Annotated in this window: 42 protein-coding genes; 7 read left to right on the forward strand and 35 right to left on the reverse strand. The window is 40.6% G+C overall.

Translation table 11 applies throughout. From position 1 onward, the window contains the following. The first annotated feature begins 200 nt into the window (after positions 1-200). A complete protein-coding gene (locus Q8P28_05130) occupies positions 201-578 on the forward strand; it encodes a DUF948 domain-containing protein (GenBank protein MDP2682176.1) in 378 nt (125 codons plus the stop codon). Then, positions 565-879 carry a YtxH domain-containing protein gene (locus tag Q8P28_05135; protein MDP2682177.1) on the forward strand — a complete coding sequence of 105 codons (315 nt, stop codon included), beginning with the start codon at positions 565-567 and terminating at the stop codon, positions 877-879. Before Q8P28_05130 ends, Q8P28_05135 begins: the two co-directional genes overlap by 14 nt. A 110-nt stretch (positions 880-989) precedes the next feature. Here the strand turns inward: Q8P28_05135 and Q8P28_05140 are convergent, their stop codons facing one another. Further along, positions 990-1,361 (reverse strand): helix-turn-helix transcriptional regulator, encoded by a 372-nt coding sequence (locus tag Q8P28_05140; GenBank protein MDP2682178.1) that lies wholly within the window; start codon positions 1,359-1,361, stop codon positions 990-992. Between the two features lie 104 nt (positions 1,362-1,465). Between Q8P28_05140 and Q8P28_05145 the strand changes: the two genes are divergently transcribed. After that, positions 1,466-1,861, forward strand: a complete 396-nt coding sequence (locus Q8P28_05145) for a response regulator (protein MDP2682179.1) — start codon at positions 1,466-1,468, stop codon at positions 1,859-1,861. Here Q8P28_05145 and Q8P28_05150 read toward each other — a convergent pair. The 3 genes from Q8P28_05150 to Q8P28_05160 all read right to left on the reverse strand — a co-directional run bounded on the left by Q8P28_05150 (position 1,844) and on the right by Q8P28_05160 (position 5,208). Then, positions 1,844-2,851 (reverse strand): FAD:protein FMN transferase, encoded by a 1,008-nt coding sequence (locus Q8P28_05150; GenBank protein ID MDP2682180.1) that lies wholly within the window; start codon positions 2,849-2,851, stop codon positions 1,844-1,846. The genes Q8P28_05145 and Q8P28_05150 overlap by 18 nt on opposite strands. Then, a complete protein-coding gene (locus Q8P28_05155) occupies positions 2,848-3,468 on the reverse strand; it encodes a TraR/DksA family transcriptional regulator (GenBank protein MDP2682181.1) in 621 nt (206 codons plus the stop codon). Before Q8P28_05155 ends, Q8P28_05150 begins: the two co-directional genes overlap by 4 nt. Positions 3,469-3,573: 105 nt before the next feature. After that, the gene (locus tag Q8P28_05160; protein MDP2682182.1) at positions 3,574-5,208 is read right to left on the reverse strand and encodes a poly-beta-1,6-N-acetyl-D-glucosamine N-deacetylase PgaB; all 1,635 of its coding nucleotides are present in this window, start codon (positions 5,206-5,208) and stop codon (positions 3,574-3,576) included. Positions 5,209-5,479: 271 nt separating this feature from the next. Between Q8P28_05160 and Q8P28_05165 the strand changes: the two genes are divergently transcribed. Beyond that, complete coding sequence (locus Q8P28_05165) at positions 5,480-6,133, forward strand: HNH endonuclease (GenBank protein ID MDP2682183.1); 654 nt, start codon at positions 5,480-5,482, stop codon at positions 6,131-6,133. Positions 6,134-6,348: 215 nt separating this feature from the next. Then, the gene (locus tag Q8P28_05170; protein MDP2682184.1) at positions 6,349-7,104 is read left to right on the forward strand and encodes a TerC family protein; all 756 of its coding nucleotides are present in this window, start codon (positions 6,349-6,351) and stop codon (positions 7,102-7,104) included. A gap of 404 nt (positions 7,105-7,508) precedes the next feature. Here Q8P28_05170 and radA read toward each other — a convergent pair whose 3' ends face one another. Further along, positions 7,509-8,864 carry a DNA repair protein RadA gene (gene radA / locus Q8P28_05175; GenBank protein ID MDP2682185.1) on the reverse strand — a complete coding sequence of 452 codons (1,356 nt, stop codon included), beginning with the start codon at positions 8,862-8,864 and terminating at the stop codon, positions 7,509-7,511. Positions 8,865-8,953: 89 nt separating this feature from the next. On the opposite strand from radA, the gene Q8P28_05180 reads away from it, so the two are divergent. After that, positions 8,954-10,540 carry a HEAT repeat domain-containing protein gene (locus Q8P28_05180; GenBank protein MDP2682186.1) on the forward strand — a complete coding sequence of 529 codons (1,587 nt, stop codon included), beginning with the start codon at positions 8,954-8,956 and terminating at the stop codon, positions 10,538-10,540. Between the two features lie 99 nt (positions 10,541-10,639). Beyond that, entirely contained in the window at positions 10,640-11,998 is a 1,359-nt protein-coding gene (locus tag Q8P28_05185) for an HD-GYP domain-containing protein (protein MDP2682187.1), read from the forward strand. A gap of 19 nt (positions 11,999-12,017) precedes the next feature. Here the strand turns inward: Q8P28_05185 and Q8P28_05190 are convergent, their stop codons facing one another. From Q8P28_05190 to Q8P28_05335, 30 genes are all read right to left on the reverse strand, one after another. After that, positions 12,018-12,938: an NAD-dependent epimerase/dehydratase family protein gene (locus Q8P28_05190; GenBank protein ID MDP2682188.1), complete on the reverse strand. Its 921-nt coding sequence runs from the start codon at positions 12,936-12,938 to the stop codon at positions 12,018-12,020. A gap of 19 nt (positions 12,939-12,957) precedes the next feature. After that, entirely contained in the window at positions 12,958-13,896 is a 939-nt protein-coding gene (locus tag Q8P28_05195) for an SDR family oxidoreductase (GenBank protein MDP2682189.1), read from the reverse strand. Then, positions 13,896-15,239 (reverse strand): UDP-glucose/GDP-mannose dehydrogenase family protein, encoded by a 1,344-nt coding sequence (locus Q8P28_05200; GenBank protein ID MDP2682190.1) that lies wholly within the window; start codon positions 15,237-15,239, stop codon positions 13,896-13,898. The genes Q8P28_05195 and Q8P28_05200 overlap by 1 nt, the downstream gene beginning before the upstream one ends. A gap of 70 nt (positions 15,240-15,309) precedes the next feature. Then, positions 15,310-16,713 carry an undecaprenyl-phosphate glucose phosphotransferase gene (locus Q8P28_05205; protein ID MDP2682191.1) on the reverse strand — a complete coding sequence of 468 codons (1,404 nt, stop codon included), beginning with the start codon at positions 16,711-16,713 and terminating at the stop codon, positions 15,310-15,312. Continuing rightward, positions 16,707-17,858, reverse strand: coding sequence for a glycosyltransferase family 9 protein (locus tag Q8P28_05210; protein MDP2682192.1), 1,152 nt, complete (start codon positions 17,856-17,858; stop codon positions 16,707-16,709). The genes Q8P28_05205 and Q8P28_05210 overlap by 7 nt, the downstream gene beginning before the upstream one ends. A 3-nt stretch (positions 17,859-17,861) precedes the next feature. Next, complete coding sequence (waaF, locus tag Q8P28_05215; GenBank protein ID MDP2682193.1) at positions 17,862-18,929, reverse strand: lipopolysaccharide heptosyltransferase II; 1,068 nt, start codon at positions 18,927-18,929, stop codon at positions 17,862-17,864. Further along, the gene (locus Q8P28_05220; protein MDP2682194.1) at positions 18,916-20,091 is read right to left on the reverse strand and encodes a glycosyltransferase family 9 protein; all 1,176 of its coding nucleotides are present in this window, start codon (positions 20,089-20,091) and stop codon (positions 18,916-18,918) included. Before Q8P28_05220 ends, waaF begins: the two co-directional genes overlap by 14 nt. Before the next feature lie 22 nt (positions 20,092-20,113). Beyond that, positions 20,114-20,632, reverse strand: a complete 519-nt coding sequence (locus tag Q8P28_05225; protein ID MDP2682195.1) for a methyltransferase domain-containing protein — start codon at positions 20,630-20,632, stop codon at positions 20,114-20,116. After that, positions 20,632-22,161, reverse strand: coding sequence for a flippase (locus Q8P28_05230; GenBank protein MDP2682196.1), 1,530 nt, complete (start codon positions 22,159-22,161; stop codon positions 20,632-20,634). The genes Q8P28_05225 and Q8P28_05230 overlap by 1 nt, the downstream gene beginning before the upstream one ends. Further along, on the reverse strand, positions 22,128-23,744 hold the full coding sequence (locus tag Q8P28_05235; protein MDP2682197.1) for a hypothetical protein: 1,617 nt from the start codon (positions 23,742-23,744) through the stop codon (positions 22,128-22,130). Before Q8P28_05235 ends, Q8P28_05230 begins: the two co-directional genes overlap by 34 nt. A 25-nt stretch (positions 23,745-23,769) precedes the next feature. Further along, positions 23,770-24,915 (reverse strand): hypothetical protein, encoded by a 1,146-nt coding sequence (locus tag Q8P28_05240; GenBank protein ID MDP2682198.1) that lies wholly within the window; start codon positions 24,913-24,915, stop codon positions 23,770-23,772. Positions 24,916-25,016: 101 nt separating this feature from the next. Continuing rightward, positions 25,017-26,120: a radical SAM protein gene (locus tag Q8P28_05245; GenBank protein MDP2682199.1), complete on the reverse strand. Its 1,104-nt coding sequence runs from the start codon at positions 26,118-26,120 to the stop codon at positions 25,017-25,019. Between the two features lie 96 nt (positions 26,121-26,216). Continuing rightward, on the reverse strand, positions 26,217-26,987 hold the full coding sequence (locus Q8P28_05250; GenBank protein ID MDP2682200.1) for a glycosyltransferase family 2 protein: 771 nt from the start codon (positions 26,985-26,987) through the stop codon (positions 26,217-26,219). A 6-nt stretch (positions 26,988-26,993) separates the two neighbouring features. Continuing rightward, a complete protein-coding gene (locus Q8P28_05255) occupies positions 26,994-27,488 on the reverse strand; it encodes a transketolase (protein MDP2682201.1) in 495 nt (164 codons plus the stop codon). Continuing rightward, positions 27,481-28,368 carry a transketolase gene (locus tag Q8P28_05260; protein MDP2682202.1) on the reverse strand — a complete coding sequence of 296 codons (888 nt, stop codon included), beginning with the start codon at positions 28,366-28,368 and terminating at the stop codon, positions 27,481-27,483. Before Q8P28_05260 ends, Q8P28_05255 begins: the two co-directional genes overlap by 8 nt. 14 nt (positions 28,369-28,382) lie before the next feature. Then, positions 28,383-29,450, reverse strand: a complete 1,068-nt coding sequence (locus Q8P28_05265) for a radical SAM protein (GenBank protein MDP2682203.1) — start codon at positions 29,448-29,450, stop codon at positions 28,383-28,385. 38 nt (positions 29,451-29,488) lie between these two features. After that, the gene (locus tag Q8P28_05270; protein MDP2682204.1) at positions 29,489-31,018 is read right to left on the reverse strand and encodes a PfkB family carbohydrate kinase; all 1,530 of its coding nucleotides are present in this window, start codon (positions 31,016-31,018) and stop codon (positions 29,489-29,491) included. A gap of 160 nt (positions 31,019-31,178) precedes the next feature. After that, the gene (locus Q8P28_05275) at positions 31,179-31,655 is read right to left on the reverse strand and encodes an adenylyltransferase/cytidyltransferase family protein (GenBank protein MDP2682205.1); all 477 of its coding nucleotides are present in this window, start codon (positions 31,653-31,655) and stop codon (positions 31,179-31,181) included. 73 nt (positions 31,656-31,728) lie between these two features. Beyond that, positions 31,729-32,097: a GxxExxY protein gene (locus Q8P28_05280; protein MDP2682206.1), complete on the reverse strand. Its 369-nt coding sequence runs from the start codon at positions 32,095-32,097 to the stop codon at positions 31,729-31,731. A 50-nt stretch (positions 32,098-32,147) separates the two neighbouring features. Continuing rightward, positions 32,148-33,098, reverse strand: coding sequence for a hypothetical protein (locus Q8P28_05285; protein MDP2682207.1), 951 nt, complete (start codon positions 33,096-33,098; stop codon positions 32,148-32,150). A gap of 17 nt (positions 33,099-33,115) precedes the next feature. Further along, a complete protein-coding gene (locus tag Q8P28_05290; GenBank protein ID MDP2682208.1) occupies positions 33,116-33,673 on the reverse strand; it encodes a hypothetical protein in 558 nt (185 codons plus the stop codon). A 22-nt stretch (positions 33,674-33,695) separates the two neighbouring features. Further along, a complete protein-coding gene (locus tag Q8P28_05295) occupies positions 33,696-34,223 on the reverse strand; it encodes a hypothetical protein (GenBank protein MDP2682209.1) in 528 nt (175 codons plus the stop codon). A 72-nt stretch (positions 34,224-34,295) separates the two neighbouring features. Next, positions 34,296-35,720, reverse strand: a complete 1,425-nt coding sequence (locus tag Q8P28_05300) for a radical SAM protein (GenBank protein MDP2682210.1) — start codon at positions 35,718-35,720, stop codon at positions 34,296-34,298. A gap of 10 nt (positions 35,721-35,730) precedes the next feature. Continuing rightward, entirely contained in the window at positions 35,731-36,474 is a 744-nt protein-coding gene (locus tag Q8P28_05305; GenBank protein ID MDP2682211.1) for an SDR family oxidoreductase, read from the reverse strand. Positions 36,475-36,533: 59 nt separating this feature from the next. Continuing rightward, positions 36,534-37,670 carry a radical SAM protein gene (locus Q8P28_05310; GenBank protein MDP2682212.1) on the reverse strand — a complete coding sequence of 379 codons (1,137 nt, stop codon included), beginning with the start codon at positions 37,668-37,670 and terminating at the stop codon, positions 36,534-36,536. 93 nt (positions 37,671-37,763) lie between these two features. Next, entirely contained in the window at positions 37,764-39,266 is a 1,503-nt protein-coding gene (locus tag Q8P28_05315; GenBank protein ID MDP2682213.1) for a radical SAM protein, read from the reverse strand. Positions 39,267-39,277: 11 nt separating this feature from the next. After that, positions 39,278-40,786, reverse strand: a complete 1,509-nt coding sequence (locus tag Q8P28_05320) for a radical SAM protein (GenBank protein ID MDP2682214.1) — start codon at positions 40,784-40,786, stop codon at positions 39,278-39,280. After that, positions 40,774-41,523, reverse strand: a complete 750-nt coding sequence (locus Q8P28_05325; protein MDP2682215.1) for a methyltransferase domain-containing protein — start codon at positions 41,521-41,523, stop codon at positions 40,774-40,776. The genes Q8P28_05320 and Q8P28_05325 overlap by 13 nt, the downstream gene beginning before the upstream one ends. A 16-nt stretch (positions 41,524-41,539) precedes the next feature. Then, positions 41,540-42,259 (reverse strand): hypothetical protein, encoded by a 720-nt coding sequence (locus Q8P28_05330; GenBank protein MDP2682216.1) that lies wholly within the window; start codon positions 42,257-42,259, stop codon positions 41,540-41,542. 150 nt (positions 42,260-42,409) lie between these two features. Further along, the coding region (locus Q8P28_05335) for a DegT/DnrJ/EryC1/StrS family aminotransferase (protein ID MDP2682217.1) at positions 42,410-42,932 on the reverse strand (523 nt) is incomplete at its 5' end.

Below are 42,932 nucleotides of genomic sequence, written 5' to 3' on the forward strand. Positions count from 1 at the left end.
CTTGACTATCCTTACTGCCTGTGCATAATTCTCTATTGTGGCTCTTTGAGTCATGGGGTATCCTCCTTTTGTTTTGGTATTGGCTTACCATGGAGATACCCCTTTCTTGCTTCTGACACAAGAAATAATACATTACCGAAATGGCAGGTAATGTTTGACACAGCCAACTTTGTAGGCTATACTTTATTTCAGGAGGTCATATGACATTTACAGTTACAATTGCTGAACTCTCTATCTTTCTTGCAGCCATAGCCTTTTTTATACTGGCAATATATCTTATTCCTCTGATTATTCAGCTTCGCAATACTGCAAAAGCGGTTGAAGATTTTTCACAAAAGGGAAAAGAGGCAATGGAAGATATAAACCTGCTGGTCAAGAAGTTGAATGGTCCGGCTGAGGATATAGGCGGTGTAGTAAAAAAGGCTGCGGAGGTAGGGCTTAAGGCAGTGCATCTGACTGATATAGTGGTAAACCAGCTAAAAGGGCCTATAATCACAATCTCAAGCATTATAGCCGGCATTGAGTTTGGTTTAAAACATTTCAAAAAAAAGGAGGGTGATAAAGATGTCAGAGAATAACGGCAACACAATGGGTATGATGTTTGCTTTTCTGGTCGGAGGGCTTATCGGCGCAGGTCTTGCCCTGCTCTATGCCCCGACGTCAGGGGAAGAGACAAGAAGGCGGTTAAGGGAGCAGGCGGCTCAGAAGGGCGATGAATTAAAACAGGGTTATGCGACAGTAATAGATACCGTAGAAGAAGGGGTGGGCAAGGTTAAAGAAATTATTGAAGATAGAAAGAATGAGGTTGCAGCCGCTTACCAGACAGGTAAAGAGGCATATCAGAGAGAAAAGGCAAAATATACAAAGGAGACCGCCTGAATCACAACAACCCCCTTTGATTCCCCCTTAACAAAGGGGGATTAAGGGGGTTGTTCCCGCATCACTTATCCCGAATTATTTATTCTCCCCTTTTAGTAGTTCAATGACGGCTATCGCCCTTTTTCTTTAGCCCTTATCCCTATCTCGGCCATGAGAAGCACCTTATAATGTTCCACCGCATTATTCGGAAGCTTGTCGAGCAGGGCAATTATCTCATCATAAATATGGCTTCTTTTCCCGTATGTTGCAGGAGGTTCAGCAACATAGTTTCGGACACCTTTCTCTTCAAACAACTGTGAGATATGGATGTCCAAGGCCTTCGTAATCTTTGCCAGAGACTTTTTAGTATAACCCCTTTTCCCATTTTCCAGAAAGTTTATATAACCCTGAGTTAAATCACACCTTAAGGCTAACTCTTCCTGTGTAAGTTTTAAACTCTCCCTTATTCGTCTTATGTTATCTCCAACGACATTATTTTTCATTTTAAAATACTATAATAAGCCGTTATAATAAACAAATACTATGAGTCATTTTGAGTTATTTTTAGCTTGACATAAATAACCAGTAGTTATATGTTACTGCCGCTATGACCAAAAAGAGACTTCTTATTGTTGATGATGAGCGAGCTGTAAGATTGCTATTGGCCGAGATATTGTCATGGGCAGACTATGCTGTTGACCTGGCTGAGCATGGGAAACATGCGCTGCAAATGCTTCGCAGGAACAGCTATGACCTGATAATCACGGATGTGAATATGCCGGAAATGGACGGCATAAGTTTTTACCGCGCAATCAAAGAGGATCTGCCTGAGCTAAAGGATAGGGTATTATTCCTGACCGGCAATCCAACGGATGAGACAATATCATTTTTTAAAGAAAATAACTGCAAATACATGACAAAACCATTTAATGGGTTGGATTTGCTGGACCAGATAGAAGGTATAATAAAGAGGGCGGGCAGGAAGTCAAAGATTCACCTTTAATCCGGAGGATACTGTTATCTTTCCATCCGCGCTGATTATTAATCCTTCCACATCAGGCAGTTCCTCAATCAGCTTCATGCCATCTATAGGCCCCATAACAAATACTGCTGTTGATAAGGCGTCTGCAAAGGTCGGGTTTTTCGCCGCTATTGTTACAGCCATAGATTTATCAGCCGGAAAACCTGTGGAGGGGTCCATGATGTGATGATATCTTTTCCCATCCTTTATAAAAAACCTCTCATAATCTCCTGACGAGGCAATTGCGGCATTAGAAATTTTTAGAGTTCCAATCATTTTATCTTTGTTGCGCGGGTCCTGAATACCGATAAGCCGCGGAGAGACATCTGTCTCATTAAATACCACCATATCTCCGCCTGCATGGATAATGCCTTTTTTAACACCGTTTTTATTTAATACAGCTGCTGCCCTGCCGACAATGTACCCTTTCGCAACACCGCCAAGGTTTATCTTCATGCCTTCTTTTGCCAGTTTGACAGCGCTGTGTTCTTTATCAAGAATTATCTGCCTGTAATCTACAAGCTGGAGAATTGTTTTAACCTCTTCTTTGGAAGGCGGACTCATGGCCCCTTTATCGTCTTTGGTAAAATGCCAGGCCTTCCCAAGAGCGCCCATTGTTACATCAAATGCGCCGCTGCTCAAACGAGAAACCTCTAAAGCCGCCTCTATTACCTCAAAAGTTTCAATAGAAACATGCGCTGCCTCTTTTCCCGCAGCCGCATTTATCCTTCCTACATCGCTGTCCTCTTTGTAGTGACTCATTAGACCTTCGAGTCTTTTAATCTCAGCAAATGCAGTCTCTGCCGCCGCATTCAGCCTTGTCTCATCGTCTCCAATAATGCTAATCTCTACAACAGTCCCCATGAGGATCCGGCTATATTTTATCTCAAGGGGCTTTTTGTTATAAACGGATAATGCGATGATTGAAAGGACAAGGATGATTGCCGCAATTGCAACTGTGGTTGGTTTCAAAACTCTTCTTCCTCAGCCTCTGTCTTTTCCAGTATAGCCAGCCCGGGTTCTTCCTCATAACGTCTTTTGGCGCCTTTTTCTTTTTCGTCCTTTAATTTACAGTCTATGCAAACCTTTGTAAACGGCATGGCCATAAGCCTTGCCTCCCCTATCGGCTCGCCGCACTCGTCACAAACCCCGTAAGTTTTATTTTTAACCCTCTCAATGGCCTCTTCCGTCTCAGCCAGTTTTTCTCTGTCCCTGTCGCCAAGCATGAGGGTTAACTCCCTCTCCCCCTCGCTACTTGCAATGTCATAAATATCCCCGATCTCAAATTTGAGAGAATTGCTTTCATTCTTTACCTTTTCAGCCACATCTGCCAGAAGATCCGACTTGACCTTGAGTAGTTTTTTAATCATCACTTTTTTAAAAGAGTCTTTCGACCTGGGTTTCCCAGTTTTTGGGGCAGCCCATGCGCCAAGATTCTTACTCGATTTTTTTACGCCCGCTTTTTGTTTGACTGGTTTAACCTTAGCCTTTTTTATTTTTGCGGGCTGTGCCATGGAAGCCGCTGTCTTTTGTTTTCTTACAGCCTTCTTTGCCTTTGTCTTTAGTTTGTTTTTCTTAGAGTTCGCCATAATGGGTTATGTAATATACACGAAAATTTTTAATTGTCAATTGAAAATTGAAAATTTCCGGGCGAACACATGAGTTAGCCCCTACACAGAAAATAATGCGGGGGTTTACCTCAATAATTGTGTGATTTTCTTTCGGTCAGCTAATTCCCCAAATGGGAAATCTCTCCTGTAAGGCGCCACAGCAATGCTTATATTATCAACCTCTTTCAGCTTTCTTAAAAGGCCTATCACCTCCTGTTCCGGCAACGGCTGCGAGGTGTTCCAGTTAATCGTCTGAAGTTTCATAAGAACCTTTTGCGGCTCGGAAACCTTCCTGACAGCCTCATTTGCCATCTTTTCTATCAGGCCGTGTATTTCATAAGGCTCTTTTTTTAACTCTCCCTGCATCTGCCGGTGATATGCCATTATTGCATAATAATCAAAATCCAGCTTTACAGCCTCGTCAAGACTCTGGGAAAGCCACGCCATCGCATAAGGGGGATTTGAAACGCTTTCATACATCAGATTTATTGCAAATTTTACATCCGGCCTTTTGTTTTTTACAGCAGCCCTAATCCTTTTTGCAACATGGAGCAGCCTTTTATTTTTCCATGCCGCCCATCTCCAGAATTCATCGGTATAGCCGGCAGTATATCCTCCACCGCCGTTTTCCGACACATTGCTGTATAATTCATCTGCTGCAAACCTCCTGCCATTATCCTTTTCAAACATCCTCTCCGCATAAGGCCCAAAGCCCTCGTTATGTTTTAAAACAAGGTCATCCTGAAAGAGCACACCATCAACAGGATATTCTGCAAGGTCGCTAAAGAGCCTTTCCAGATGGTAAACAGCCCTTTCGTTAAAAAGGTCAAGCCCTCTGCATGGGATAATACCTTTTGTATGAAAGTCATACTCCTTGCAATGAAGGTCTTTTCTATCTTCCAATCCATAGTCAGCATATTTTGTCGTCATCCACGCAAACACCTTCAACCCCTTTTTATGCGCCATATCAAGAACAGCGCCTAATATATCCTCAATTACAGGAGACTCTTTGGTTTTAAAATAGACCCCCGACCTATCCTGCGGATGGGTGCCCCGGTTTTTTGGCTTTATAATAAATGGATAAAACCGGTCTCCGTTGTTATGGAAAACCCTCAGGATGATAGTATCTATGCCGGCAGCCTTCAAACTATCTATCTCGCTGTCAACCTCTTTATAATCCTTTCCTTCAAAAAGGGCAACCTGAACAGCCCTGATTGCCCTTTCCTCTTGATGTAAAGACGCAGAAGGAATTTTTATTATCGGAAGTTTCGGGATAGAAAAAAGGGCAGCCTCTTTTAACCTGGTTTTGGCAATCCCCAACTTTAACAATGCTTCTTCTTTAAGTTCATTAGCAGGGAAATTTTTAATGAACTGCTCAAATTGGTTTTTAGCCTCTTTGTACAGGGATGCTTTCAGATACGCATCGCCAATCATATATTGAGCCTGCGGGGTAACGGGGCTTCCGGGAAAATATTCTATCACCCTGCCGAACTCCCTTGCACTAACAGCATAATGTCCCTGCTTATAGAGAAACATGGCGTAATTGAACTGGTCTTTGTCGGTTAGAAAAGGGCGGGATTCTTGGGCGGTAACTACAGGGAACAGGGACCAGGGGTCAGGGATCAGCAGGAAAAAAAACAAAAAAATCCCTTTTATGGCATTAGACCATCCTGACCCCAGACCCCAGACCCCTGGTCCCTGTATTTTAAAATAACACATCCATCATCTCCTTAACCTGGCTGGAATCAGGAATCAACCGTTTTTTGAGGACGGCCTCATAGTGCGTCAATATATCATTCGGGATAAGAAGCATGCGATGTTGAGCAGAAAACTGTCCAATATGTAAAATGGAATGTTATCCAACTGCATAACTATAATCAAAATAGATAGTTGGGTCAACTTGAATTTATATTTTTATTGAACTGCTCGTAAAATTCTGATAAAGTCCAGAAAACTGCTCAATATATTGTTATGCCCATCATGATGAAATATGAAATTTGAATTCTCACCAAAGGGTGTCCGCGCCTCCGATGAAGAAATGTTGGCGGATATAGTCAGCGTTGCGAAGGCGCTCGGCCGGGATACATTGGCCTATAACGAGTATTCTGATGCTGGTAAATATGGAGCAGACACCGTACGCCGTCGCTTTGGCTCTTGGAATAACGCCATAAAACGCGCGGGCTTGAAAATACTCAAGATTCATGGCATCCCCGATGAGCAGCTTTTTGAGAACCTTCAAGAAATCTGGATTCGGCTTGGGCGCCAACCGTCGCGTGATGCGCTGAAACGAAGCAACTCAAAATTTGGAAGCGCTACATACGAGGCTCGGTTTGGCACCTGGAACAAGGCACTGATGGCATTTGTTGCCTGGGCCAATAAGGATGGAGCCAAAATGCCTGCACACCAATCAAGGGATAGAACACCACAAGCCGCTCCTCGTTCTATAAATCTAAGACTCAGGTTCCTCGTCATGAAGCGAGATGACTTTAAATGCCAATCCTGTGGACACAGTCCTGCTACCCATCCAAACACGGTTCTTCATATTGATCATATTCAGCCTTGGTCAAAGGGCGGGAGCACCGATCTGAAAAATCTACAGACGCTTTGCTCTAACTGCAATCTAGGAAAAGGGGACGTTATTTGATGACGCTCCTAGGACATAACCATCGGATAGAGCCGCCGGGCGCTCTGGCGGAAATCTTTATAGCGCCCGCGGCTCATCCCCTGCGTTGGGCGCCAGCGGTAACCACAGGATTCGAAGTTTTGCCAGTGGGAACAAAAAATCCCTTGTCGGAGGTCTGTGCATCCTAGCTAAAGTATTATTTCAGTAAAGCTTGAATCGAAGAATAGGAGAAGCTAATGTTTGGATGGCTGGCAAGCCCCGAGGCGTGGATAGCGTTGGGCACATTAACCGCGCTAGAGATTGTATTGGGTATCGATAACATTATTTTTATCTCGATTCTGGTAGGTCGTCTTCCCCAGAATCAGCGCGCTTTCGCGAGAAAAGCGGGTCTTGGTCTCGCCATGATTACGCGCCTGGCTTTGTTGTTCTCTATTTCCTGGGTGATGGGATTAACCGAACCGTGGTTAACGGTATTGAACCAAGAAATTTCGGGGCGCGATGTCGTGCTGATTGGGGGCGGCCTGTTTCTTCTGGCCAAAGCGACTCATGAAATCCATAACAGCCTGGAAGGGATGGAAGATAGTGGTAACGCGGTTGTTGCCACCAACATGGGAATGGTGCTGACACAGATTGCGATTCTGGATATTGTTTTTTCACTGGATTCGGTGATAACGGCTGTTGGGCTGGTCGAGCATGTTTCCATCATGGCGATAGCCATTATCCTCGCGGTCGTGGTTATGTTGATGGCCGCAAAATCCATAGGGGATTTTGTCGATGAGCATCCTACTATCAAGATACTTGCGCTTTCGTTTCTGATCCTAGTGGGTGTCACACTTATGGTTGAAGGTTTCGATGTACATGTTCCGAAGGGTTATATCTATTTTGCGATGGCATTTTCCGTCGCCGTGGAGATGCTCAATATTCGAATGCGCAGAATACGGGCGGAGCCGGTCAAACTGCACAAGCAGATACGCGACACAGACGGAGGCTAATTAGGGAAGCTACCCAGACGTTGAACGTCAAAAACTATGGGGCCCAGAAGGAAACTGGCGCCCAACAACGCCTTGCAGCTGACGCGCAAAAAAAGCGGCGCGCACCGCTGAAGGCTAGCATTAGACAGAAACAAGTAAATAAGAGACTCAAGTAAAGAACAGAGGAGGCGCGCATGAGTTGGATGATATTTGGGCAGATCGCGTTGTTGATCGTCATATTTGCATTCGTCACGACCTTAGTGAAGTGCATGCATGACACCTACTGCAATAAGTGCAAGAAGGAGTAATCCCCCTCATCTCACGCGGACTCATTGCAAGGATGAGGGATGCTCACCGGCGAATGACCTCTTTTCTTGCCGGATCATCAAGGCTTGGCAGGGAAAACAGATATAAACTTCTGACCTCTAAAATAATACATCCATCATCTCCTTAACCGATGTTACGCCAATAAGGTTAAGCGAAGACTTGTCTTTTATCCTTGTCAGATTCTCTTTTGGAAGGATGCACCTGTCAAAACCTAATTTTTCCGCCTCATTTATGCGGGGCTCTGCCTGGCTGATCCCCCTGATCTCGCCTGCCAGGCCCACTTCTCCAAACACCACCGTCTTCTGCGCTATCGCTTTGTCAAGAAAGTTTGAAGCAAGAGAGGCTATTATGCCGAGGTCTATGGCAGGCTCTTCAAGCCTTATCCCGCCCGTCACCTTGAGAAATATATCGTGGTTTGTAATGTTAAGCCCGCCTTTTTTTTCAAGCACAGCCACCAGCAGAGAAACCCTGTTGTAATCAACCCCAACCACTGTTCTTTTTGGAATCCCGAATATGGTCGGACATACAAGAGACTGAATCTCCACAAGGATGGGCCTGGTGCCTTCAAGGCTGGATACAACAGCAGACCCTGACGCATTTTGAGGCCTCTCTGCAAGAAAAAGGGCGGACGGGTTTGCAACCTCAAAAAGCCCTTTGTCCTGCATCTCAAAAACCCCTATCTCCATTACAGAGCCAAAGCGGTTTTTTACAGCCCTTAATATCCTGAACTGGTGCCCCCTGTCGCCCTCAAAATAGAGCACAGTATCAACCATATGCTCAAGGACCCTCGGTCCTGCAATAGAGCCGTCCTTTGTCACATGGCCCACAAGAAATATCGGCATGTCCATACCCTTGGCATTGAATATCAATTGAGATGATGTCTCTCTGACCTGACTGACGCTGCCCGGCGATGACTCAAGTGTCTGTGTATATATGGTTTGAATGGAATCTATTATTACAATACCCGGCTTAAGTTTTTTTACGCTGTCAAGTATCCTTTCTAATGTATTCTCTGCATATATAAAAAGATTTTCTGATAGGACACCGAGCCTCTCGGCTCTTATCTTTGTCTGTTTAGGAGATTCCTCGCCAGAGACATATAAAACCTTATGTCCGCTATCTGCAATCTTTCCCATTGCCTGAAGCATCAATGTTGACTTGCCTATGCCTGGGTCCCCGCCTATAAGTATTGCAGAGCCAAGGACAATGCCGCCGCCAAGAACCCTGTCTAACTCCCCTATGCCTGTCTTAAGCCTGTCCTCTTCCTTCACCTCAAGGGTTGTAATGGGCTGCGGGGAAGAGCCGCCTTCAAAGACCTTTAACCCCTTCTTCTCCTCAAACAACCTTTCTTCCACAAAGGAGTTCCACTGATTGCAGTCCGGACACTTCCCCATCCATTTCGGGGATTTAAAACCGCAGGACTGGCATGTATATACGGTTCTGAGTTTAGCCATAGTATTTCTACAATTGACAATTAAGCCTTTTCTGTTATTATAACTAAGAAATATCAGGAGGAAAAACAGAACTTTCTCTTCTCTTCCCTATGTCTGGTCCTTTAACAACTGAAACCATCCTAATAGAATTTGCCAAGACTGTCAAGGCTATCGGCTTCTATCCGGAAGGCCATCCCAACCTTGAGGCATTTATTGAAAAGACCTTTAATCTTTTAAAAGATGCTATAAATGAAAAGGGGTATATAAAATGGCTAATAGAACGGACAGGCTTTATGGAGGAAAGACTTGCGATAGGTAAAGGCCGTAAACCCCTTGAGGCATTGGCAAAAGACCTGTTTTTTAAGAGGATACGGGAGATTAATTTTACACAGGACGCAACACTTAAGGAATGGAAGGACTTCCTCTCTATTCTAAAGATGGATACGGATAGTTTAAAAAAGGCAGGCGGCCTTGAAAAGCTGCTTTTAATCAAGGAGATTAAAGGCATAGAGCTTAATGAAATGAACTATGCAGATATCCGCAAAAAAGTAATAGAGATTGAAGAGGCTAAAAAGAAGGAGGAGCTGGAGACAGGCCAGGAAGAAGAAGCTGCAGCAGAGGCGGAGTCAGAAGAAAAAGAAGAAGTTGTCCGTAGCATGGAGGAGCAGCTTAAGGCCATTGAAGAAAGCGAGGAAACGATTGAGGTTTTGCTTGACAAATTGGAGAAAGAAGAAAATACAATGCTCTATAAGACTATTGCGCATAAGATAATGGAAAAAACAAAGCCTTTGCAGGAAGAAAAAAACATGGAAGGGCTTTTCCCTGTTCTCATTACATTAACCGCCCATTCCGGCCCGGAAAGCCGCCGTCTCCCTGAACAAAAGGATATTGCCTCTATGAACTTAAAGAGTCTGCTCTATTCTGATATGACAGCTTACCTGATAATAAGGCTTTGCAGCCGCCACGAGGAAAGGCGAAAAGAGATTCAGCAAATACTCATCCTCTCAGGCGAAGAGGCAATGAAACAACTTCTTACCGCGCTTGTTAACAGAGATGAGGCATATTCGAGGCGTCAGATATTTAATGCTCTCATCATGTTTGGAGAAATGGTAAGGCTTGAGGCAGAAAAATGTCTTGATGATGAAAGATGGTTTGTGGTAAGGCAGATGGTATCGCTTTTGGGGGAGATAGGATCCCCACGGTCTTTACAGGCTATAAAAACGGCCTTTGGCCATAAAGATGTCAGGATAAAAAAAGAGGTTTTGAAGGCTGTTGCAAAAATACCGTCAAACGAAAGCACAGCATTCCTTTTGGAAAGGCTTCTTGAGGATAATGCCGCTCTTAAGTATCAGGTCATCATATCGCTGGGGGTGTTGAAAGACCCGGCAGCTGTGGAGCCTCTTGGTGATTTTGCGCTGAAGAGAGATTTCTTTAATGAAGAAATAGAGTTTAGAAAAGAGGCGGCAAGGTCGCTTGGCATGATCGGCGGCAAGAGTGCAACAGCTATCCTTAAAAATCTGTTACAGAAAAAGGTTTTCTGGGGCAAAAAACAAAATGATGAAGTCAGGTCTGTTGCAGCCATTTCACTTGGAAGGATCGGCGGAAAAGATGCAATAGATTTACTGGAAGAGATGGCCAGGACTTCAAAGGGGATCGTTCATATTGCCTGCAAAAAGGCCATGGAAGGGATTAAATAAAATTGAAGATTGCAAATTGCAAAATGCAAAGCTAAAAGAACTGCGCAATTTACAATTTGCATTTTTCAATCTTCATTTTGCAATGGAGCGAAGCAACCTATGCCGGATATAGAACTTGAAAAAATAGATGCCATACTCAAAAGCATCAACAGCGCTATAAAGGGCAAGAAACTCTATCCTGCGGGCCATCCTGCCATAGCTGCTCCAATGGCAAAGGCATATCAGGTCATTTCAGAACTCCTCAAAACAAATAATAAGATATTTATAGGCATGGTAAAGGGAGTTATTGTATTTGAGGAAACGCCCCTTATGGACGCTGAAAAAAATCTTGGAGAATTTATTCATCAGATAAAAGAGCGCGAGATTGAGGGTATAATCTTTGAAAAAGGCCTGATGCAAAAGGAGTTTTTTGGTTTTATAGACATCCTGTCAGGAGATGACACATTAAAAGGCAAAGAGCTTCAGAATACGCTGTCAGCCAAAAATATTTTACATATCAGCGTTAAGTCCATATCAAAACGAAACATATTGGAGGCTTACAATGATGCGGTAAATGTAGTAAAAGATACCATGAACCAGATACGGATGGGCAAAATACCGCAGAGTAAAGAGATAATAAGGGTAACCGATGAGATAACAGAACTTGTCCTTACAAATAGAAGCGCCATGATGGGACTAACAATGATAAAGAACTATGACAATTACCTTTTTAACCATTGTGTAAATGTAAGCATACTTGCCATTTCCCTTGCACAGCATATGAACTACAATAAGTCAGACCTGCATATCGCCGGCATCGCCGCTTTGCTGCATGATGTGGGGAAAACTGGCGTCGCAGAAGATATTATCAAAAAACCGGCCGGGCTCTCCGGCGAAGAATGGGAAACAGTAAAACAGCACCCTGTGCTTGGCGCAAGGATAATAGAAAAGATGGATGATATTGCAAAGCTTGTAGGCCGCATCATACTTGAACATCACATACGTTATGACCATTCAGGCTATCCGCGCACGGAATCGCCGCTGCATCCGCTGAGCCTGATAGTAACCATTGCAGATGCGTATGATGCCCTGACAACGTTAAGGGTTTATCAAAAGCCACACCATCCTGTGGAGACAATAAAGGTTATGAACAGTCTGTCAGGCAAACACTTTGACCCCGATACGTTAAAGGCATTTATAGGCATGGTCGGCTTTTACCCGATAGGAACGGTTGTACGGCTCTCTACAAATGATATCGCCATAGTAATAAAGGCAAACCCTGGTAACAGCCTGCGCCCTATGGTTAAGGTCATATTTGGAGGAGACGGGAAACAGATGGATAAACCTTATGAAATGGATTTATCTGCCGGAGACAGCGCCCCTGCAATTGTAGCCCCTGTTGATCCGTTGACAAAGGGGCTGGATATGGGCATGCTTTTTGAGGAGGAGTCCAAAAATATCACTGCGCAAGAGGCATAATAAATACAGGTTAAAGGCCTTAACCTGCTTCCTTAAAATAATCTACAGTATGCCTTAATCCCTCCTCAAGAAATACCTGAGGCGACCAGCCAAACTCCTTTTTTGCCTTCTCAAAGTCAATTACACTTCTTTTTTGCTCCCCGCTCTTTGGGGGGCCGTATCCTTCTCCAACGTTGACGCCAACAATATTAACAAGCTCTTTAAACAACTTCTTTATATGGACTTCCCTTCCTGTGCCTATATTAAAAACCCCTCCATCGTTATGAGACAATGCAAGACAATTAGCCCTTACAACATCTCCAACATACACAAAATCCCTTGTCTGCATCCCATCGCCGTTTATCAAAGGCTGTTCACCTTTAAGGAGTTTTCTGGTAAAGATAGCCACAACACCAGCCTCCCCATGAGGGTCTTGCCTTGGCCCGTACACATTGGCGTATCTTAGAATAGTTGAATTCAGGCCGTGTGTATTTTTATAAAAAGAGAGATAGTGTTCACAGGCAAGCTTTGCTATGCCGTAAGGACTTAAAGGATTTGTAGGATGTGATTCTTTCGCTGGAAATTCTTTCTGCTCTCCGTATATTGCACCGCCTGTGGAGGCAAATATAAAACCCTTTACCCTGCCCCTTACACAATTCTCAAGGAGGTTCAATGTGCCTATTATATTTATTCTGGCGTCCAACATAGGATCCGCCACTGATTTTCTAACATCCATCTGGGCCGCATGATGGTTTACAGCATCAAACTTTTCATCCTTAAATAAATCCCTTAATTCTCCTGCGCCAATATCCAGCTTTAAAAACCGCGCCTTTGGGTTAATATTCTCAGGCTTGCCTGTGGAAAGGTCATCAGCAACAGTTACTTCATGCCCTGCATTGATATACGCATCAACCACATGGGAGCCGATAAAACCAGCTCCGCCTGTTACAAGTATATGCATTCTTCGTCTCCTATCGCCACTACCCCATTGCCTGCAATCTGCCTTTAAAATACTCCACGGTCTTGCTCAATCCCTCACTTAAACTTATCTTCGGCTCCCAATCCAGCTTTTCTCTCGCAAGGGTTATATCAGGCCTTCTCTGCATCGGGTCATCCTGCGGAAGGGGTTTGAATACAATCTTTGCCTTTGTGCCGGTAAATTCTTTTATCTTCTTTGCAAAATCAAGTATTGTATATTCGTCAGGGTTGCCGAGGTTTACAGGGCCTATAAAACTGTCCTTATTCATCATTTTTATAATCCCATCAACCAAATCATAAACATAGCAGAACGAGCGGGTCTGACTACCGTCGCCGTAAACTGTAATATCTTCTCCCTTCAATGCCTGCACTATGAAATTACTTACCACCCTTCCGTCATTAAGCGCCATCCTTGGACCATAGGTATTGAATATCCTGACTATCCGTATATCAACCTTATTCTGCCTGTGATAATCCATCATAAGGGTCTCTGCAACCCTTTTCCCTTCGTCATAACAACTCCTTATCCCTATGCAATTCACATTTCCCCAGTACTCCTCCTTTTGCGGGCTGACCTTTGGATCGCCGTAAACCTCCGATGTGGATGCCTGCAAAATCCTTGCCCTGACCCTTTTTGCAAGGCCGAGCATATTTATCGTCCCCATTACGCTTGTCTTTGTTGTCTTTACAGGATTATACTGATAATGCACCGGCGAGGCAGGACAGGCAAGGTTATATATCTGGTCAACCTCCAATAGGATTGAATTTGTAATGTCATGTCTTATAAGCTCAAATCTGTGATTATCCATAAGGTGAGTTATATTATCCTTTGAGCCTGTGAAAAAATTATCCAGACAAAGCGCCTCGTGACCTTCGCTCAAAAGCCTTTCACAAAGGTGCGAGCCTATAAAACCAGCGCCGCCTGTCACCAGTATACGCATTACACCCTACCTATTCCATAATATGTAAAACCCATATTCCTCATCTCTTTAGGGTCATATATATTTCTGCCGTCAAATATTACAGGCGTCTTCATAAGCCCCTTCATCTTCTCAAAGTTGGGTCTTCTGAACTCATTCCATTCTGTAATAACTGCAAGGGCTTCAACATCCCTCACAACCTCATAGTTGTCTTGAATATATTCAATCCTGTTGCCAAAGACCTTTCTCGCCTCATACATTGCCTCGGGGTCATGTGCCTTTATCTTTGCGCCTGCCTCAAGTAGCTTATTTATTATTGTTATGGAGGGCGCCTCCCTCATATCATCGGTTCTCGGCTTGAATGACAACCCCCATACCCCAATGACCTTTCCTGAGAGAGGCTTTGCCTGTGATTTATTATTAGCGCCTATCTTGAAATGTTCCAGTATCTTCTCAACAATTATGCCTTTCTGTCTATTGTTAACCTCTTCAACAGATTTTAGTATCTTCATATCATAGCCGTATTCACCCGCGGTTCTTATAATTGCCTGAACATCCTTGGGAAAACATGAACCGCCGTATCCTACACCAGGGAATAAAAACTCAAAACCTATCCTTGAGTCTGTCCCTATCCCTTTTCTTACATTATCTATATCAGCGCCTGCCAGTCTGCACAGATTTGCCATCTCATTTATAAACGATATCTTTGTGGCAAGCATGGCATTAGCAGCGTATTTTGTTACCTCAGCGCTCCTTATATCCATAAAAAGTATGGGCTTGCCTGTCCTTACAAACGGCCCATACAACTCTCTCATTGCCTCTTTAGCCTTTTCGCTTTCTGTCCCAATTACAACCCTGTCAGGTTTCATAAAGTCATCAATAGCAGCCCCTTCTTTCAAAAACTCAGGGTTTGAAACAACATCAAATTTATAGTCTTTGCCCCGCTTGCCTATCTCATCTTGTATTACTGCCCTGACTTCGTCAGCAGTTCCTACAGGCACTGTGCTCTTATCAACTATGACTCTGTAGCCATCCATCGCCTTGCCTATTCCCCTTGCCGCATTCAGGACATGTTTCAAATCCGCAGAGCCGTCTTCGCCGGATGGCGTTCCAACTGCAATAAAACAAATAATAGAATTCTTTACGGCATAAGACAAGTCTGTTGTAAACTTAAGTCTTCCTTCTTTTACATTTCTTTTCACAAGCTCTTCCAGACCTGGCTCGTAAATAGGTATCTTTCCTCTATTAAGTTTTTCTATCTTCCCCGCATCTATATCTACACAGACGACGTCATTTCCACTGTCGGCAAAACATGTGCCGGCAACAAGACCGACATAGCCTGTCCCAATAACACAGATATTCAAGATACCCTCCTAATAAAAGAGAATACAAAATACCAAAGAAAGTTATTTTTAGCAAAAAAATCTTAAATCTTCAATAGGCATTTTTATTTATAAGCCCCTTCCATATCGTCAACCACATAATCTTCAAGTCAAACCAGAATGACCAATTTTCAATATAATAGAGGTCGTATTCTATCCTCTTTTTCAGGTCTGTATCCCCCCGCCATCCGTTTACCTGCGCCCAGCCTGTTATCCCTGCCTTCATCTTATGCCGCAACATATATTTAGGAATATTCTTTCTAAACTCTTCTATAAATACAGGTCGTTCCGGTCTTGGCCCAACGATACTCATATCGCCTTTTAATACATTAAAAAACTGTGGGAGTTCATCAATGCTTGTCTTTCTTAAAAAAGCACCCAGCCAAGTTCTTCTGGGGTCATCTTCCTTTGCCCATACAGCGCCGCTCTCTTTTTCTGCATCTACCCACATAGAACGAAATTTCAGCATCTGGAATATCTTGCCATCAAGCCCCATCCTTTCCTGTCTATAGAATACAGGACCATGGGAAGTAAGCTTAATTGTAATAGCTATCAAAACCACGAGCGGCGCTGTCAGGGTTATTGCAATGATAGAAAAAGCTATATCGGCAGCCCTTTTTATAACCATATTCCATCCATACAATGGGGAATCCTGGAGGCTTATTATGGGAAGGCCGTCAAACTCTTCAATGCCTCCTCTTATTGTTGCAAATTCATAGATATCCGGTATAACCTGTATATCAACCATTTCTTCGCCGATATTCTTCAGAACATCAATTACCTTGCCGTGCTCTTCCCATGCCAATGCAATAATTACATGATCAATGCCTTTTTCCTTTACAAACCTGCCAACTTCGTCATAAACGCCTAAAACCTCTATCCCGTGCACATTGGCCCCCACCTGATCTTTGTTTGTTGACAAAAGACCAACAACCTTCAATCCAATCTCCGGATGGGTATCAATACGTTTTAATATTTCTTTGCTCATATCCCCGGTTCCAACAATGAGCGCATACCGGAGATTATGTCCTTTCTTCCTCAAATACCGGAGAGCCTCTCTGAAAATCCATCTCTCAATGCTTAATGCAACAACATTAATGGCGCCGAAAAATAGAAACACCAATCTGGAAAATTCATACTGACGGTAAACAAAGGTTACTGCAATAAGGACAAGGATAGAAACTGCGCATGCCTTTGTTATATCAAATAGCTCTGACAGATGAGAGGCTATCCTCCTGGGTCTATAAAGACCAAACGATTTGAATACAAACCCCCATATAAGGATTATGGGGATTATAAGAAGGATATAGATTCTTAACGGAGGTATGCCTTTATCAATAGGTATAAAAGCGGTATGAAACCGCAGATAATAGGAGAGCAGCCATGAAGCCACTATTATGGCTATGTCTGCAATAAATAACAGGCTCTCAAAAAACTGGCTGTGTTTTTTTAACAAGACAGCCCCTCTTTATATTTTAAGATTTCGTGAGCTTTTCTCAATACAGCCTCAACCTTTATAGCATCCATACACCCGCCATTCCTGCATTTATACTCAGAGCCTAAATTCAAACATGGGGCGCATGCAAAATTACTTTCTATATTATGGGCATTGGATGAACCAACAGGTCCCCACCTAGTCACCCCAGCAGGACCATGTAAAGCTATCATAGGATGATTTAGGGCTGCCCCAAGATGCATAATGCCGGTATTGATGGTAATCAGCAATCGGCTTTTAGTTATCAGATAAGCAGTTTGTCCAAGCGTAAATCTGCCGCAAAACGAAACAACCTTTCCGGAGCAGGCATTGACAATATATTCCGCGGCGGCTTGATTATCATTTGTGCCTGTAATGCCAACAGTATAACCGTCCTTTGCAAGAAGTCCGGCCAGTCTTATAAAGTTTTCCGCGCCCCACTCTTTGAGATGCCCCTTATACCCTGAACTCCATGGATGAAACAGTATAAGATTACTAATCCCCTCTTTCTCTAATAAATCTTCAACAAAGGCCTTCTCTGAATCAGGTATCGGAAATTCTATTTTATAGTCAGATACCGAAACACCAATCGCATTGGCCAGAGACATATAATTATCTATTTCATGGCGGCATGGATCATGCGGCACAGCGGCGTCAAATACTATATGTTTGAACTGCCCTTTTGTCTTAAAACCTATTTTATGACCTGTTTTAACAAAAAACGCCACTATAGCGCTAAGACGTGGCCACGATTCAAAATCTATTACAACATCATACTCCTTGCTGTTTACATCTTTCATAAATCTAAAAAAATAAGACGGCTCTTTAACAACTTTAGAGACCTCCAATATTTTCAGGCTGTCTATAAAAGAACAGCGGCATAAAACCTCATAATTATTTTTGCTGCCAATTACAGTTAGCAAAGTTTTTGGATGCATATTTTTTATAGCCTTTAAAACCGGAGCCAACAACAAAGTATCGCCAATGGTGCCGACCTTGATAACAAGAATACTGTTTATCTCCTGCCCTGTTTTGCGAGCCTTCTTCACCAAAGACAAAAAACAGAGGATGGGTATGCCTGCATAACGGTCAAAAAACCTCATCCAGAAATTACCGCGCTCTTTCACTAATCAGCGCCCCCTAGCATCAATAATATCTTTCAACTTCTCATAAACCTGCTCAACAGTCACAGCCTTAATACAGATTGGGTCATTGCAGTCAGGAAATCTCCCATCTTCATAACATGGCGCACATTCAATATTCTCCGCATTCCAGAAATAATGGCCGCCGCTGTTCAATGGGTAATATCCTCTTGGATCAGTGGGGCCAAAGATAGAAATTACAGGCACCTGCATAGCGCTTGCAAGATGCATGGGACCGCTGTCATGTGTAACAATTACTTTACACCTTTTCATAACAGCGGCTGTTTCTTCTAAAGTAGTCCTACCGGTCAGGTCAATGACACCGTTTATAATATTTCTTAAAATTATCTCACTATTAAATTTATCACTCTCAGCGCCCAAGAGTATAACCTTATAACCGTCGGCAACAATCTTCCTTGACAGTTCGGCATAATCCTCAACAGGCCATCTCTTTATAGGCATTTCGGTTTTTATATTGCTGGCGCCGCCCGCTAAAACACCTATCTTAATATCACCATTTTTTAACCCTTTCTTTGTTAAAATCTTGTCTACAGCCTTTTCCGCTTCATTACTTATTATAAAATCCATGCCCTTGCCATCATCTCGTATGCCAATGGCCTTAATAATCTCTAAGTACTGGTCTATATTATGCTTAATGCCGCTAATCCTTACCTTCTTTGTTAGAAATCTCCCTTCGCCATTCCTGTCAAACCCAACCCTTTCAGGTATTCCACATAAAAAGGCAAAAAGATTGAAACGCCAATCTCTGTGAAAAACAAACACAACATCATATTTTTTCCGCTTAATTTTCAAGATCAAAGAGAGAATGTATTTTAACTTTTGCAACAATGTCCCTTTATAAATTATATAATCGTCGCATTCTATAAACTCATCTATATACGGATTGCCATTCACCGCCATTTTTGAAGATTTACCTACCAAGAGAGAAACATGCGAGGTCGGATAGGCTTTTTTTAGAGCCCTGACAGCCGGGGTTGTCATAAGCAAATCTCCTATGGCGCCGAGTTTTATGATTAAGACTTTATTGAATCCCATCCAATCTCTCTTCCGCTTCAACGATTTTAATCTTCTTCAAAACCAAATCAAAGACCTCATCAACGGTAATCAGGTTCATGCACTCCATATTATCACAGGCAGCCTTCTCGCAGCCCTTGCACTTAACATCTTTACATATCACGTCAACATCATTGCCGTAAGGCCTCCATCTCTGCCAGTCATTGGCTGCGCTGAACAAGACAATACCAGGGACTCCAACCGCAGCAGCAATATGAACAGGGGCAGAATCGTTGCCGATAAACAGTGAACACCTTTTTATCACTGCGGCGGTTTGTTTAAATGTCAGATTACCAACCATGTTGACCGGTTTGAAATGTAAAAGCCCTTCCGCTTGTTCGGTTACTGCCCTGTCATCCGCTCCGCCGACAAGCACTATTTGCGCCTTAAAATGCTCAACAATCCTTTCCATCAGGCCGGCATATCTTTCTACAGCCCACATCTTGGAAGGACAGCCACTGCCGATGTGCAATCCAATAGTCAACAAAGATTCATGCCAGTTATTTTTCTTGAGCAGGGCATAGGCATATTTCTTATCGTCTTCCGATATTGTTATGGCAATTTCCGCAGCAACAGGTCTTATCCCTATAGCCCTTGCCGCATCCAAGAGAATTTCCGCCTGATGCTTATTGATCGTTGTATTGACCTCATCGGTCAGAAGAAATCCTCCCCCTTCCCACCCAAAGCCGACCCTTCTCGGAATACCGCTCAAGGCGGCAATGATGATTACAAACAGGTCTCCCCGCAGATCAAAAAACAGATCATACCTGCCCCTTCGTAATGCCCTTATGAACTGAAGGCTCTCCCGGATATTGAAATGTCTGTCGTGATTTCTGTCGCGCCAATACGCCCTATAACATATTATCTCATCAATATATTTTTCTCCTTCAACAATGCCCTTTGACCACGGGCCGACAACAAGCGTAATATGCGCCTGCGGGAAACCATTTCGGATAGACTTTATGGCAGGAGTAGCCAGCAAAACATCTCCGGCATGATCCAGTTTAAGGATTAAAATCCGTTCTATCTGTCTTGCATTTCTCTTTTTAAAAATGGATAACGTCCATTTAAGAAAATAACCAACAGCGTCAAAAACGGCAATTATGCCCTTTAACAGCCTGCTCTTATATACATATATTTTCACCTGTAAAACCTCTATTCCTCACTCACTTTATAACTTTTAGACTAACCTCAATATTCATTGCCGGAAATATAAAGGCTAAATATTTTTCATAAAAAAGCGGGAATCTATTGGCAAGACAAGAAACTCCGTTTATCCTATGAAATTTCCAGAAATTGAGCCTGACTTTTATCTTATCAAATCTGGCTGCGCTGTAAAAATCATACTGCGGAAAATCTGCCGTAAAATAATTAAATGATTCGGTATTGAAAAAGTGTCTGTGTGTGAAGTCACCGTAGGCATGGGTGCTGCTGAAATGAGGGACTCTTATAAATACCAATGCATCAGGTTTTGCAATGCGGTGGACCTCCTCCATTACCCCCTTTATATCCTGAAGATGCTCCAGCACATCCATAAGATAAATTTTATCAAAGATATTGGTTTGGAATGGATAAGGGAACCTATCCAAATCACAGATGGCATCTGTTGCAGGCGTCTTGTGAATGTCAAGCCCTATAGCGCCATTTATCTTATTTTTGCCGCAGCCTATATCTAAAACTCTCATCACTCACCCGTTTTAACTCTAACCTCAGAACCTTGCCTCTCACGGCCTCGCAAAACATCAAATTCATTCACCGTTACACCCTTAAGCAGGTACAATAAAAATATATATACCAAAAAACTAAATATCGCTGCAACCTGCCATGTCCAATATTTATCTGCGATTACAAGGGCTGCTGCACAGCCTAAGAATGGCAAAATAATTTTATAAATTGTGTCTAAAATTTGTGGAAAGCCAAGCTTTTTGCTTATAAACAACAGATGCGCTAAAAGTATAAAAGAGGTGGAGATTAACGTTGCTATTGCAGCGCCCTTTGCGCCAAAAGAAGGTATAAGGATTGTATTCAAGATGATATTGCCAACTACGCTAACAACCATTGTTTTGGCTACGAACCTCTGTTCGCCAATTGCCTCAAGTGTCCTCCCTGTTATATGATACAAATATAAAGGAATTAAAGTCCAGATAAGAATCTGTAGAATATGGCCGCTTTCGTAAAACTTAGATCCAAATACAAAAACAGTAACGTTGTTTGCAAAAAAAGCAACAACGAAGGAAACGGGAAGGCTTATTATCAGCAACAGCTTGAATATCAAATTGAAAGTTTTATAAACATTATATTTGTCTTCTTTCCACGCCTTTGCAAAATAGGGATAAGCTGCCAGTGATAATCCGTTAGCCAACAATAGACCGGCAAATACCAGCCTATAGGCGGCATTATAATTCCCTACAGTTTTTATATCGCTAAGCTTGGAAAGCATTACGCTGTCAACATTAAAATATACTTCGCTCATAACAGCGCCTATGGCAAACGGCATTGCCTGTTTAAAGAGTTCAACTTTTTTTATATTCAAATATTCCGAGGACCTAATCGCAGGAAACATCCTGGCCTGAAAATAATAACTTAAAATTAAAACTATCAAGGCAGATATTATATAAGGAAGCATCAAATATGGAAATGACATACCTGCCAGCAACAGAAAAAAAACTCCTGCCAATGCCAAGAACCTGTAAAGCACAGCCATTCCACCATCAAATTCCATTCTCTCGCGGCCTACAAAGACAGCCCTGAATGCATTTGAAAAGGAAACTAATAATGTTGCCGTTGCAAATAAGATAATACTATATACGACCCTTGCATCATACTGCATACTGATAGCTGCTATACTTAGGCCGGCAAAAACTATAGCTCCTATAATTATTTTGAGCGATAATGCCTGCCTGAAAAATACAGCCTCATTTTTCCCTGAACTTGCAATCTCTCTTGTAATCAAGAAATTCAATCCGCCATCAAACAAATTGCCAAACATGCCAACAAATGACACTGCGAGGGCATATACGCCATACTCTTCTACACCAAGGAATCTCGCCAAAATCACTATCAACAAAAAGTTAATAACCTTTTCGCCAGCTTGAGATAATGTCAAAAATGAAAAATTCCTGATAATTTTCACTGCTGTTGCACCCTTTTTCTTAGACAGTATCCCTGACATGTTATATTTTATGGTTTGCCTGGCAGATAGATTAATACCCACGCATTGGTAGGTTTTACAAAATATTTCCTGTATATATAATAATATTTATTAGCCTGATTTATTATAATATCTATATCATCTGTTTTTGCCAGACGCTCATCCAACACCAACTTGTTGAGTTCTTTAGGATCACCAAGAACCAGCAAAGGTATTTCTCTTTTTTCAATCATCCTTAACAATTCCGTCTCAGGTATATAAAGATATTTTTTCGCATTTTCCCTGTTGGGCATAAGCTTCCAAAACATCGCCTGATCCGTGGGATATTCATACCCCCTCACCGGCCTTCTCCCTGACGCAAATACAAATACTCCCCACGTATCCAGAATTACATCACCTTCCTTTGTCATCTTTTTAATTACATCTTCAGATACAGTATTTACAAAACCAGGCGTTATTATTTGCTCCCTTGAATTTAATATATAAAAGATGCTCGTCTTTAATCTTTTTTGATAATGCGCGTAGTAGAGGCCTACTATTAAGACAAGAAAGATTGAGGCACAGGCTGCCAACTTTTTGGGAGTAATACCTTTGGCTATTTGCTCTATTAGCGGAAGAGATAGTATAATGGCGAACAAGATAACCTGATTAACATAGCCGAGATAATTTGCATAAAGATTAGAATAAAGCCATACTATTCCGCCAAATATCATCCATATCAATGCATATATATTTAACTTTATACTATCCATACCTTGCCGCCATTTTATTACAAACAAAACAAAAGAAACCAAAACCAATAAAAACAGGAACGCAGTGTCAGGAGTCTTTATCACATCAATCAAACCATTAATCATCATATCGTGCTTCATATCCTTAAGAACATTTGTTGCAAAATCAGGGTTATGACCTTTACCAAAATAAACCTGTGCATATGCCCCGGCCCATATAGCGTATGCCCTTAGAGGCTCTTTTATGAATATTAAAACTGACGGTAAAATGGGTATTATGACTCCAAGACAAAATAGTGAGACTCTTTTCATGATCTCAATTGCTGCTATACGCTCTTTATACATTACAGCAACAAGCCAGGTTACAAATAATATCGGCAAAATAAATATAAGCCGAATACCCATAGCGGTACCAAGTAACATTCCTGAAAAAAACATAGTTGAGTTCCGAAGCAACTTGCCTGAAAGGTATCTGCTTGTCAGAAAAACGAATGAGGCAAATATAAAAAGATTAGAGAGCGGAAACGGTTTTACCGATATATTGACCTTATAGAAGGTAAGATTTGTAATAAATATCAGATAGGCAATAACGGCCATACGATAGTTTTTTGAAAATTTATACACCCAATAAATGAGAAGGAGGCCGGCAGCAAAAACAGCCGCCGCCGACAAAGACCTTGCCGCAACAATGTTGAAACCAAAAAGCTTCATCCACGCGCCGTAGAAATAATACAAGAGCGGCTGATTATGGGCATTTATATCCAATATGGGAATACGGCCATTGATCACCTCTTTGCTGACTACAAGATAACCGCCTTCATCGCCGTCAACAAATCTATAAAAAACACCGAGGACAAGAATAACAAAATGTCCAGCAATAAGGCCGGCCAACAATATTTTCTGTTTTACGTTCATAGCATCCCTCAATTGCGCAATGCTGTCACCAGATACTAAAAGGATATACCGGACTTATAAAAAGTATTCGTATAACTGTCAGAAACGATAGAACACCTGTAAAATATACAACGCCCTTCAGCAGACTGTCCCTTTCGAGACAAAAAGAAAGAATTAAAAATGGGAAAAGGCCATAGAACATTCTTAACAGGCCGTTATAATTATCCCATTGCGATGGAACAGTAAATACTGCAAGTAAACAATAGGCTGCAACTATATAATAAAAAAGATGTCTCAGGCTTAACGATTTCCTTGCTATAATTATTGAGAGTATAGCAAAATAAGAGAAGACAATCAGTGTGCTGAGCTGCCTGCCAATTTGTTTGATGTCGTGAAACTCTATTGTTTTTATGTAACCAATAATCCCTGAAAACGGGATGAAGCTTATCGCCTCTGCAGAGGTTGTCATAGGCGCATTTCCAAGTTTAGCAGTAACAAAGAGCTGCCATAGAAAGAATGGCACTAAACAACTCATCAATAAAACGATACGTTTTAATTGCCTCTTGCATTGATAGTCCCAAATAAGCAGAGGTATGAAAACTATTATAGAGTCTTCCCTTGTAAGAAATGAAAGGGCCATAAAAACCACGGTAAGAAGAAGATTTTTGTTTATGTAAAAATAAATAGCAGCAATTATCAAGGCTATGCTAAGAGGCGATGGCAAATCATATTGTATGGTCATAATAGAACTTGGAGATAAACCGTAAAACAAACTCCACATAGGATTTACTGAGTATTGTTTTAATATGAGAATCAAAAAATACATACCAATAGCCAATGCCAATAAGTTGACTATGTAGAGTGTATAGGGAAGCAGGCTTTCTTTTCCAAAGGCAAACAAACGGGCAGTTAAAGGATATAAAATGCGCTGCTGGCGATATGCATTTTGAAAATACCCCTTATTCATGAATGGATCCATAGCAACATAATAATAGAATTGGCCGTCATATCCGCCTTTATCATCAAAGATTACCATGCCTTTTTGAAAATATTCAGGGGCCACGCCTTCTTTTTCATTCTGACTTATGCGCATCATACTGGATAGATTATATTCATAAGGCTTTATTGAATACATGACAAGCGCATGCACCGCTACAAGAGTGATTACAATTGGCAATAAGAAATTTCTCATAAACTTCCGCCCTTCCATCCCTGAAAAAATTCATAAAGCGCTTTAAATTCGTCTTTTATTTGCGGCAATGGTTATCTCGGCGGGGTTGCTCACAATACTAATTATATAAAATTGATATGCATAGGAGGAGCAGCGTTCGGCGCCGTAATGTCCACACTGTGTTGTTTTATATCCCAGAGGAATTCATTTACCTTATGCTGGAGGCAAAGCGAACCGCACATTGTTCTTGCATCAAACTTTTCAGACGCAATGAGATTTATTACCTCCCAATACCTCTCCCCTTTCCACAGTTCCTTGAATGAGGTATCCGCAATGTTGCCTATATGATATTTTTTATATTTATCATTGAACAACATACCGCACGGCGCAATAAGGCCGGAACCTGAAAACTGCATAATAAACGGCGGACCGTAGCATCTTGAATAGGCACGTTTGCCGCCACTCAAAATCTTTGACCATTTTGCCTTAACAAGATAGCTGTCCGTTGAATAAGTCTCGGCCTCTTTCAACACATCAACCATATCATTATACTTTGAATAATCAACCCCAATGCTTCCGAGCTCGTCATCGCTGCAATGTTTAATCACAAGATAGTCAACACCTAATTCTTTGCCCAATTTTGACAAAGGGATAATCTGGTCTGCAAATGCAGGCAGCAATACCATTTGCAGGCCGATGGTAACATCCAATTTATTTTTCCTCTTTATCCTCACACTCTCTTTTATTGTCTTTATAACCTTGAAATATGCCTCTTCTTCGCACACATGGATTTCTTTATATCTCTTGGCGTCTGCTGCGGAGATATTAAACCTAATGTAAGTAAGCGCAGGGAGTATATCCTCCAACCTCTCATCTTTGAGCAGATAACCATTGGTGCCCAATGCCATATCAAGGCCGTTAGATTTTCCTCTTAGAATGGCGTCATACAGATGCGGACTGCATGTTGATTCGCCGTCGCTTACAAAGCTTATTGCCTTAACACCAATCTCAGCGGCGTCATCAAGGAATCTGAATATGACATCTTTTGTCATCCGCTTTATATCATTCGCCTGAAGCATGCCGTAACAATATGTGCACTTATACGTGCATGCCCTCGTTAAAGAGCAGTCAATGGTTATCGGGGCGATCCTTTCACCCCGGAGCCAGGCGTCAACACGGTCTTTATGCCATGCAAGTTTATGTCCGTCAAGAATTATGTTTTTCATAGGTCTTGATTACACAGATTGTAGAATACGATTACACCGATTAAGACATCTGTGTAATCTGCCTTTTTAATCTATGTAATCGGAGATTGTGGTTTTTCAACAATCTCTCACTTCTTTCATTTTTAAAGCAGTCACAGAATCGGGGGCAATGCGCTTATCCACCTTTTTGCCAAGATATACGGAAGCCATTACCGTAAGATAGCCCCGCATCACACCCAGAAGCGATTTCAGGGTTGTGGCCTTTGATCCGCCTGTACTCCGCCTTTTTAATATATATGGAACTTCAGCATACATATAATCGTTTTTTAGGCATTTAATCAGGAGCTCTGTCTGATAAAAGAAACCTTTGGCCTTTAAGTCAATGTTATCCAGCACGCATTTGCGATACATAACGGTCCCGTTCATGTAATTGAGCAGCATACCGAATGACAGATTGATGATCCCCTTATAAAGTTTGGAAAGCATTCTCCGTTTAAATGACCTTACACTCGTATTATATACAAACGGTATTACAACATCAACATGGCTCATAAGAGGCATATAGCGCAGGATTTCAAAGGCGTCATTTTCCCCGTCGCCGGGAACCATGGTTACAATCTCTCCCTGAGATTTCTTTATGCCTTCCCAGAAAGACGCCCCTATGCCTTCCGGCTTATCGTGGCTTATCAATTTGATAAAAGAATATTTTTTGATAAGCACTTCTACTGCATTCCCGGTGCTATCCGTGCTTCCGTCATTCATAACAATAATCTCGCCGGAAACTCCAACCCTGTCAAACGACTCTATTACATTCTCCACCGCCTTTACGATATTTTTTTCTTCGTTCAGAGCCGGCATAATAACGGTTATTTTGTAATCACATTTCATTCCTGTTTACACCCTGAAATATCCGGCTTTTGTGTCTGTAACCCACTCTTTTACCAATTTGTCAAAGTCAACTTTTTCTGTTTCATAAGGGTCGTATATTTTCATATCTATTAACTGCATTATTTTTTTATCATCTTCATCGCAACAGTGCGACGGACCAAGAAATTTGAAGTAATTACTAACCCCTGTTGCAATAAATTTAACATTCAAGTTCTGATGCGCCACATCATTCCGTATCTGCTCTAATGAACGAAAAGCAAGAAAATTTACAATGGAATATACTATGGGTATTAAACCGGTCATTGCCATTCCGGCCGCTATGCCAACGATCCCTTGCTCCATAATGCCGACATTGAAAATCCTGTCAGGGAATTCCATCTTAAATTTATCAATGGCTCCAAATCCCATATCGCAAACAAGCAGCATAATCCTCTCGTCCTTTTTTGCATAGGGGATAATCTTGTTGACAATATCTTTTCTGTAATTTGCTGCGCTATTCAAAACGACACCCCATGTTTAATTCGTCTTCTGTCGGCAAACGGAAGTGAAATTTAGGAATATTTTCCATGCACAACAAACCGTACCCTTTAACGGTGTTTGCTATCAATACCTGCGGTTTGTCAAGCGCACTGCTCTTTATCCACCCTTCTATGATAGAAACCATTTTTTCAGGATTATGTCCATTGCACGTCTTTACTTCAAACCCAAAGGCCTTCATTTTTTGCTGCAAATCAAACCTTTTCCCTTCCACGGTCAATACATCCTCTATAAAATCCATAGCCTGCAATCTGTTATGATCTATGATAACCGTCAAATTTGACAGTTTATACTTTGCTGCAAATTGAACCGCTTCCCACATAGACCCTTCCTGCATTTCGCCGTCTCCGACAACACAGTAAACCCTGTACTTCTTACCCTGTACTTTTGCTCCAAATGCAATGCCTACGGCGATGGGCAGTCCGTGACCAAGAGCGCCGCAGCTTGCCTCTATACCGTGTTCTGTGCTTCGTTCCGCGCATCCTGATAAAAAACTTCCTCTATAAAAATTCTCCCAGTCTTCCCGCTGAATATACCCTCTGTCTGCAAGAATGGCATAAAGTCCATAACAGCCGTGGGCCTTAGAAAACACAAGCCGGTCTCTTTCTTCCCACTGCGGATCACGAGAAAGATTCATGGTGTGATAATAAAGCGCTGTTAAAATATCAACGCAGGAAAGGGATGGAGCGATATGGCCTGCCTTATTTTGGACGGCGATTTTTACCAGATCCTTGCGCATCGCATTTGCTTTTTTATATAACTGGTTCGCCGGTAATTCAGCCAGCGCCTTTACTCTGGGAGAGCCTCCCGCGCTAATGTTTTTCTTTATTGATTTCCTATTCATGCATTATTTCCATTTTAGATAAAATTCACATGTCCTGATGGGTGCTGCAATTCCCATAGATACCGGTTAATCTCATCCATCCTGCAGTTCACCCTGCATTGTGATGTATTCAAATCTGACCCCACCCACTGCATGGATTTTCTTCTCAGATCACCTTCCCATATTTCCTGAAAGGTATTTTGATAAATATTCCCGTATAAAAATCTCTCATCGCCAAGATAGGCGCTGCATCCCCACACATTGCCTCCAGCATCTATATACGACCAGAAAGGCAATGCCAAACACCGCTCATAATTCCTTTTAGCATCATCCCATTTTTTCATGGTATGCTCGCGAAAAATAACCTGAAAATCTTTTGTGTTCATACTGCGCAGGGTTTCGCCAAGATTCATATATTCGCTATAGCGAAAATCCTTATATACTTGGGTGCGGCTGAAAGAATGTTGAGAATAGGGCTTGATAACAAGATAGTCCACTCCGAGTTCCCTTGCCTTTTCCGCCAAAAGCGCGGCCTCATGCCAGTTTTCCGGCAATAAAATCATCTGCATGCCTATGGCGCACTCCAGATTATTTTCCCTCTTGAATTTTAGAGCCTCGCCAATATTTTTTATGACTTTGTCAAAATCCTCGGCGCGGGTTCCGTGTATCTTTGCATAGGTTTCTTTTGTTGCGCCATTGATGCTGACTTTGATCCATGTAACCGCCGCAAGGGTCTGCTGCATAAGTTTTGGGATAAATACCACCCCGTTTGTCGTAAGAGCCACATCAATGCCTGCATTTTTTGTATGGAGGATAATCTCTCCAATATCCTTGTGCAGCAGAGGCTCTCCTTCTCCAGCATACATAATGCTTTTTATTCCAAGCCGCGCCATTTCAGAGAGCCTTTCCTTCAATACCTTTTTATCCAGAAACCGCTGCTGATATTCCATATAGTCAAGGGCGCAATAGGTGCAGCGGTGATTGCATGTGCCCGATGTTGCTATCTCGGCGTAAATGGGATAAACCATTTCCCCTGACAACCAATTATTCACCCTCGGAATATGATATATCAATTTATGACTGTCTATTCTATATTTATCCATAACAAACCGCCTTGTTGGATTTAAAAATACTCTGGAAATTATTTAAGAATGGTATTGATAAATTCCAGCAATTCAAATTTCTCAACCGATTTTTTATTGCAGACAATCTGAACAGCAATGGCCCCTGCGACATTCCCGATAAAAGAGAGCATATCAAGCGGCATACCTTTGGCATAACAGGGAGCGGTATAGGCAAAAAAGGCGTCCCCCGCGCCCACCGTATCAACAACTCTATGAGAAAATATCGGGGTTCTGTTTGCGCTGTTGTGATTTACGCCGAAGGATCCTTTCTTTCCAAGTGTTACAATCAGGCAATCCGCCTTGACGGTGCTCGCAATCTTTTTCGCAACCTGTTCAATGTCAGTGTGTTTCTCCTGCGCCGATAATCTAAGTTCGCTTTCATCAAGGCAAACATAGTCGGGATCATCGTATCTGGTTATCAGATTATAACCCACATTGGCTGCGTTTGTCTGCGCATTTACGGCAAATATCTTTGCATGTGTTTTGATAGTTTCTATGATGTTATTGGTAATAAACCCATGTCCAAAATTAGAAACCATAACCAAATCATATTTGGGAACTTCTGCCGCAAGATAGTCAACAACTTCCGCCTCTAATTTTCCTGTGATAAAATCATCGTTCATGTAACATACTTCAAATAATTTTTGATTCAGATACTCATGGATGTATCTCTTTTTTATAACAGATGGCCCGTCATCTCTATAAAAAAACTTCGACTTAACATTTGATTTAAGATTTTTTGTGATGAAATCTTCTCTTGAATCTTCACCGCCCAAAAGCGACACCATCTGAACATTATCGCATAATCCGGCAATATGATTGGCAACAGCAAATGTCCCGCCCGCAAAAACCTCGTGAGACAAATATTTACTGACAACAAGATTCGCCTTTGAAGATTTCCCAAGCGACTCGCAATAGTGGTACTCATCAATAATGCCGTCGCCAATAACCATCACTTTTAAATTCTTTAAAGCGTTTATTCTGTCCGCAATATCTGAAAAGTTATACTTGCCCTTAAAATCGTTTAAAAACTTTTTGGTCTCTTCAGGATATGGATCCAAAAAATTATTTATAATATGCGACGAACTAAAAGAAAAACCCTCGGTTTCAATAATGCGGCACTTATCGGAATAGAACTCCTTTTCTTCCTGAAAGAGTCTTTCATGTATCTTTCTGTCTTTTTCGTGAGCGGCCTGGCCTTTTGCAAAAATATCCGGATGTATCATCTTAATACATTCAAATGGAACCTCATTATCCACAAGACACACATAATCAACCTGCTCAAGAGATGCCACATTTTCCACCCTGAACGCCTCCGGAAATATCGGCCTTCCTGGACCTCTATGCACATCCTTATCTTTAATGACCGACACAATCAAGACATCGCCGAGCCTCTTCGCATGGTTCAGATGTTGTATTATGCCAGGATGAATAAGGTCGAAGACGCCATGGCTTTGCACAACAACTTGTCCAGCCTGCTTCAAGGCCTTCACTTTATTAACCACCTCGTCCAGTGTTAATATTTTATTCATTTTCTTATCTTTCACCTGAAAATCCCCCTCACCCTAACCCTCTCCCGCAAGGGGAGAGGGAACTTAAGAAGGTTCCCCTCCCTTGACGGGAGGGGAATGAAACACCCTTAATGGGTGTTTCATGGGAGGGTGATAGATTTTCATCCCCCTTTGTGCCAAAAAGTTCATCGCAGTCTCATTTTTGGAAATATTGATTTATAAGCTTTGTTGATGAAAAAACAATTTCGTGAGTGTAACGCATCTCCGCGCCTATTTCAACTAAAACCGCTTGCTCTTGCTGGAGTTTACCTGTCTTATCATCTTTATTTTCAAATTCCTGTCCTTTAACATAGATATGCGGCCTCAGCAGCCGTAAGGTTTCAACCGCCGTAGGCCATTTGTTAATTGCCACATAATCAACACATTCCAGAGCCGCAATAGATTCCGCCCTGAGGGTCTGGTTGTAAACAGGGCGGCCATCTCCCTTATCAACATAGATATCGGGAGATATTGTTACCACCAAAACATCACCCATTTTCTTTGAAGCCTGAAAATATTTTATATGACCAGGGTGCATAAGATCAAAACATCCGTGGCATAAAATAATCTTCTTGCCTTTAGATTTAAGCCCCTGAAGTTTCATGGCTAATTCTTCCATCTCTAATATTTTCATAATATCCTCTGATATTGATTGCACAGATTTTTTATCACAGATTACACAGATTAAAAATCGGTGTAATCAAAGACTAATTTATTAGTCGTTTTACCTGACAACTCTTGTTGCCAAAATTGACTAATAACCCAACCTTTAGATTAGATGCTTTTAAATAAGAAAGCACCTGATATTTGAAGACATCAGGAATATTACCTGCTAATGCCTTAATTTCAACTATGGCCTCGTTTTCAACAACCAAATCCATAACCAGATAACCAACTTTGTTATTCTGGTAATACACCTCAAATCTTTTCTCTGTTTCAAATTTTAACCCTTCTTGATTGAAAGCAAACTTTAAAGCCGTATGATATATCTTTTCATTAAATCCTGGTCCCAATTCCGAGTGAACTCTATAACAACAAGCTATTATTCGTTCAGTAAGTGGGTCTCTATTCTTCATCTGTGTAATCTGCTTTTATTATCTGTGTAATCAGGCTGTTGATGACTTTTTCAACAGCCTTTTAAGGCAGTCCACAGTGCAGGTATAGTATCTGCATGTTTTCCTTTTATATAAAAACTTATTCCCCCGTCAGCTACAGTTCTTACAAGCATTGTCTTCCATGGCCTGAAATAATATGCCGGATTATTTCTTGGAGGCTCTTCTCTAAAATCCTCCGGTAAGTCATAGAGGTCGCAAACTAAAGTAGTAAAATGTTTGATAACCTTACCCTCTTGATGAGCCACATTCCTTGCCATACTCAATGCCTTGAGAAAAACCTCGGGCGCCATGACAGAACTGCCAAAATTCATAACAACGCCACCCTCAAGTTTTGAGACCACATTGGTAAACTTAAGAAAATCAACATATGATAAGGCGCCTGTTGCAGCGCCGTCAAAGTTTGGATGTTCATGGATAATATCATATCCAATGCCAATATGAATAGTAGCAGGTATATTTAATCTATAACAAGCTGCAAGAAGACTAATATTTTTGTACGGAAAACCCCCTTCATGGATAGCTTTGCCTATACTCTTTCCCATACCGCCAGAATTACCATTTTGATAGGCCTCATTGACAATATCATTTATCCGGCCTGTTTCTTTCCACAAGCCAAATTGCCCTTCTTTTATATAACGGGCAACGCTTTCTGTGGTAGCGCCAATAAGCGCAAACTCAAAATCATGGATTGCCCCGGAGCCGTTCATTGCCAGGCAGGAAATATAACCTTTCTCCAGCATATCAATAATATATCTCTGCACGCCTGAGCGAATGACATGCCCGCCAAGCATCATGATTACAGAACTGCCCGTTTCATTAGCTTTTTTGACGGCAAGTGATATATCGCATAAACAAGGATACGAAAAAGAATGTTCAGCCAGTTTTTTTACAACTGAAACATCTAAATCATGGATACGCGCATTGAGGGGCAAAAGTTGCAGATTAGTTCTATCAAAAGTCATATACAATATTAACCCTATTATAAAATATTTCTTGCTGCTTTACTATACACTGCCTGTGGTGGTGGAAAACCTAATATACATCCCCAACCTGCTATAATTTTAGCCGTATAATAAAGCGATCTGGAATTCAATGAATATCTATTCCCGGAAAGTTTAATCTGCCTCATAGATAAAAGCCTTTCAAGGCGGTTTAATAGCATATCATCCACGCCATATAAAGATTCAATATCTGATATCTTCAACTGCTTTGCGTTATATATTTCGTAAAGTATTCTGATACGTCTGGCTGTTTCGCTCATGTTGAATATATGAAAATAGCTGTACGCCAGGGCATTATAAACGGCCAATCCATAAATCACAGCCCACGTCAACTCATAAGATGCTGCCGTTAGTTGACTAAGATATACAAACCATCCGGCTATCCCCATTGGTATATGGCCGATTACTAAACATATAAGCACCACAAGTTGATTTGATACAGCCGCCCGTCTCAACCTGGCTATTCGTACGGCTATCATCTGCAGAATAAGCATCAAAAGAGGCGTGCATGCTAACAATATTAAATATTTTATCATGGGGGTATATGTTTAGAATGTTCTAACCTCTGCCAGTAGGCAGGCCAAGCATCTTACGTAATAATATAAAGCAATTAACCAGAGCAATACCTCGCCGTGTTATGCTAATGTGGCCATTTGATTCAGCTATTAATTCCGCCTCTAACAATTCCTGGATACGGGGCTGTAAAAGAGCCTTTGTGCTGAAATAACCTGACAAATCATCGTATGATAAACCCTTTTTTTCAGAATCACCTATAATTAACGATAACGCAAGCGAAGGAGATACTGCTTCCACTGCCGGATAACTCAGAATATAACCTGCTGAAATAGCAAAGTGGAGCAAATAAACCGCTAACCAGCCAGCCCGAGAGACATTCATTACATCCGCTATAAAACCAAACCAATTGAAACCGGTAATAATAACACCAGCTATACCTGGAACAATAATAAAAATAATAAGTAAAGCAACAGCGCGATTACGCGGACACCACCAACGCCAAATAAATATATGCAAACCTAAACAAATAACGAAAATCACGATACTTGCCAATAAGATTTTAAAACTCATCTTTGCTTTCCTTATCTATATGCAATGCGCAAAAATAACTCATTATTATTTGTAATTGCTTTTGAATAATCTCTAAATAGTCTTTCTGAACAACCACGCATAAAAAAAGGTAGATATGTAAGAACGGCCTCTCTCTTCCTTATGACGTAAAAAACTGCTAAGCAGATATAAAATGAAAAATAGGGGCTTTAATATTCTAAATCTAACCACCCATCTGAAATTTTTATATAACCATGGATAACGTATAAAAAAATATGCCAAATGCTGGAGGTTTACAATCTTTTCTTTATCCTTAAGTGATAAAACGCTTTCCTTCAAAAATGATTTAGGCATATCTTTGAAAGTGTAATCCGCTTTTAAATACCCTTTCTCAATACAGTAATTGGTAAGCTCTGTATTTGGAAAAGGCAAGAATAATGAACAAAATGGCTGTTGTGTCCCTGCCTTTTGATTTAATTCTATCGTTTTATACGCATCTTCAAGTGTTTCCTCCGGCAAACAAAACATATTGGATGTCTGAACCTGCATTCCATATTTGCGTGCAATCTGCCCACATTCAATAAGTTGCCTATCTGATATTTTTTTATTCAATATTTTTTCTCTTATTACTTCATTTCCTGTCTCGACCCCGAAGCTTATTGTGCGGCATCCTGCTCCAGCCAGCATCTTTGCCAGCTCCTCAGTCATTAAATTGGCCCTTGTAGTGCACATAAATGGATAACCTATTTCCTTTTTATAAATATCCAGAAAGTGTGCAAGCCACTTTTTATTTGCAGAAAAAAGATCATCAACAAAAAATATTGATTCCACAGGGTGTTTCCGGCGTATATTTGAAATTTCACGGATTAGGTTATCGGGGTCTTTATATCTCAAGTATTTATTATGGCTATCCTTAAATATATTTTGGATTTGCCCATTGTAACAGAAACTGCAATTATATGGACACCCCCTGCTCGCAATAAAACGTGGGACAGTATCCTTTGCCATAACGGGATAACGGGTAAAATAAGGGGTTCTATCTTCAATAATATCAGAAGAGTAATTATAAAAATCTGCCCGTCCTGTAGAACGGGCAACTCCGTTTTCATCCTTATACGCTAAACCCTTAATTAAAGACAAATCGCTTTTACCCTCATCCAATGCACGGCATGTTTCCACTAAAACATTTTCCCCATCACTGTTGCACACCAAATCAACACCCTGTACCGCCAAAATCTCTTCGGGATAAATTACAGCGTGAATACCTCCAACTATTATCTTAGTTGTTGGCAGTTTTTGCCGCAGCTTTTTAACCGCTTCTACCATCCATAAATGCTCGGTAGACATCAAGGAAATGCCGACCAAGTCTGGCTTAAGTTCATAAACAGCCTCACTCGGTTCCTTCTCCAATGACCATACTATCACCTCACAGTCAATTCCATGATGTCTGAGGTATGTCATAATGGCCAATATCCCAAAACTTGGAGATGCAAATTGCTGAACTAATACTATTTTCATACAGCGCCTTTTATTTAGATAAACCCCTTATGAGTTCAACCATATTGGAAACAAATCTATCAGGCATCCTTCTGAGTATTCCATATGCTATACAATACAAGACAGATATACAAATACTTTCCGGCGGCATGCGCAAAAGAGTGGCCTTTATAATTTTATCAGCCACCCTGTCATATCTTGGAACAAACCATGAGCCGTCTCCGCTCATATGTCCAAGATGAACCGTCATCAAATGTACACGTTTATGCCAGAGAAGTCTTAAAGAACGAAGCGCCATATCTAAATAAGCTTTTGAAGCAGGATAGGCAACCTTATTCCCCTTCGATGGAGGAAGCCATGCGCTTATTGATGAGATTCCTACCAGCATACCGCCACATGATATCAAATAATCTTCAAATACCTCCAGTGTATGGACAAATCCATCAATACCTGTACGATTTACCTTTGTAAATATATCAAACATTAATTTGCCGTCATTGCCTACATCTGAATCAATGACTGCCGCGTTAAAAATAACACAGACAGGTTTGTCTTCGCACATACCAATTATTGACCGCATAATATTTACAGACGACGATTCCCCTATGTCTGCCTGTATATATTTAAATCGTCCGGTTTGCCGCCATGTTAAAATATCATTTATAGCATTTTCCGATGTTCTTCCAATCCCAACTACTCTCAAGCCATTCTTTAAACAACTGTTTACCAACGAGGCTCCAAGTCCACGTGAGGCACCCACAATTATATAAAACATGTCTTGCATACAGTTTTAATATATCAATATTGAAAAGGAATTGCTGCCGGAGGTTTTTACTATCTTTTAATTTTTAAGGCGTCAATTATATGTATGGTTGCCATACTCAGGATATTGTTAAGATTTAAATCCATTACCGCATTATGCTCAATATTTGCAAGAAAGCAGCACGCCTCACAATCCTTATTTTCCTTACATTTATTCAGCGCCCCTTTCAAACCCAGGTTTTTAATGTTGGGGGCATCCTGGTCGTTATGTGCCCAACAGGTAACTACCCTGCCATCAGCATCAATCTGGTATTTCAGTTTACCATGATAACAGGAAAAGAGCCCCAGCCCTTTTGTATAATCTCTGTCCTCGCTCGTAAAATATCTTATGTCGTATGAAGCAGGCCAATGTATTGCGCTTTTTAAAACAGTATCGGCATAATAAATCGGGTATCCCTGTTTTTTAAGATCGTATATTTTTTTAACCGTACTTCTTATCTCTTTATCAGTCATTCTAATCTCATTGTTTAAATCAGTATAGTTATAGAGTATGCTGTATTGAACCCTGAAATCCATCTCTTTTCCAAGCCTTGCCAAATATTCCATATTATTTATATTATCTTTTGTAAGAGTAGCTGAAACTACCATCGGTATTTTATATTTTTTACCAATCTCAATTGCCGCTATCGCTTTTTTATAACTGCCCTTACCTCTGTGTTTATCATTACTTTCCTCTCTGCCATCCATACTTATACACAGATTGTCTAAACTCTTTAACTCATTTATCCTCTTAGGAACGAGGGTTCCGTTACTATTTAAACTCACATAAAATCCTTTAAGTTTTGCATAATTTAATATCTCGCCGAAATCCTTACGGAGAAGTGATTCACCGCCATGCAGGGTTAATATCCTGGTCCCCATTCCTTTTAATTCATCAATAATCTCAAGTAGTTGCCTAGTGGTAAAATCAGGAATACCTTTACGGTTGCCATAATCTCCATAACAATAATCACATTTAAAATCACATGAATTGTTGGTCACCAGAACAACAAACAATGGCTTATCTACCTTAAAAAGACGACAATAAGCAAGGCTTGTTAAAAACCGCATCCTGTTAAATGCTGATTTAATCGGCGTATTCTTATAACGTGGCAGCTTGGACAAGTATTCTAAAATGCCTTCATCGTTCTCAAAACCATCCCATTTCATAGTATCTCCTAAATCTAACACCCGATAATCAGTACTACTATTGACAATCTTAAGACACTTCTATACAAATCGCACATATTCAAAAAAACCACCCTACCTTTTCAAAGGCGCCCAAAGCCTGAAATTATTAACCTTTTTCAATATTATCCGTTTCATATAATATCTATTCCAGTCTTTCTTATGAAAAATAGCATGAAGCGCCCTGGGAATAGCACTGCTAATATAGAAATTTTTTATTTTAAACAAACGATAAAATTTAACATATAAAATAAAACGAATGAACCACTTGGGAAAAAAAGAAAAATAGTTCAGCCAAAAATTAATATCGTGGTATGCGTGGACTTTTTTGATACCGTAAGACATTCTGCCGTGCTCAATATTTTCAATATCACTACCTGTAATAATGCCTAATTCAGCAGCGTATTTAGTAATCTGGGCCTTTGGATAATAAGTGAGCCAATATACACTAACAAGGCTCGGACGGTTTTCGTTATAAAAAGCCAATGCATCAAGCATATCTTTTTCGGTTTCTCCAGGAATGCCAAAAATCTGGTCGCATTGAAGCGTTATGCCTCTGGAGCGTATAATCTCTATAGCCTTTGCAACTTTTTCACGGCGGATGGAGCGTTTCAGGACCTTTTTAGAGATATCTTCGTTTAATGATTGCACTCCCATAGCTACATACCAACAATTGGCATCTCGCATCAGATCAGCCAATTGCGGTGTAACCAGATTTGGATACACGGAAACAAGAAACGGAAGTCCTATCTTTTCTTTATATAAAGAAAGAAAACGCTCAACCCACTTGAAATCCAAACCAAAACATTCATCAACAAACACTACGAAAGAAGGAGAATAATTTTTTTTAGCCCATGCCAACTCGTCAATTATATTTTCAGGAGAACGATGACGGGATCGTTTTCCCTTTATTTCGTGGTTCAAATAATCATTTATGCAATAAGAACAAATAAAAGGACAACCCCTGGAACACTGAACAAAATAATGAGATTTCATAGAAGGATCAACATCATAAAAAAGGGACTTATCAGGGAAAGGAAGTTTATCCAATTCATCATTAATAGTATGCCTTGAAAAATTACCTACCATACGGCCGTTTTGCTTATATACTACTCCATCTAAAACAGGCGACTCACCTGCCAAAATGGAGTCAAGATTTTGCATATATGCCAATGTTGAATATTCACCTTCTCCAATACACAATGCGTCTACCTGCGGATAAGTTAATGTTAATTCAGGCAGCAACCCAGCATGCACACCTCCGACTAACACCTTTATATCAGGATTTAACCTCTTAACCTCTTTCGCAATAGACATATTAATCTGAAAGGTGTCTGTCAATAAAGATAATGCCAATACATCCGGCTTTTGTTCACAAATTTCCATGGCAGTCTTTGTATAAAACTGATTATATAGTTTATCAGAAGAATCGAAGGCATAATAATCCACAAGATTCTTATAAACCAAGGCCGTCTTTATATTTGCACTTTTGAGCACCGCCGAAATATATTCCAGCCCGAGTGATTCATAATCGTTATAATAAAATAGAACAAACTTTTGCGTTTTATTGCCTGACATCTTGCTCTTTTTTATCCTTTTTTATATTGTGTCAATAACTTACCCTGAAATTTCCACTTTATTAACCATAATAGCCTTTTACAGTTGACCATAATAACTTCAAATACGCACCTAATGTAGTATGTAGACATCCACCACTTTGGCGGAAGTTCTAACCATTTAGTTCCTCCCCCTCTAATGGCATTTTTTATAAGCGTCCAAAAACGTTTTGGCTGTAAAAAATACAACATATTGGCTTGTATAACATCCATGATTATCTCTTCTTTAGTTGACCCTTGTGGATAATACGGCAACGGATGTTCAAATGGCTTTAGAGATGTTAAAACCCCTGTGGGATGAAAATTCTCCCAAGCGCCAACTATATTTAAATTATTTTCTTTTTTCGCAATATCATATAATCTGCTTCCAGGATAAGGAGTGGCATTGTTAAATCTTGCTTTTGAAACATCCAATGAGATTGCCAAATTAAGTGATGCGACCCTATCGGCCCTGGTTTCACCGGGAAGCCCATAAATAAAAACAGTATCTACACCAAAACCATACTTTTTAGCCAGATTTATTCCATTGACAATATCCTGTACAGTTTCTTGTTTATCAATCATCTTCATCAGTTCTTCGCTTGCAGTTTCCACACCAAAAGCCAATCCTGTAAAATTAGCAGCCTGAAGTCTTTGCAATAAATCATCATCCACGCAGTCCCCGCGGGTTACCATAGTAAACTCTGCCTTATTGTGCAATCCTTTATCAATAATACCTTGGCAGAGTTCATAAATCCTTTTCTTATGAATAGTGAAAATATCATCAAAAAACATAATATTAGAAGGGGCATATCTATCTACTAATGTTTCAATCTCCTTAATCACTTTATCAGTGGCTCTGTAGCGATACTTATTGCCGTTGATTGCACGTTGGCTGCAAAAAACACAATTATAAGGACAGCCCCGTGACGAAATGATAAAACCCATATCATAAATTTTCGAGTCAAATAGATGGTACGGAATATCCGGCAAAAGGTTAATATCAATTAAAGGCGCCATTGGTTTATGTATAATCTTACCACTGTCTTTATAAGAACATGATAAAATATCTTTAAACCCCAACCCGTTCTTATGGCTATTAACTATTTGTTCAATTACCGGTTCAGCCTCTCCCCTGACCACAAGGTCAATTGATGGCTTGCTAATCACCTCCTCTGGCGCCACAGTTGGATGAATACCTCCGAATATAATTGTTGATTTGGGATATAGAGACTTAATTAAATTGGCGAGTTCATAGCCACGGCCAACATTTGGAGTCATACAACTAATGCCAAATAACTGCTCATCATTATCTGTGATATCTTTAATGTTTTCTGGTGTTATCTTTTTAACCTCTTCATCTATTATCTCGACACTGCAATTTCTTTCCATTAAATATGCTGCAAGATAACCAAGCCCCAAAGGAACACTTTTAGTCACCAAAAAATCAAATGGCCCCAGCACTTTCTTTTCTTTCGGATTTATAAATATTATATCGGACATACATTTTTCTCCCTTATATCTCCTTTATTTAGAATGAACCCTTCCGCCACACATGTTACCCCAAAAAACCAATTATATTTTCTAAAATTCATTTCAAAAGCATTAACTGCTTTGAGCAAAAAGTTGGCAAGAGGAGACACCGGTTTCATATCCGAAGTATCGGATGTTTTAAATTTTCGTAATAACCACACCAGAGGATAAATACCTCCATATATGTAGTAAATATCGGTAATATTAAAATCTGCATTGGTAAGTAAGCTTTGCAACTCTGTAATCTCATATCTTCTGTGATGTCCAAGATAAACATCGTGAGAAGACCACAAACTTTGAAATGCAGGCACAGTAATGAAAAAATAATTTTTGCCGGATGAAGCTCTTTTAATTTGAATAAGCAAGTCCAGATCGTCTTCTACATGCTCCAAAACATCCATCATTATCACCAGAGAATGTGAAATATTTGATGGAATTTCATTTGTTTTTTCTGATGGGGCATGCCTTGATAAGATTATCTCTTTATCAGTATATCCAGTATCCACGAGACAAATATTGTTTATGAATTGAGCATAATTTTTGTATAGTTCATTAGAAAAAAAACCGGAGCCGGCTCCAATGTCAATTACGTTAAACTTTTGCCTTTCCAATTTGTATAACTTCTCTATATATCTAAAAAGTGGTATCTTTTTTGTTTGATAATACCAATGAATATCTGGATTAACGCCGCTTTCAATCTCTTTCAAGTCCATAATGGTAAGATTAATATACAATCCTTAAATTAAAATACCTGCCAATGGGTTCAATGATAGATTTTAGTTCATCCTCACTTCTTTCTTCTAAATTTGAAAAATCAATTTTAATCTCATTTATATTCATTTCAGAACATTCATAAAAATTTATTAGCATATCTGTTAAAAAGGCATGCATTGCCTTTGGATTAGCTTTTTCATATATACCACATAAATCAATTATTGCTTTATCTCCCTTAACTGTTAATATTCCTTTGAATTTCTCTATATAAATAAGAGAATCTATAAAATCCCTGAATGGCTTAATCCACATGTATGATGCAACCAGTACACAAGAAATAATCCCAGCAATCCGAAAGGTTTTGTTAGTGGCGCCAAAAATAAATAATATTCCTGGGGATAATGCAATAGAAAGTTGAGATAAAAAGGTTTCATAATCTTTATTGAACTTGCGGCATATCTTTTCAATCAATTTAATAACCACAAGAGATAAAATTAAACCTGCCAGAAATCCTAAAATAATCCTAATCTCAATCCCCTCAAACCTATTATACCTTTTTACCCATCTAATCTGTGTGGCAAGTATGATGGATATGAAAAAGATATAAACCCCTGTTTGTTCAATAAATTGTTTTATGCTTTTACCTGCCTGTTCAGAGAATTGTTTTATCCATTCCTTTGCCTGTTCAAAGAATTGTTTTATACCTTCCCTAATTTGGGCCATGTCCATAGACACTCCTCCTATTATCTTTCAGTATTACAACAAGATGAATTTCATGATGTATTCTTATCCACATATCCATTTAAAGAACTCGGCGGCAAAATCTTTTATCAACATGCGCCAATAGCTAATTATACTTATAATTAAAACTTTTTAAGCTTAAACGAGTTTCTTGATAGAGTCAATAACATATTTTACTTCATAATCATTCAATAGGGGATAAAACGGAAGAGATATGGTGCATCTCCCGATAAGGTCTGCCGTTGGGAAATCCTCTGGCTTAAAACCAAAGTTTTCACGGAAATATGTCAACGTATGTATTGCCCTGTAATTAACTGCAGCGCCAATTCCTTTATCCTGCATCTTATGTAAAATCTCATCCCGCCTCTCTGGATCAACCCAAATAGTATAAAGATGCATTGCGCTTTTGCCTTTTATTTCAGGTATCTCAATACCATTTATATCAGATAGCCCTTCTGTATATCTTCCCCAGATTTCCCTTCTCCTCTGCCAGTATTGATCCAGTCTGTCTATCTGTTCTACAAGCAGCGCTGCAGATATATCAGACATATTATATTTCCAGCCAAGTAAAAGCATATCCCAGTGCTGATACCTGTCAGTATAGCGATTTGCTGCATCTTTAGACATGCCATGCAGTCTTAAAATTTTGAGCCTTGCAGCC

Source organism: Deltaproteobacteria bacterium, assembly GCA_030690165.1.
Taxonomy (GTDB): domain Bacteria; phylum Desulfobacterota; class GWC2-55-46; order UBA9637; family UBA9637; genus JACRNJ01.

What these genes read in the sequence shown, in the direction of transcription:
- Q8P28_05195 (MDP2682189.1), bottom strand. Translation starts at nt 13,896, where the DNA reads ATGCGTATACTGGTGACAGGCGGCGCTGGTTTTATAGGCTCGCACCTT.
- Q8P28_05190 (MDP2682188.1), bottom strand. Translation starts at nt 12,938, where the DNA reads ATGCATATACTTGTAACAGGCGGAGCTGGTTTTATCGGCTCCCATGTG.
- Q8P28_05300 (MDP2682210.1), bottom strand. Translation starts at nt 35,720, where the DNA reads ATGAAAATAGTATTAGTTCAGCAATTTGCATCTCCAAGTTTTGGGATA.
- Q8P28_05320 (MDP2682214.1), bottom strand. Translation starts at nt 40,786, where the DNA reads ATGTCCGATATAATATTTATAAATCCGAAAGAAAAGAAAGTGCTGGGG.
- Q8P28_05330 (MDP2682216.1), bottom strand. Translation starts at nt 42,259, where the DNA reads ATGGACATGGCCCAAATTAGGGAAGGTATAAAACAATTCTTTGAACAG.
- Q8P28_05280 (MDP2682206.1), bottom strand. Translation starts at nt 32,097, where the DNA reads ATGAAGAATAGAGACCCACTTACTGAACGAATAATAGCTTGTTGTTAT.
- Q8P28_05275 (MDP2682205.1), bottom strand. Translation starts at nt 31,655, where the DNA reads ATGAAAATATTAGAGATGGAAGAATTAGCCATGAAACTTCAGGGGCTT.
- Q8P28_05245 (MDP2682199.1), bottom strand. Translation starts at nt 26,120, where the DNA reads ATGAAAAACATAATTCTTGACGGACATAAACTTGCATGGCATAAAGAC.
- Q8P28_05135 (MDP2682177.1), top strand. Translation starts at nt 565, where the DNA reads ATGTCAGAGAATAACGGCAACACAATGGGTATGATGTTTGCTTTTCTG.
- Q8P28_05130 (MDP2682176.1), top strand. Translation starts at nt 201, where the DNA reads ATGACATTTACAGTTACAATTGCTGAACTCTCTATCTTTCTTGCAGCC.
- Q8P28_05240 (MDP2682198.1), bottom strand. Translation starts at nt 24,915, where the DNA reads ATGAGAAATTTCTTATTGCCAATTGTAATCACTCTTGTAGCGGTGCAT.
- Q8P28_05310 (MDP2682212.1), bottom strand. Translation starts at nt 37,670, where the DNA reads ATGAAATGGGATGGTTTTGAGAACGATGAAGGCATTTTAGAATACTTG.
- Q8P28_05265 (MDP2682203.1), bottom strand. Translation starts at nt 29,450, where the DNA reads ATGGATAAATATAGAATAGACAGTCATAAATTGATATATCATATTCCG.
- Q8P28_05295 (MDP2682209.1), bottom strand. Translation starts at nt 34,223, where the DNA reads ATGAGTTTTAAAATCTTATTGGCAAGTATCGTGATTTTCGTTATTTGT.
- Q8P28_05290 (MDP2682208.1), bottom strand. Translation starts at nt 33,673, where the DNA reads ATGATAAAATATTTAATATTGTTAGCATGCACGCCTCTTTTGATGCTT.
- Q8P28_05160 (MDP2682182.1), bottom strand. Translation starts at nt 5,208, where the DNA reads ATGTGTTATTTTAAAATACAGGGACCAGGGGTCTGGGGTCTGGGGTCA.
- Q8P28_05140 (MDP2682178.1), bottom strand. Translation starts at nt 1,361, where the DNA reads ATGAAAAATAATGTCGTTGGAGATAACATAAGACGAATAAGGGAGAGT.
- Q8P28_05305 (MDP2682211.1), bottom strand. Translation starts at nt 36,474, where the DNA reads ATGTTTTATATAATTGTGGGTGCCTCACGTGGACTTGGAGCCTCGTTG.
- Q8P28_05250 (MDP2682200.1), bottom strand. Translation starts at nt 26,987, where the DNA reads ATGAAATGTGATTACAAAATAACCGTTATTATGCCGGCTCTGAACGAA.
- waaF (MDP2682193.1), bottom strand. Translation starts at nt 18,929, where the DNA reads ATGGGATTCAATAAAGTCTTAATCATAAAACTCGGCGCCATAGGAGAT.
- Q8P28_05165 (MDP2682183.1), top strand. Translation starts at nt 5,480, where the DNA reads ATGAAATTTGAATTCTCACCAAAGGGTGTCCGCGCCTCCGATGAAGAA.
- Q8P28_05285 (MDP2682207.1), bottom strand. Translation starts at nt 33,098, where the DNA reads ATGACTTTTGATAGAACTAATCTGCAACTTTTGCCCCTCAATGCGCGT.
- Q8P28_05185 (MDP2682187.1), top strand. Translation starts at nt 10,640, where the DNA reads ATGCCGGATATAGAACTTGAAAAAATAGATGCCATACTCAAAAGCATC.
- Q8P28_05180 (MDP2682186.1), top strand. Translation starts at nt 8,954, where the DNA reads ATGTCTGGTCCTTTAACAACTGAAACCATCCTAATAGAATTTGCCAAG.
- Q8P28_05315 (MDP2682213.1), bottom strand. Translation starts at nt 39,266, where the DNA reads ATGTCAGGCAATAAAACGCAAAAGTTTGTTCTATTTTATTATAACGAT.
- Q8P28_05260 (MDP2682202.1), bottom strand. Translation starts at nt 28,368, where the DNA reads ATGAATAGGAAATCAATAAAGAAAAACATTAGCGCGGGAGGCTCTCCC.
- Q8P28_05235 (MDP2682197.1), bottom strand. Translation starts at nt 23,744, where the DNA reads ATGAACGTAAAACAGAAAATATTGTTGGCCGGCCTTATTGCTGGACAT.
- Q8P28_05170 (MDP2682184.1), top strand. Translation starts at nt 6,349, where the DNA reads ATGTTTGGATGGCTGGCAAGCCCCGAGGCGTGGATAGCGTTGGGCACA.
- radA (MDP2682185.1), bottom strand. Translation starts at nt 8,864, where the DNA reads ATGGCTAAACTCAGAACCGTATATACATGCCAGTCCTGCGGTTTTAAA.
- Q8P28_05225 (MDP2682195.1), bottom strand. Translation starts at nt 20,632, where the DNA reads ATGAGAGTTTTAGATATAGGCTGCGGCAAAAATAAGATAAATGGCGCT.
- Q8P28_05155 (MDP2682181.1), bottom strand. Translation starts at nt 3,468, where the DNA reads ATGGCGAACTCTAAGAAAAACAAACTAAAGACAAAGGCAAAGAAGGCT.
- Q8P28_05145 (MDP2682179.1), top strand. Translation starts at nt 1,466, where the DNA reads ATGACCAAAAAGAGACTTCTTATTGTTGATGATGAGCGAGCTGTAAGA.